We start from the raw sequence: 55,979 nt of genomic DNA on the forward strand, positions 1-55,979 counted from the left end.
GAGTGGCGGCGGCCGACCCAGAGCTCGCCCTGGCCGGACAGCCAGAACTCGCCGTTCTCGCGGTTGGAGCGGGGCAGCAGACAGATGGTCGCCCGGTGCCCGTCGGCGGTCGGCTCGAGCACCAGGACGCCGTCCTCGGACTGGTCGCCGGTGAGGTAGGCGTACTCCGTGGAGGCGCGGAAGGCGTACTCCGTGTCATTGGAGCGGGCCTTCAGATTGCCCGCGGGGATCACCAGGCGCTCGCCGGGGAAGCGCGCCGAGAGCGCGGCACGGCGGGCGGCCGTGTGCGAGGCCTGCGCGATGGGCTCCAGATCGCGCAGCTCGGTATCGGCCCAGCCGGTCGTCATGTTCTCCGCGAGCTCGTCGGACACGCCCGGGTACAGGCCGTTCTTGCGCTGCTTGATCGGCTGCTCTTCTTCTTCCGGGCCTGCTGCGTCAGCAGCAAGATCGGATTCCGCCGGGGTGAGCTCCTCGGCCACGTCTGCCTCCTCGATACGACACTGGACCGCCTTCCATCGTATGTGCGACGGGAAGACGGCCCTGAGCCCTGTGGAAAACGTGTGGGAAATCAGTCAAAACGGGCGGCGAGCAGTACCACGTCCTCACCGGCCTCGGCCTCGTTGAGCCCCTTGGGCAACACCGTGCGCAGCACGTGATCGGCGATCGCCGCCGGATCGTCGCGGGCTGCCTTGGGCACGCTCACGGCCGCTGCGTGCAGCCGCGCGAAGGCCCGGTCCATGGGATCTCCGGTGTGCCGCAGCAGCCCGTCCGTATACAGCAGCACCGTTTCTCCAGGCTCGGGCGCGAGTTCCACGCTCGGCGCCTCCCAGCAGGCGAGCATTCCCAGCGGCGCCGACAGGGATGTCTCGACGAACTCGGTGCGCCGCTCGCCGACCATCAGCGGCGGGGTGTGCCCGGCCCCGGCCAGCACGATCTTTCCCCGGGCCGGTTCGGCGTAGGCGAAGAGCGCGGTGGCGGTGCGCGCGGGTTCGGTCAGCCGCAGCAGCAGTTCCAGATCGGAGAGCACGGCGACGGGATCCTCGCCCTCCATCACGGCGTACGCGCGCAGGGAGGCGCGCAGCCGTCCCATCGCCGCCAGCGCGCTCGGTCCCGAGCCGCTGACCGATCCGACGGCGAGCCCCAGCGCGCCCTCGGGCAGCGGCAGCGCGTCGTACCAGTCGCCGCCGCCGCGCGGTCCTGTGCGGTGCCGGGCGGCGAGCTGGACGCCGGGCACCCGGGGCAGTCGGCTGGGCAGCAGTTCCTCGGCAACGGTCGCCACTGTGGCGCGGGCGTGCTCCAGCTCGAGGAGACGGTCCAGATGCTCGGTGGCGTACCGCATGTAGAGGCCGACGAGATGACACTGGCGCTCCACCGGGGCGGCCGGCTCGTCGTACATCCAGACGGCCGCGCCGAGTGTCCCGGCCGCCCGGGAGGCGAGCGGCACGGTGTAGCTGGCGGCATACCCGAGGCGGACGGCGACCTCGCGGTGCCGGGGGTCGAGCGTCTCGTCGCCGAGGAGGTCGGCGTTGGCGACGGCCTCCGGCGGCCCGGTGGGCCCTGGTTGCCCGTCCGGGAGTCTGCCGTCCAGGATCCGGCCGTATGCGGTGGCGCCGCGCGGCACTGTCTCGATATGGCCGAGCTCGGCATGGGTGAGCCCGAGCCCCTTGGTGAGGGCGGGGCCGCTGTCCGGCTCGAAGCATTCGGCCCGTGAGGTGGCGTGCGACGGTTCGAGGACGATCATGCCGCGGGGGGCGCCGACCAGGGCGGCCCCCGCGCGCAGCAGTTCATGGAGGGCGTCGTCGAGCGAACCGGTCCTGGCCAGGCGCTCGGTCAGTTCGTGGAGCGTGGTCAGATCGGAGACCCAGCCGGCCAGCCGGTCCTGAATCACCGCTCCGGGAGCGGCCGGTGCCGCCGGGCCCGCGGGCAGCGGCGGGGCAGTGTGCGTGGGCGCGGGAACCGCTGAATCGATTCCAGCCACTTTCGGCAGGTGAGGGGCGCTCATGGCAGCCGGCTTTCCGACTGGTGCGTTTCGCTCAATAGCATCGCAAACCCCCATGTCATTCTGCGCCGCTATCAATGCATCCACATGTACACGCACAAGTAAGGGGATGTCCAGCATTGCACCAGTGGGATTGGTGGTGTCTACGAGACCGCTAACTTGGCTGAAAAATGCACCCGATGGCGGTCTACTGGGGTCGACTGAGGTCGTTCGGCAGAGCGTCATTCCAAGCGTGATGGGTACGTAAACGGTGATGGCCAGGGGCAGTTGGGACCGCCCCGGAACCTGGCGGCGGGACCGGGCGTCCTAAAGCCCGTAGGCCGCGCCTCATCCCCGAGTGGCGGGGAAAAGTTACAGCGGGACTACAAGCGCCAGGCGCGCGCCACCCCTCGCCACGCGTTTAATGGACTACAGCCCACGTTCGGCCCCCGGGCGGCGATCCTGCCGCAGGCGAAGCGGGGGGTCGCCCATGCCACCGGCAAGGGGCGGTGATGCGCCGAATTATACGCACAGTGAAGAGCTGCACACATGGTGTGATGTGGACCTCGGCGTTCAACGGAAAGGAACGAGCGCTCATGCGCGAGATCCTCGGAAGGCGACGCAGGCTCCGGTTCCGGCGCAAGAGGGGGCCTGTACAGCTTGAAGCGGCGCTCACCTGCGCCGCCGAGTGGCAATGGCCCGTACTCCCTGGTGTGGGACTGAAAGCGGCCGGTATTCGCGGTGACCGCGGGCGCGGCTGCGCCTGCCCCGACTCCGAGTGCGTCGTACCCGGCGCGCACCCCTTCGACCCCGCAATCCTGGCCGCGACGACCGACGAGCGGATGGTGCGCTGGTGGTGGACCAACCGGCCCACCGCCCCGATCGTGCTGGCCACGGGCGGTCTTGCGCCGTGCGCGGTGAGCCTGCCTGCCGTCGCCGGGGCGCTCGCGCTCTCGGCGCTCGACCGGATGGGCATACGGCTGGGACCAGTTGTCGCGACGCCGACCCGCTGGTCGCTGCTGGTGGCTCCGTACACCCTTGAACAGCTCGGCGAACTGCTCTTCGTCAAGGACTGTGTGCCCAGTTCGCTGCGCTTCCACGGCGAGGGCGGCTATCTGGTGCTGCCGCCCTCGGAGACGGGAACGGGGCAGGTGCGCTGGGAGCGCGCGCCGCTGCCGGGATCCGCGGCTCCGTGGCTGCCGGATGTGGAGGCGATGGTGGACGCGCTGGTCGAGGCGAGCACCAGCGCACCGGACGGCGGTAGTCGGCTCGCCTACTGAGCTCGATCGAGGGCTCGAGTGCACACGGCCCTGCTCTGTCACTCGTACGGGTAAGCGCTGGACCGAGTTGTACCGGAATTGGGCGCGCGGCTACCCGGGCGCCCGCATTCCGTGGGTATTTTCGGCCCAGCGTGAGGAATTCCCGCGCAACCGGCGCGGTGATCCCATGAATCTCCGCACGATCGGGCCCGCCGCCGCCGTGGTGTTCACCGCTCTGCCTGCCCCCGGCCCCGTCCGCGAACGGGGCCGAAAACAGCGCACGAGCCGACGCTGGTGCCCACCGTCCAGGTCTCTGTTGTGACCGGGGCCACTGCCGCAGACGGCCGCGCGATGTGGGCCGGAACTCGCCTCTCCGGACGGGCGAGGCGCAGACCTGCCTGCCGGCCGAGGGGCGCGGCACCTGAGTACGTACCTACGACCGCAATGCGACGGGCCAGGAATTGGGTTCCGTACTCACTCCGATGGGCCCCAGCCGGCGCACTCAGCACAACAACTGGACGGTCGGGGCGGATGACGCCCGGACGTCTGCGAGACGCCTCGTGAGCCCTCTCGCGCCCCTGTCGAGGGCTATTCGATGGCGGCGGAGTTCGCAACTGCGGACGGTGCGGGGAGAAGAGCACTTGCTGCTGTGGTCCGGGAGTAACTCCGGCGCCCCTGCGGGCCGTTGACGGAACGAACCGTTCCGCAGAAATGGAAACGCCCGGTCGCTGGCGACGGGGGATGCACCAGCGACCGGGCTTCTAGAACCGTAACAAGAGATCGGCAGTTCGCAAATTCGATCTCGGGTATTCGGACAGGGATTTACCGGCCCGTAGGGCGAGTTGTGACTGGAGTCACCTATCGGTCGACAGAAACCGTCACTCTCAGCTCAGGGTGACTTGGCGGTTGGTGAGCCCGCCGCGCGACCGGCGCTCCTCCGCGGTCAGCGGAGCGTCGGTCTCAAGAGCCTTCGCGAGCCGCTCCGCGAACTCCGCCGCGGGCTTCTCGCACTCCTCGGCCCCCATCCCGCTCGGCAGGTCCCAGACCGGGACCATCAGCCCGTGTGCGCGGAAGGAGCCGACCAGCCGGGTGCCATCGCCGAGTGAGGACGTACCGGCGGCGTGCAGCCGGGCGAGCGCGTCGAGGAGCTGCTCCTCGGGGTGCGGCATGACCCAGCGGAGGTGGTTCTTCTCCGGGGTCTCGCACCAGTACGCGGCGTCCACACTGGAGAGCTTCACGGTCGGGATCGCCGCGGCGTTGGCGCGCTCCAGGGATGCGGCCACCTCGGGGGACGCGCTCTCCGCCGAGCCCGGAATCCAGAACTCGAAGCCGGAGTGGACGGTCGGCTCGAAGGTGACGCTCTCGTCCAGGAGATCCTGCAGACGCGGTCCTTCGGCAGGCACGCGCTGCGCGGCGACCGGGGTGCCGGGATCGGCAGCCAGCGCCCGCTGCAGGGTGTCGGCGAGATGGCGGCTGAGGTCGCCGGACGAGGTGTCGTTCTGCAGGCCGAGCAGTACGGAGCCGTCGTCGCGGCGCAGTGCCGGCCACGCCATCGGCAGTACGGTCGCGAGGGTCACCGACGGCACGCCCTCGGGCAGTCCGCCCTTGAGGGTCAGCGCGACGGTCGCGGCGGGCACCAGCTCCCGCAGGGCCACCCAGTCGCACTCGCCGACCAGATCGCCGAAGGGGCGCTGGACCAGCTCGGTTACGGCGTGCGCGGCGGCCCGGCCGTGACAGGCCTTGTAGCGGCGGCCCGATCCGCACGGGCAGGGCTCACGGGCCCCGACGGCCGGAACCTCGCCGTTGGTCACCTGGGGCCTGGCGGCCTTGGTCTGGGGGCGCTTCTTGGCCATGGTGTGGCTCTCTCCCGACTGCGGTGGTGCTTGTCTCGGGCGCGAGCCTAGCCGTCCGTCGCCTTCCCGGGGGTGCAGCGCCCCACAGTGGTTGGTCCCGGTTCACTCGAGATCGTCGTACGCCCCCCCGAAGTCGAAGCTGGGGCCTGCGACGCGCGTAGCGAAATCCTCGCGCCGATGACCTTCGGTGACAATCACCCACACGGTGACCTCGCCGGTCGCGCTGTCGCGGACACCCCAGTCCTGGGCCAGCGCGCTGATGATGTTGAGCCCACGGCCGCCGCGGGCGGTGACCGAAGGCGTGGCCGGAACCGGTCGGGTCGGACCGCCTCCGTCCGTCACTTCGACCGTCAGCCGGCCTGCTCTGTCCATGCGCCAGGCGGCGCGGACATCGCCGTCGCCCACCTCCGCGTGCCCCAGCGGTCGGCCATGCCGGCAGGCATTGCTGAGCAGTTCGGAAAGGATCAATACTGCATCGTCGAGGACCGTCTCCGACACCCCGCTGCGGCTCAACTGCTCACGCATTCGGTGTCGCGCCTCACCCACGCCCGCAGGACCATGGGGTACGGCCATGCTCGACGACGTGGGCACCTGCTGTGCCACCACCAACGCCACCCCCGAGACCTCCTTTGCCCCACGCCACGGTGTGAATGCCCCAATGGACTGGACCGGAAACCGGCCATGGCGGGGCCAGTGACGCACTCGTAACGATCGAATACGGACCGAACGCGCCGGTGCACCCCCTGTAATCGGGGTTATAGGCGACCCAGCTGGGTTAGCACCTGTTTGGGGCGATTGGTGATGATTGCCTCCACGCCGAGGCGGGCGCAGAGCTCGACGTCCTCCGGCTCGTTGACCGTCCAGACGTGGACGCGATGGCCCGCCCGGTGCAGCCGGGCGATATAGCCGGGATGGCTGCGGACGATCCGGATGCCAGGCCCCGCGATGCGCGCGCCGGCGGGCAGCCGGCCGTCGCGCAGCCGCGGGGACACGAACTGCATCAGATAGACGGTGGGGATGTTCGGCGCGGCCGCCGCGACCCGGTGCAGGGAGCGGGCCGAGAAGCTCATGATTCGTACGGGCGAGTCGCCGGCCGTCGCGGGTTCGGCCAGGCCGAACCGCCCGAGCAGCTGGAGCAGCCGTTCCTCCACCTGGCCCGCCCAGCGGGTCGGGTGTTTGGTCTCGATGGCCAGCTCGATACGGCGGCCGGAATCGGCCACCAGCTCGAGCAGCCGCTCGAGGGTGAGTACGGAGGTGAGTGAGGGGTCTCCCCAGTCGGGACTCTCCGTGGCGTCCTCGTGGCCCTTCCATGTTCCGAAGTCGAGGGCGGCGAGATCCGCGAGCTCCAGGGCGGAGACGGCGCCGCGGCCGTTGGAGGTGCGGTTGACGCGGCGGTCGTGGACGCAGACGAGATGGCCGTCGGCGGTGAGGCGTACATCGCACTCGAGGGCATCGGCGCCGTCCTCGATCGCCTTCTTGTACGCGGCCAGGGTGTGCTCGGGGGCGTCTTCGGAGGCGCCTCGGTGGGCGACGACCTGGATGTTGTGCTGTCGTGCTTGGGTCACCGCGTCATGGTGTCACCGTGGCGGGGTAGGCGCGGGTGCGGGGAGCCGGTGACAAGCCAGTGGCGAGCCGTCCGGTGGGCCGGCGCCGCCGACGGCCGACGAGCGCGTCAGGTGAGCCTGAAGATGCGTCCCTTTTGTCGGACGTAAAGGATTGCGGGCATACGCACAGGTCCTGCTTACAGTGGCCTGACGCGCTCTGGGAAAAGCTGACGGCAGACACTTGCACAACGAAATGCAAGCCGAAGACTGACGTGGAACCTGAAGACTGACGTGGAACCTGAGGAGAAAAGAGCTGTGAGCACTGAGAACGAGGGCAACGAGGACACTGCGGTTCCGGCCGCCCCGTCCGTACCTCCTGTGCCGGCCGCCGCTCCCGATGGCACGCATGCGTCCGCTCCGGGAACCGAGACACACGGGACACACGACGCGCACGCCTCACACAGTGAGGCTCATGAGCGGGGAGCGGCAGACCAGCTCGGGCAGTCCCCCCAGCCCGAGCCTGCCACCGCGCCGCTGCCGGGGCCCGTACCCGCTGCCGCGTCGGCGGGGGCGCATGGAGGTGTGCCTGCCGGTGCGCAGCAACCGGGAGCCGCATGGCCGCCGCCCCCGCCGGCCCTCCCCTCCTACGGGGGCGGCAGCGGTGGTCCCGTCTGGGGAGCGCCGGCTCAGGTGCCGGAGCAGCCGCGCAAACGTTCCGGCGGGCTGATCGCCGCGGTGCTCCTCGCCGCACTCGTCGCGGGCGGTGTCGGCGGCGGCATCGGCAACTGGGCCGCCGAGCGCAACGACGACACGACCGGCTCGACCACGGTCTCCGCGGGCGAGGCACCCAAGGACTTCAAGCGGGAGCCCGGCACGGTCGCCGCCGTCGCGGGCAAGGCGCTGCCCAGCGTGGTCACGATCGAGGCGAAGGCGGGCGGCGGCGGTACGGGTGAGAGTGGCCAGGGCGAGGGCGGTACGGGTACCGGCTTCGTCTACGACAAGGAAGGCCACATCCTCACCAACAACCATGTGGTGGCATCCGCGGCCGACGGCGGCACGCTGTCCGCGATCTTCTCCAACGGCAAGAAGTACGACGCCGAGGTGGTCGGCCGGGCCCAGGGTTACGACGTCGCCGTACTGAAGCTGAAGAACGCCCCCTCCGGGCTGGCCCCGCTGGCCCTCGGGGACTCCGAGAAGGTCGCGGTCGGCGACTCGACGATCGCGATCGGAGCGCCCTTCGGCCTGTCGAACACCGTCACCACCGGCATCATCAGCGCGAAGAACCGGCCTGTCGCCTCGGGCGACGGCTCCAGCGGCAAGAACTCGTACATGAGTGCGCTGCAGACCGACGCCTCGATCAACCCGGGCAACTCCGGCGGCCCGCTGCTGGACGCGGGCGGCGCCGTGATCGGCATCAACTCCGCGATCCAGTCGGCGGGAAGCGGCCTCGGCCAGACGCAGGCCGGCTCGATCGGCCTCGGCTTCGCCATCCCGATCAACCAGGCGAAGAACGTCGCCGAGCAGCTGATCAGGACGGGCAAGCCGGTGTACCCGGTGATCGGCGCCACGGTCGACATGACGGACAAGAACTCGGGCGCCAAGATCGCTACCCAGGGCGCGGGCGGCACCGCGCCGGTGTCCGCGAACGGTCCGGCCGCGAAGGCCGGCTTCAAGCCGGGCGACATCATCACCAAGTTCAACGGCAAGCCGATCGACAGTGGCCCGACCCTGATCAGCGAGATCTGGAACCACAAGCCGGGCGACAAGGTGACGCTCACGTTCCAGCGCGACGGCAAGGAGAAGACGGCGGACCTCGTCCTCGGCGAACGCAAGGGCGACAGCTGACGCCGGCCCGCCGACACCGGTTGCCCGTACTGCTGCCCGCTCCAGCCCGCTCCAGCTGGTCGTCCCGAGGCCCGTACCGAGGAACGATGCTGCGACACGTGACGCGGGGCCGGTAGTCTGTAGCCCGCTCCGCCGCAGGTGGCTGGGGCGCGGGTGGGTTGCCCGAGCGGCCTAAGGGAACGGTCTTGAAAACCGTCGTGGCAGCGATGTCACCGTGGGTTCAAATCCCACACCCACCGCGCAGGTCAGCGTAAGAGCTGGTCAGAAGGGGTGCCCTGGTCACGGGGCACCCCTTCTGTGTTGGCCCTGGCTCAGTTTGAACCGCCCCTGTGCCGCTTTGGATCACCGTGTATGGACCAGGCGTGGAACAGAACGCTGCTCGATCAGGGGCTCCCACCAGGAACTTTGGGCCATGTGTGGGCCGGCAACAAGCCTCACAAGGCGGTACTGGACGCCCTCGCCGCACGGACTGCGGCCGCCCGGGGGGGCACGGGTGAGCGCGGGCCTGCGTATTTGCCAGGTCGTCGAGGCGGCCGGGGTGAACATTCAGACCCTGCGCTACTACGAGCGGCGCAGCCTGCTCCCCGAGCCGGAACGCAGCTTGGGCGGTCACGGCCGGCCTCCAGCAGCTCGGCGACCTCATTCAGCGTGAAGCCCAGACGCTGGGCGGCTTTGATCACATCGTGCTCGGTCAGTACCTGGGCTTGGGCTTCAGGCAGCCACCTTGGGGCGAGCCTCGAAGGTCAGGGGCTCACTTCGGGCTATTGCGGGCAGGCCAGGAGACTGCCCGAGTCGCGGGCAGCTTACGAGCCCCCGATCTCTCGCCCCAAGGCAGCTCCAGCCCAAAGCCCCTCCACCGATCTCGACTCACCCCAATAGATCACCCGGGCTGGCGGCAAAGCCGAGAGCGACACATCCTTCCCAGGAGCGGAAGCTTTCCTGTCGCTTCTGGGCCGCCACGGACAGGTGCCCCTGGACGGAAGACTCCTTGCCGCCGATGGAAGGGCGCAGCGCGTGGCGGACAGCATGGCTTGGGTGAGTGACCTGCTGGCGGCGGTGCAGGCAGCGCAACCGGTGAAGTCGGTCGCGGTGCTGGCGAGCGTTCTGCGGGAGCAGTTCTCTGCTGAAGAAGTCTCCTTCCTCATCACTGACTTCGGGGGCAACGCCGTGGTCCGGTTGACGGGATCGACTGAACAGGGCGGCACTACGGAGCCCGAGCCGCTTGCCCTGGTCGGCACCGTTTACGAGCAGGTGATCCGCTCCCAGCAGCTATGGGTGAGTACCGAGGCGCAGGCGGAAGATGAGGCAGGGCCGGGCAGCACCCGGGTCGTCGCGCCGGTGACCGACCGGGGAGACGCGATCGGGCTCCTGGAGTTGACCCTTCCCGCTCCCCCCGACCACCAGAAGCTGGAACGCATCACCGAGGCCAGCCGGGTGCTGGCGTACGCCGTGGTCGTCAACAGACGTTTCACCGATTTGTACGAGTGGGGGAGGCGGACCACGCCTCTGTCCCTGGCGTCGGAGATCCAGCGCCGTCTGCTGCCCGAGTCCTTCACCTGCGACGCCGGGCCGTTCATCATCGCCGGGTCACTGGAGCCGGCAGCCGATGCGGGCGGGGACACCTTCGACTACATCCTCAACGGTCACGGCCTCAATATGTCCCTGACCGACGCCATGGGTCACGATGTGCGGGCCGCCCTGCTGGCCACCGTCGTCGTCGGTGCCATGCGCAACGCCCGCCGCGCGGGTCTCGGTCTCGCAGCACAGGCAGAAGCCGCCAACAGTGCCGTGCTTGAACACGCCGTGCGCGAGCACCGCGCGGTTCTCGACGAGTCCGCAAAGGTGCACAACGCGCTGGCCGAGCACGGTGCCCAGGCGATGGTCACCGGACAACTGCTGCGGGTCGCATTCGACACCGGACGTACCGAGTTCATCAACGCAGGCCACACCTGGCCCCTGCTACTGCGACACGGCAAAGTCGCGGAGATCACCCCGGTCGTCGACCTGCCGTTCGGTATCGCACTCCATGCCACCTACCACGTCCAGAGCCTTGATCTGCGCCCCGGCGACCGTCTCGTCCTGCTCACCGACGGCATGCTCGAGCCGCACGGCCACGATCGAGAGCTGCGTCGTCTGATCGAAGAGACCGGCACTCTGCACCCACGCGAGGCGACACGCACCCTCACCACATCCGTCCTGGCCGCCACCGACCACGACCCACGAGATGACGCCACAGTGCTCTGCCTGGACTGGTTCGGCCCCGGATGGTCCCGCCACGACACGTCACCCCCCTCACCGTGACGACAGGCTGAGCCAGTGACCCGCACCCGGACGTCCCGGAGCCGGTCTGTGCATCACAATGACCCATTGGAACCGCGGGCATCGTTCTGGGCCGCTGCCCGTCACCGGCACCACTGAGTGGCCCGGCGCGGCAGCCGTTGCGACAGCGTTGTGACCACCACGGGTGGCCGTCACCCGTGAACGTCAAGGAACGGGTCCGACCGCGACACTCACTGGCACACACCCGACCACGCGGTGCCGGCATCTTGAAATCGAACAGACGTACCATTCCGGCGTGGCTGAAACGTATGACTTCCCCGACGACCTGCGTGCCGCGCAGCTCGACCTGCACCGGACGCGTGCTGAGCACGCGGCGCTGTGCCGGGTCCTGCCGTGGTCGGTGACCCCGGAGCCAGGCTGGGCGAGCGAGAAGCACGTACTCGGCGACCGGGTGGTGTCCTTTCCCGACAGCCCGGGCTACACCGCGGAGCAGGTGGCGGAGCTGGAGCGGCTGCGCCGACGGCTACTGGATCTTTCGGTCACGGTGAGCACGCATCCGTACTGGGCGACCCTGACGGCGGGCGTTGTCGATGCACGGATGGCACTCAAGCACGTCCACGAGCGGGCCGAGGGCAAGGCGGCGTAGACCGTCATGGCCGAGCGCCCACCGTCCCGCCTGGAGCTTCTGCGCTTCTTCCTGGAGCGGGTCGTCGGCGTTGACCACGCCGTGGCGGTGCAAGGCCGTATCCGCCGTGGCGACCCGCCCGCGCGGCGGTGAGCCTGCGTGTGGCCCCGGGATGTCCGCTCGCGGCGCGCTGTCCACGCCACCAGTATCAGCCCGCCAGGAGAGCTTCCGGGTACCCCTTCTCTGTGCACGTGTTCTCTCTGCACATGCCTTTCTCTGCGCACGGCCCGCCGGCTGCCGCTCTCCGTGCACGCGCCGCTAGCTGCCGCCACCCGGCTCGAAGCCGGCGAGCATCTTCTCGAGCGCCAGCTGGTCCGGCCCGATGAACGGATTCGCGTCGGGTGCCTCGGCGAGCGTGTCGGTCATCTGCGGGGCCAGGCCCACCGCGGGCGGCAGGTGGGTACAGAGAACGACCTCGGGGTCCATGATCCGCAGTGGCTGGACGGTGGCGAGGTACTTACCGATGTCGACGACGTGGACCCAGGGGCTGTCGACCGTGGCCCACAGCAGTTGCGCGTCGCGCAGCTGACCGGCGGGGAAGGCACCGACGTTGTCGGTGAGGGCGAGTTCGGCGCTGGGCATGGGCGCGCCGAAGCAGTCGGAGCTGAAGCAGGCCGCCGATCGCTCGTCGTAGAAGCCGACGGTGGCGGGGTTGTCGAACAGCGGTGGCCGGAAGGCGATGAGGGCGCGGTCGCCGGCGTCCAGGGTCTGGCCGGGATTGACCAGGCAGATACGGTCCAGCGGCAGCGGCCGCTCGGTGGACATGAGCCCGGCGCCGATGAACGTGGTCACCACGCGCGCGTGGGGAGCGGCGGCGAGTAGATCGAACAGTCCGCCGGTGTGGTCGCGATCGGGGTGGGTGAGCCAGATCCACCGTACGTCGGCGGGGTCGAGGGCCGAGCTGAGCGTCTCGACGAAGTTCCGGTCGGGGAGCCCGAGGCCGGTGTCGACGACGACGGGCTGGGCGGCGTGCAGGACAAAGGCGTTGACCGGGAGGAAGCCGATCCCGGGCACCTCCAGGCAATCGCTGAGTACGGTGATGTCCCTTCCGACCTTGTGAATGCTCATGGCGGATCTCCGTGAGTCACCTGCGGGCGGGATCGTGCCCCCCTGTCTCCAGGGTGGGCCCGTCCGGCCGGGTGGGCCAGTGCAGGAGCAGGGCACGCAGGGGCCGGGGCCGGTCCGGGTAGCCGCGCAGGGGGGCCGGTCAGTGGCGGCGGCCCGAGGTCAGTCGGTCGGCCGAGGCGATCGTCGCCCGGGCTTCGCGTTCGGTGAGGCCCGCGTGGACCGCCGCATCGGTGAGTGCGTCCGCGAGCTCCTCGCCGAAGCCGTTCTCGTACGCGCGGCAAGCCGCCCAGAACAGCCGAGTGTTGCGCTGGCCCTCGTGCGCCGCGAGCACGAACTGGACCAGGCCTTGGCCCTGACCGTGGCCCTGGGGCGGTCGGGACGGTGCGGTGTGGGTGGGGTGGTGGGGGTGCGCGGGGGGTGCGACAAGGCGGAGGAGCGCGCGGGGGCAGGGCGCGGGTGCCAGCTCGGCGGTACCGGGAGCGAGGCGGTACGCGCCGTGGGCGGAGACCGAGCCGGGGCCCACGAGGTAGCCGCCGGCGCCGCGGACGTCGATGCCGGGTGCGAGACGGCTCGCGGAGTTGGGGACGACGACGTCGGGCGGTCCGGTCAGCCAGAGGTGGCGGCCGCCGCTGGGGGTGAGGACCGTGACCGTCTCAGGGATCGTGAACAGATGCCGCAGGGCCAGGTGCTGGAGCGCGGACACGGAGTCGGTCGAGGAGGTGGCGGACTTGGTGTCGAGGTCGATGCCGATCAGATGGTGCGGGGGCCGGCCGCAGGCGATGCCGTAGCCGGTGGCCCAGGGGGCGGCGGCGAAGAGGGCGCGTACGCCCGCGGGGTCGGTGGTCGCGTCGTGGACGCCATGGCCCGGGAGGCCGCATTCGCCGCGGCACAGGACCGGCTCGGGGCTGCCACGGTGGGGAGAGCGCAGGGCGGGGAGCTTGGTGGGGGACAGGGGTATGACGGGGAGCCCGCGCTCGGCGGCGGAAAGAGCGTGGGCGAGGGCCAGGGTGACGGACTGCCGGTCGGTGGTGGCCATACCTCTATGTTCGTACGAGTGTTCGAAGAAGGGAAGAGGGTGAGATTGCCCGAAAACCTGCCGGAACGGTTCATCTCTTGCGGCGACCGGGCCCGGTGGTCCGTACCGATCCTTCCCGGGTCCCCCTCCGGGTCGCTCCCCGGCCCGGCTCGGGTCGGGCTCGGGTCCGTTCCGGGTCCGTTCCGCCCAGGTCGGGGTTCTGTGGACCGAAGGAGGTTTATCGACATGTCATCACGCTTGAGGGGGAATTGGGGCCTCCGGGGTGGTTCGCCTGGGATTCGGTGGGCAATTCTGATCTCGCGACGTCGTGACCACGATCCGGGGCGGTAGGCCAACTGCCTTGGAACTAGCCGTACTTCTGCAGTTCTGGTTCCTGGAGGAAATGACATGGCAAGCATCCGTACCGCCCGCGTCCTCGCCGCTGTCGCCGCTCTGCCCCTCACGGCAGCCCTGTTCTCGGGCATTGCCCAGGCCGACAACGGCGCCTTCGCGGACGACGGATCGAATACGACCGTGGCCTCGATCATCGGCAGCGGTGTCGGTGGAGACAACTACGGCAACTCGACCACCACTCAGCAGGTGGCGAGCGGCGCAGGCGCGTCCAACCAGAGCAACACCGCGAGTGTGAACGGCTTCGGCTTCACGGACATCGACCAGTCCAACGCCGTCGTGAACTTCACGAATCTCTGGTGACGGCCGGCCCGATGGGGGGTTTGACCAAGGGGTGAACCACTGCCTGCGCGACGGTACTTCGGTGCCGTCGCGCAGGCGGTTGTGCGGGTGGGGTGGTGGGTCTTCATGGCGGTGACCTTGACAGCGGACGCGGAACTGACGGACAGTCAGAAACCCTGATCCGTACGCCCGGGAGGCGGCCGCCGTGCACCTCGCCCCGACGGAGCGGCAGCAGCAGCTGCGCACCGAACTTCGTTCGTACTTCCGCGATGTGATGCCGGACGGACCGCCGCCCGCCGACGACGGAGCGGAGCAGCGCCGACTGCTGCGGCGGATCGGCGCGGACGGCATGCTCGGGCTCGGCTGGCCCGTCGAGTACGGAGGTCAGGGGCGCGGTCCCGACGAGCAGTTCGTCTTCTTCGACGAGGCGTACCGGGCCGGCGTGCCCGTCTCCATGGTGACCCTGAACACCGTCGGACCGACCCTGATGAAGTACGGCACCGCCGAGCAGAAGTCGTTCTTCCTGCCGCGCATCCTCAGCGGCGACCTCGTCTTCGCGATCGGCTACAGCGAGCCGGAGGCCGGGACCGACCTCGCCTCGCTGCGGACGCGCGCCGTGCGGGAGCGCACCGCTGACGCCGATTCCTGGGTCGTCGACGGACAGAAGATCTTCACCAGCAACGGCCAGAACGCGGACTGGATCTGGCTCGCATGCCGTACGGACCCTCAGGCACCCAAACACAAGGGCATCTCGATCATCCTGGTGCCGACCGACGCACCGGGCTTCGCCTGGACGCCGATCGAGACGGTGGGCGGCCTGACCACGACGTCGACGTACTACGACGGGATACGGGTGCCCGCCGCGAATCTGGTCGGCGAGGAGAACGGCGGCTGGGGACTGATCACCAACCAGCTCAACCATGAGCGGGTGGCGCTGGCGGCGATCGGGATGCAGGCCGAGGACTTCTACGAGGCGGCACTGCAGCGCGCGCGTACACCTGATCCAGTGACGGGTGAGCGCCGGATTGACGCGTCATGGGTGCAATTCCGGGCGGCCGAGGTGCACGCCAGGCTGTCGGCAACACGCCTGCTCAACTGGCGTTTGGTGGGGGATGTGGGGGCAGGCCGGCTGGCACCCGGCGATGCGAGCGGCGTGAAATTCGTGGGAACCGAATCCGCCGTGGAGGTGTATCGAATGTGCCAGGAAATCACGGGGGAGCCGGGGCTGATCCGGGCCGGTTCGCCGGGCTCGCTCGACATCGGTTCGCTGGGGGACGGGGAGTTGGAGCGGATGAACAGAGCGGCGCAGATCAACACCTTCGGGGGCGGGGTGAGCGAGGTGCAGCGGGAGATCGTCGCGACGATGCGGCTCGGCATGAAGAGGGGGAAGAGGTGACCGGAGGGGAAAGGGTGACTGATGAGTTGTACGCACGGCTGAAGGCGTACGAGGGGCGGGCGGCCACCGTCTCGGGCGTGGGCAAGGACCTGGTCAATGAGCCGATGATCAGGCACTGGTGCGAGGCGATGGGGGACGCCAACCCCGCGTACACCGGGCCGGACGCCACAGCGCCGCCGACGATGCTGCAGGCGTGGACGATGGGCGGTCTGTCGGGGCACACGGACCGGTCCCCGGCGCAGGACGAGCTGTTCGCACTGCTGGACGGGGCGGGGTACACCTCGGTGGTCGCGACCGACTGTGAGCAGGAGTATCTGCGGCCGCTGCGGCCGGGGGACCGGATCACGTTCGACGCGGTGATCGAGTCGGTTTCGGAGCTCAAGACGACGAAGCTGGGCACGGGCCACTTCGTCACCACGCGAATGGACGTCCGGGCGGACGGGGAGCCGGCGGGTACGCACCGGTTCCGGATCCTCAAGTACGCGCCGGCCCGGCGGAAACCGGAGGGGGCGGGCAAGCGGCCGCGGCCGGTGATCAACCGGGACAACGCCGGGTTCTGGGAAGGGGTGGCGGAGCACCGGCTGCTGATCCAGCGCTGCGAGGGGTGCGGGACGCTGCGCTTCCCGTGGCTGCCGGGATGCGGTGCGTGCGGGTCGCCCGCGTGGGACACGGTCGAGGCGAGCGGCGCGGGGACCGTCTACTCGTACGTGGTGATGCACCATCCGCCGTTCCCTGCCTTCGATCCGCCGTACGCGGTTGGGCTGATCGAGCTCGCGGAAGGTGTCCGCATGGTCAGCAATGTGATCGGCGTGCCGTACGACAAGGTGCGGATCGGAATGCCCGTGCAGCTGGAATTCCTGCGGGTGGACCAGGAGTTGGAGCTGCCGGTCTTCCGGGCCTCGGACGGGGGTGCGGGCTGATGGACTTCACGCCCACGGAGGAGCAGTCCGCCGCGCAGGAGCTGGCGGCGCAGATTTTCGGCGATCTCTCCACACATGAGCGGCCGGCCGCCGCCGGGACCGGGACGGACACGGAGTTGTGGAAGGCGCTGTGTGCGGCGGGGCTGCCCGGGGCCGTCGAGGACATAGGCCTGCTCGGGCTGGTGCTGGTGTTGGAGGAGCAGGGGCGGACCACCGCGCAGGTGCCTTTTGCGGCGACCTGTGTGTACGGAGTGCTGGCAGTGTCCGCGCACGGCACGGACGGGCAGCGGGCCCGGCTGCTGCCCGCTCTCCGGGAGGGTACGGCGGTGGCGACCGGGGCGTTCCCGGCGGGCGGTGCTGTACGGACCGCTGCGCCCGGGCGGTTGAGCGGCTCGCTGCCGTTCGTGCCGTGGCTGCGGGACGCCACCCACGTCCTGGTCCCCGACACGGACCGGGCGCTGTGGCTCGTACGGACCGCCGACGCGGAGGTGACGGAGGTGGAGACCACCGCGCCCTGGGCTGCTGGGCGGCTCGTCCTGTCCGGGACGGCGGGCGAGCGGCTCGGCGGGCCAGGTGCGTACGAGTCCGTACTGTCCCTGGGCCGTACCGCCTTCGCGGGGCTGCAGGCCGGAGTGTGCGCGGGCTCGCTCGCCCGGGCGGTCGCGTACACCTCGACCCGCGAGCAGTTCGGGCGCGCCCTCTCCACCAATCAGGGTGTGCTGCTGCGCGCTGCCGACGCGTACATGGACACCGAGGCGATACGGGTCACGGCCTACGAAGCCGCCTGGCGGCAGGACGAAGGCCTGGACGCGGCAGCCGAGGCGCTGACCGCCGCATGGTGGGCCTCCGAGGCCGGCAAACGCGTCGTCCACGCCGGGCAGCATCTGCACGGCGGGACGGGTGCCGACCTGGACCACCCCGTCCACCGGCACTTCCTGTGGGGGCGCCAGTTGGACGCCTACCTCGGATGCGGTTCGCAACTCCTCGCCGAACTGGGCCAGTTGCTCGCAAAGGAGTCGCGTGAAAGCCGGTGACCAACTCCCGTCGCTCACCATCCCCATCACCCGCACCCTGATCGTCGCCGGGGCCGTCGCCTCCCGCGACTACCAGGATGTGCACCACGACACGGAGCTCGCCAAGGAGAAGGGCTCCCCGGACATCTTCATGAACATCCTGACCACCAACGGCCTGGTCGGCCGATACATCACCGACTGCTTCGGCGAGCATGCGGTGCTCGGCAAGGTGGCCATCCGGCTGGGGGCACCCAACTACCCGGGAGACACCATGGTGTTGAGTGGAACCGTCACCTCCGTCAACGGCTGCACGGCCCATGTGCGGGTCATAGGGGCCAACGGCATCGGCAACCACGTCACCGGCTCGGTGACCGTGACTCTGCCCGGGATCCTTCCGGAGGGTGACGCATGAGCATCCGCAGCCGGGACGCGCTCGGCGGCCGGACGGCCATCGCCGGCATCGGGGCGACCGAGTTCTCCAAGGACTCGGGCCGCAGCGAGCTCAAGCTGGCCGTCGAAGCGGTACACGCCGCCCTCGACGACGCGGGCCTCTCCCCCGCCGATGTCGACGGCCTGGTCACCTTCACCATGGACACCAGCCCCGAGATCACCGTCGCCCAGGCGGCCGGCATCGGCGAGCTGTCCTTCTTCTCCCGTATCCACTACGGCGGTGGCGCGGCGTGCGCCACCGTGCAGCAGGCCGCACTCGCTGTCGCCGCGGGCGTCGCCGAAGTCGTCGTCTGCTACCGGGCGTTCAATGAGCGTTCCGGGCGCCGCTTCGGCTCCGGCGTGCAGCACCGGGAGCCGTCCGCCGAGGGCGCGGCGCTCGGCTGGAACCTGCCGTTCGGGCTGCTCACGCCGGCCTCCTGGGTCGCCATGGCCGCCCAGCGCTATCTCCACGCGTACGGGCTCGCGCCCGAGGCGTTCGGTCATGTCGCCGTCACCGACCGCCGCCATGCCGCGAACAACCCCGCCGCGTACTTCTACGAGAAGCCGATCACTCTTGCCGACCATGCCGACTCGCGCTGGATCGTCGAACCGCTGCGTCTCCTCGACTGTTGCCAGGAGACCGACGGCGGCCAAGCGATCGTCGTCACCAGTGCCGAGCGGGCGCGGGATCTGCCGCAGCCGCCCGCGGTGATCGTGGCCGCCGCGCAGGGCGCGGCCCGGGCTCAGGAGCAGATGACCAGCTTCTACCGCGACGACCTCACCGGCCTGCCCGAGATGGGCGTGGTCGCCCGGCAGCTCTGGCAGACCTCCGGGCTGGCCCCCCGCGACATGGACGTGGGCATCATCTACGACCACTTCACCCCGTTCGTACTGATGCAACTGGAGGAGTTCGGGTTCTGCAAGCCGGGCGAGGCGGCGGAGTTCGTGGCTGCGGACACCCTGCCGCTGAACACACACGGCGGTCAGCTCGGCGAGGCGTATCTGCACGGGATGAACGGCATCGCGGAGGCGGTCAGACAACTGCGCGGCACCTCGGTGAATCAGATACCGGGCGCGGCCAGGACTCTGGTCACGGCAGGCACCGGCGTTCCCACATCCGGATTGATCCTGGGCGCGGACGGCTGAGGCCGACCGGAATATGGCGGATGCTCCCGTAGCCCGTATCCGATCCCTGAGGGTCTCCTCCACCTTCAGGAGGTGAGGGCAGCACCACCCGTACAACCTGAGGCGGACAACGCTTCGGGACCTGGGGCCGATCCGCGACAGTAGTACCCGCTCCTAGCGTGGACCTATGACCACGCCAGTCTGCACAAGCGCTTCGAAGGCCGCCGCGCCGGTGCCGTCGTATGCGCCCTACTCATCGTTTTCGTCGTATGTACGGGCGCGGGGGCCCGTACTGCTGCGTACCGCCCGCTCGCTCACTGCGAACCCGAGCGATGCCGAGGATCTGCTGCAGACCGCGCTCACCAAGACCTATGTCGCGTGGGAGCGGATCGAGGACCACCGGGCGCTCGACGGCTATGTCCGCCGTGCCCTGCTCAACACCCGCACCTCGCAGTGGCGCAAGCGCAAGGTCGACGAGTTCGCCTGCGACGAGCTGCCCGAGCGGGAGACGGTACCCACGCCCGATCCCGCCGAGCAGCAGGCGCTGCACGACGCGATGTGGCGTGCCGTGATGAAGCTGCCGGACCGACAGCGCGCGATGGTCGTGCTGCGGTACTACGAGGATCTCAGCGAGGCCCAGACGGCCGAGGTGCTCGGGGTGTCGGTCGGCACGGTCAAGAGCGCGGTGTCGCGGGCGCTCGGCAAGCTCCGCGAGGACCCGGAGCTGTCGCCCGTGCGCTGACGCCACGCTGTCGCCGGTGCCCTGCCGCCACGCTGCCGCCACGCTGGTGGCGCGGTCGGCCCCGGGCCCCGCGCCGACAGGGCAGGCCTGGCCCGCGCCGCGTCGGCGCGCCGATGTGAGCTGATCCTGTGTGGCGATTCATTACCCCTGGGTAGTGACATACCGCGCGGTACGTGAGCAGAATCTGCACAACCCTTAACTGCCACGTAGCGCTAGCGCCCACCGGGAGGACGCCGTGCTGAGCACCATGCAGGACGTACCGCTGACTGTGACCCGCATCCTTCAGCATGGGATGACGATCCATGGAAAGTCACAGGTCACCACCTGGACGGGGGAGGCCGAGCCGCAGCGCCGCAGTTTCGCGGAGATCGGCGGGCGGGCGGCCCAACTGGCCAATGCCCTGCGTGACGAACTCGGAATCGTCGGCGACCAGCGCGTCGCGACGCTCATGTGGAACAACGCCGAGCACGTCGAGGCGTACTTCGCGATTCCCTCCATGGGAGCCGTACTGCACACGCTCAACCTCCGTCTGCCCGCGGAGCAGCTGGTGTGGATCGTCAACCACGCCGCCGACCGCGCCGTCATCGTCAACGGCTCGCTGCTGCCGCTGCTCGCGCCGCTGCTGCCGGATCTGCCGACGATCGAGCACATTGTCGTCTCCGGCCCCGGTGACCGCGCCCTGCTCGCCGACGCACAGGCGCAGGTGCACGAGTACGAGGAGCTGATCGCCGGCCGCCCCACCACCTTCGACTGGCCGGAGCTGGACGAGCGCACCGCGGCGGCCATGTGTTACACCTCGGGCACCACCGGCGACCCCAAGGGCGTCGTCTACTCCCACCGCTCCCTCTATCTGCACTCCATGCAGGTCAACATGACCGAGTCGATGGGGCTGACCGACCGTGACACGACGCTCGTGGTGGTTCCGCAGTTCCATGTCAACGCCTGGGGCCTGCCGCACGCCACGTTCATGACCGGCATCAACATGCTGATGCCCGACCGCTTCCTGCAGCCCGCGCCGCTCGCCGAGATGATCGAGCGCGAGAAGCCCTCGCACGCCGCGGCCGTCCCCACCATCTGGCAGGGCCTGCTGGCCGAAGTCATCGCCCACCCCCGGGATCTGAGCTCCATGAAGCAGGTCACCATCGGCGGCTCGGCCTGTCCGCCGGCGCTGATGGAGGCCTACGACAAGCTCGGTGTGCGGCTCTGTCACGCCTGGGGCATGACGGAGACCTCCCCGCTCGGCACCATGGCCCACCCGCCGGCGGGTCTGAGCGCGGAGGAGGAGTGGCCGTACCGCATCACCCAGGGCCGTTTCCCGGCGGGCGTCGAGGCCAGGCTGGTCGGACCCGGCGGCGAGTTCCTGGCGTGGGACGGCGAGTCGGCCGGTGAGCTGGAGGTGCGCGGGACCTGGATCGCGGGCGCGTACTACGGCGGCGCGGGCGGTGACGACTTCAGGCCCGCGGACAAGTTCAGCGAGGACGGCTGGCTGAGGACCGGCGATGTCGGCGTCATAAGCCCGGACGGCTTTCTGACACTGACCGACCGTGCGAAGGACGTCATTAAGTCCGGCGGCGAGTGGATCTCGAGCGTCGAACTCGAGAACGCGCTGATGGCACACCCGGAGGTCGCGGAGGCCGCGGTCGTCGCCGTCCCGGACGACAAGTGGGGTGAGCGGCCGCTGGCGACTGTGGTGCTGAAGGACGGCTCGAGCGCCGACTACGAGACGCTGAAGGCTTTCCTCGCCGGGAGGCTCGCCAAGTGGCAGCTGCCGGAGCGGTGGGCGATCGTGCCCGCGGTGCCGAAGACGAGCGTCGGCAAGTTCGACAAGAAGGTGATCCGCAAGCAGTACGCGGACGGCGAGCTGGACGTCACCCGGCTCTAGCCGATGCAAGAGCCGCTGGCCGGTTGAAGATCGAGGAAGGGGCGGCAGTCATGACTGCCGCCCCTTTTGCACTACTTGATGCCTGTCAGTTCGTGCCGATTTTTGCCAGCAGGTCCACGATGCGGGCCTGGACCTCGCTGCTCGTCGAGCGTTCCGCGAGGAAGAGCACCGTCTCGCCGGACGAGAGCCGCGGCAGTTCCGCCTGGTTGAGGCCCGCCGAGGTGTAGACGACCAGCGGGGTGCGGTTCAGCTGGCCGTTCGCGCGCAGCCAGTCGATGATCCCCGCCCGCCGGCGGCGTACCTGCATCAGGTCCATCACCACCAGGTTCGGCCGCATCTGGGTGGCGAGCGTGACCGCGTCCGTGTCCGCACCCGCCCGGGCGACCTGCATGCCGCGCCGCTCCAGAGTGGCCGTCAGCGCGAGCGCGATCTCCTCGTGCTCCTCGATCAACAGCACGCGCGGGGGGTGCTGTTCGCTGTCGCGCGGAGCCAGTGCCTTGAGCAGCACGGCAGGATCCGCGCCGTACGCGGCCTCCCGCGTCGCCTGCCCGAGGCCCGCCGTCACCAGCACCGGCACCTCCGCGGCCACGGCTGCCTGGCGCAGGGACTGGAGCGCCGTCCGTGTGATCGGTCCGGTCAGCGGGTCGACGAAGAGCGCGGCCGGGAAGGCCGCGATCTGCGCGTCGACCTCCTCGCGCGAGTGCACGACCACCGGGCGGTAGCCGCGGTCGCTCAACGCCTGCTGTGTGGAGACGTCGGGCGCGGGCCAGACCAGCAGCCGACGCGGGTTGTCCAGCGGCTCCGGGGGCAGTTCGTCGTCGACGGGCTGCGGCTGCGGCCGGTTGGCCACCTCGACCGCGCCGCCCGGGCCGTCCAGCGGCTCGGGTCCCTCCGCGCCCTCGTCGGGCGCACCGATCGCGTACGCCCGGCCCTCGGCCTGGGCGGCGGGCAGCCGCGGCCCGTTCTGCGCGGGGGCCTGCGGGTGCGGACGCGCGGCGGGTTCGGGCCGCTCGCCGTCCGGCGGTGTGGCCAGCTTGCGGCGGCGGCCGGCGCCGAGCGTCTGGTTCTGCTGCTGGGCGATCTGCTGCGAGAACGGCACGCCCTGACCGAGCGTGCGCACGCTGAACGCCCGGCCCTGTGTCGAGTCGGCCGAGACCGGCGCCTCGGCGGGCAGGGGCTGCGCGGCGCGCGCGGCGACCGGCTGTGCCGGCAGCGGCAGTGGCAGCGGCAGGGATACGGAACCGGTGTTCTGAACGGTCTCCTCCGCGCTCTCCACGGCGGCTTCGCCGTCCGCGGCGGCGGAGTGCTGACCGGTCGAGTCATCCGCGGCGGTCGGCTGCCGGCCGCCCGAGGCGATCGCGGCGAGGCCGGTGCCCGAGGAGCCGTTCTCCGCCCATTCCGGCTGCGCGGCGGCGGGCACCTGCCCAGCCGCTTCCGGTGCCTGAAGGGTCTCCGGCGCCCGGCCCGGCAGCGGCTGAGCCTCTTCCCTGCGGGCGCGACGGCGGCCCGTGGGCACGGGATGCTGCTGCGGTGGCGTGTGGTGTTCGGCGCCCGGCTCGGTGCGTACGGCATCGTGCCGGCCCGGCAGCGAGGCGTCCGCCTCACCGGCCGTCGGCGGGATCGGCCGGACCCGGTCGGCCTCGGCCGGCGGGAGCGCGAACGCGCTGCGGCCGCTCTCCACCTCGGCCGGAGCGGCCGCCAGTGCCCGCCTGGCCCGGCGCCCGGCGGGACGTGCCTCGGCCGGAACAGCGGAAGCGGCAGCCGGAGCGGCAGGTGCGGCAACCGGCGCGGCGGACAGCTCGGGCAGTCCGCCCTCGCCACCGCGCCGCCCCGACGCGCCCGAACCCTGTGCGTCGACGGGCACGCCCTGCGGGGGCACCGCCTGGCCTCGCGCCGCGCGCCCGGTCGAGGCCGCGCCCTCCGCGGCCGTCACCACCGAACCCTCGGTCGGCTCAAGGGTCCCCGCGACAACGGCGGCAGCCGTCGTGGCCTGCTCGGCCGGGCTCGGCCGCCCACGTCGCCGCCCGGTTCCGCCACTGCCCGAACCGCTCCCGGGACCGCTCCCCGAACCCGAACCCGAACCCGCACGCGAACCCGAATCCTGGGCGGGGATCAGTTCCTGCTGCGGCTTCTCCGCGTGGCCCCGGCGCCGCCCGGTCGGCTGCGCCGCCACGGGGTCCTCCATGGCCACGGGGCTCTCCAGGAACGCGTCCGTAGAGGCTCTGCGCGCGCGCCGTCGCCCGCCGCCCCCGCCGGACGTACCAGGTGCGGATCCCGTCGACTGTTCCGGCAACGCAAGCGCACCGGTCTCCGCAAGCGCACCGGTCTCCGGACCGGCCTCCTGCGATGCCGTCACGGTCCCCGCGCCCTCGCCGAGCGGCACCTCCAGGACGTACGCGCTGCCGCTCATCCCCGGCATCTCGTGCGTCTGCAGCACGCCGCCGTGCGCCCGGACGACCCCCCGCACGATCGGCTCGTGCACCGGGTCTCCCCCGGCGAACGGCCCCCGCACCTCGATCCGTACGACCTCACCGCGCTGCGCCGCCGCCACCACGACCGTCGAGTCCACGTACCCGCCGCCCGGGACCACCCGGGCCTTGCCGGTCGAGTCGACCCCGGCCACGTCCGCGACCAGATGAGCGAGCGCCGTCGCCAGTCGAGCTCCGTCCACCTCTGCCTCTATAGGCGGCGCGTGCACCGCGAACTGCGCCCGCCCGGGCCCGATCAGTTCGATCGCTCCCTCGATCCCGGCCGCGACGACCGCGTCGAGCAGAACGTTCGCCTTGTTCAGCTCTTCCGCGCCCGTGTCGAGTCGCTGGAAGCCGAGCACATTGTCGACAAGCGTTGTCATTCGGGCATAACCGGCGGCCAGATGGTGCAGGATCTGATTCGCCTCGGGCCACAGCTGCCCGGCCGGGTCAGCGGCCAGCGTGCCCAGTTCGGCGCGCAGTTCCTCCAGCGGCCCGCGCAGCGACTCGCCGAGCACGGCGGTCAGCTGGGCATGCCGGGCGGCCAGCTCCTCGTACCGCTCAGTGCGCCCCTCGATCTCGGCGGCGTACCGCTCCGACCTGTCAGCCAGCTCGGCCGTGAGCCGCTCGGTCGTCTCATCGATCTCGGCCGTGAACCGTTCGGTCGTCTCCGCGAGTTCCGCCGAGTGCTGCTGTTCCAGCTCCTCGTACGGACGCCGGTCGGTGAAGGTCATCACCGCGCCGACGAGCTGGTCCCCGTCCCGTACCGGCGCGGTCGTCAGATCGACGGCCACCTTCGAACCGTTCTTTGCCCACAGCGCCTGCCCGCGCACCCGGTGCTTGCGGCCGGACTTGAGCGTGTCCGCGAGCGGTGATTCCTCGTACGGGAACGGCTCGCCGTCCGCGCGCGAGTGCAGGATCAGCGGGTGCAGCTCCTGGCCGCCCAGGTCGCTCGCCCGGAACCCCAGGATCTGGGCGGCGGCCGGATTGACCAGGACGACCCGCCCGTCGGTGTCCGTTCCCACGACGCCTTCGGACGCGGCCCGCAGGATCATCTCGGTCTGCCGCTGCGAACGCGCCAGCTCCGCTTCGGTGTCCACGGTGCCCGACAGATCCCGTACGACGAGCATCAGCAGCTCGTCGCCGGTGTATCCCGGGGACGAGGCATAGGCCTCGTGCCCGTCCTCAAGGCTGGCGCTGGTCACCTCGACCGGGAACTCACTGCCGTCCGTGCGCCGCGCGACCATCCGGGCCGGCTTGGTGCGGCCCCGCTCGTCCGCGGCTTCGGGCCGCCGCATGGAGCCGGGAATCAGCCGAGAGTCGAAGGAGGGCAGCAGATCGAGCAGCCCGCGTCCGACGAGGGCGGTGCCGGGCGTCTCGAAGAGTTCGAGGGCGATGGTGTTGGCATTGACGACCGTGCCATTGCAGTTGACTAGCACGAGCCCGTCCGGAAGGGCGTCGAGTATGGCTGCGAGGCGAGCAGCGCCTCGGGATGGCCTGCTGCTCACGACGACGCTTCCTCCCTGACCTACTGCATATTGCGGACGGGCCGGTCCCATCTTGCTCCTCGGACTTCAGCCTGTCACTGGAGGGAGTCTAAAGGCAGCGGATGCGGACGCGACGGCGGATGAGGGGGAGCTCTCACCAATATTGTGTGCACACGGCGCACGCCCGGGCCTATGACCTGGTGTTCGGCAGTACCGGTTCGATCGTCCGCCAGCGCGAGATTTCACAGCCGTTGGTCCGGCTGAAGGTGGCGTCGACGCGTCGCCCCTGCCAGGTTCCGGTGACGTGCGCGGTGGCCGGCCCGCCCATCTGCTCGGTGCACATTTGGTCCTCGGGCACCGGCGCGAAGGGGTCCTGCCTCTCCCGCGCAAGCTGGTCCAGCCGGTCGCAGGCGGCCTGCGCCGTGGGGTGCGTCCCGCCTGCGGGCCCGCACGCCAGCTCGTACCGCCCGTCGGTCCGCCCGTTCCCGGTCTCGGAGACGATCACGGTCAGTTTGTCCGGCGCCTTCAGCAGCGGAAGGGGCGCCGCGGCGGCGGGCAGGGCGGCGCCGAGCGCGGCGAGGGACGCGGTCGCGGTGAGGACGAGGTGGCGCAGCATGGGAGCTCCTGGAGCTGGAGAGTCACGGGGTCCTGCTGGGACCGAGAGGCCCCGCACTCTCTAACGCTCGTTGCGTCCGGGCGTTGCGCAACCGGACTGCGCTCTTCGAGGGACGTCTCCCGGACCGGCCGGACTCCCGGAGGGTCCGGACTTTGCTCTGCGGCCCACGTCCCTAGTACCGTGGGCAGCGATTGGTGACACCCCGCTTGGCTGTGTCATCATCTGCACGCACCACTCCGCGCCCGCGCGGGTGTGCTGGAGGCGTCGCCTAGTCCGGTCTATGGCGCCGCACTGCTAATGCGGTTTGGGTCTTAAAGCCCATCGAGGGTTCAAATCCCTCCGCCTCCGCCAGTTGATCACTGAAGCCCCGTCCTGATGGTCGGGGCTTCGGTCGTTCCGGCAGGTGTTCCGGAAGGTGTTCTGCAGGCATTTCTGCGGCGTTTTCGCAGGTCAGGATGGGTTTGGTTAACGGATTTCACCTGACGGCGCGGGTCATGTAATGTTGTTCCCGCAACGCCGACCAGGCAGAAAAGCCCGGGACGCCGAGCACTCGTAGCTTAACGGATAGAGCATCTGACTACGGATCAGAAGGTTGCAGGTTCGAATCCTGCCGAGTGCACAACAGGCCAGAGGCCCTGTCGAGAGATCGACAGGGCCTCTGCTTTTTGCTTTGACGGCGGTGGTTGACGGCAACCGTTCCTAGATCGCGGCTAACACTGCGCCGGGGCCGTCATCGTCATCCGGTCTGTTGCCGTCAATCCCAGCCAGCGCATCGCTGACGCGGTCGAAGGCGGCTCGCTGGGTGTCCAGCCGGACGAAGGTGTAGACGTCCATGGTCACGCGGATAGAGCTGTGCCCAAGAACTTCCATGATCGTCCGTGCGTCGGCCCCTTGCTCGTGGAGCAGTGAGGCACAGGTGTGCCGAAGATCGTGGAAGCGCACCTGACGGATGCCCGCGCGCCGGCTCAGGACCTCGAAGGCGCGATTCAGGTTGCGCGGCTCTATCGGGATCCCGTTGCGCGTCGTGAAGACCAGATCGGTTGTCGTCCACCGGTCCCCGCGGGCCAGCCGGTCGGCGTGCTGCTGAGCGCGGCGAGCACGCAGCGCCGTCACACACTCAGCAGGCAGCGGCACACGGCGTGTGGAGCGAGCCGTCTTCGTGGCCGCGCGCACCAGCTCACCGCTGACCCGCTGGAGACTCTGCCGAATGTGGATCACTCCGTCATGAAGATCCACGTCCTTCCAGCGAAGGCCGAGCACTTCGCCCCGCCGCAGGCCCAGCCGTACGGCCAGCTCGTACACCGCCCACAGCCTGTCTCCCCGCGCTGTAGCCAGCAGCTTGCTTCCCTCTGTCACCGACAGCGGTTCGATCTCGCGTCGCGTCCCTGTGCTCAGCTCGACGTTCCGAGCGACGTTGCGCGGCAGCTCGTCCTCCCGTACGGCGTGCTGGAGCGCCGACCGCAGGAGCACCAGCAGGAAACGGACCGTGCGATCCGATGGGTACTTCTCGCAGCACTCACCGACGGCACAGCACCGCCGCTTGTGCTCAGGCCGTTTCTTGTCCTTCTCCAGCGCGCAGCACTGGCAGGTGCGTGCGACCAGGCCGAGGAACGCGCGGATGTCGCGGGCGGCGAGACGGGCGACCTTCTTCTTGCCGACGCCCGGGACGATGTAATTTCGCACCAGGGATTCGCAATTGACCCAAGTTACCCGGCGCACCTTCGGTTTCGACACGTGCTCCAGCCAGTACGCCAGATATTCGGCGACCGTCTGTTTCATGACCGATACGGGAACACCGCTCTGTGAATCGGCCTTAAGGCGAGTCAGTTTCTCGTGCGCGTCGTCCCGCCCAGATCCCATAGGCTCCTTTCGGCATTCCTGAGCAACCTCGATCTGTGTGGAAGGCTTCCGCTGATGGCTCAGCACTCTCACAAGAGCATGAACCTGCGTGATCGACTGGCCGCTGCATCGAGCAAGCTCCATGAGATCGGGTCTCACGATCTTGCAGATGCGGTCGATGAAGTCTTGGCCCCAAATGCATGTGGGAAGCTCCGCACCTCTGACCCGGCCGCCAAGCGCAGCGCGAGAAACTTCCCTATGAAGACAACCGTCCCGGAGCGTGCGCACATCAAGGCATCCGCCGCGGCGGTTGGTGACGAGCTTGTCGATCGAGTGAGTGAGGGATTACGTCTGTTCGTCTCCGGAGAGTTTGTCCCAGAGAAGCCCATGCGAGCGTCGAAGGGTACGGGCAAAGCACCAGCAAACTTGAACCTGCGCGCCAATGAGCAATTGTGCTCGCGAGCGTCGGCGCGTTGCGAAGAAGTCGCTGCCGAGTTGGGTTGGACTCCGACAGTTTCAGGGGTGGCGCTGGCTTACCTGAAGCGCCTTTATCCGCTACCCGACACGGATGTTTAAGCGACAAGGCAGGTGTCAGAGGCTGTCCGCGTGCCAGATCCGTGCCAGATGGAGCGGTCAACCACGGTCACTCGGAGCCCATAGCGGCGCCAGAGCCCTGCGTGGGCTCAGCGCCGCCGCACACACGGTGACCAGCGCGGATGCGCCAGCGCGGGGCGCCAGGCTTACAAAGCAGACGTCGTACGAAGCCGTCCGCGCTCTGCGCCAGTTGGGAGAGGAACTCACGTCAACGGCGGTCTGACCGTGGCCAGATCAGAGCGGGGGCTCGATTCCCATCACGAGATGCACCTGCGGGGCGACGGGCAAACGGACGTCCTACGCTCCCTGCCATGGAGTGGATATCGCCAGTCAGTACGGCACTTGGAGCGGTGATCGGGGTCGGTTCGACGTTGATTGCCGATCGGCTCAGTTGGCGCAGGGAGCGCGCCGGCCAAAGTCTCGATGTGCGGAGGAAGCTCTACGGCGACTACACCGCTGCACTCTCGCGCATGCGAACGGCGCTCAACGAGTGCGCGCAGGCAGACATCCCTGCACAGGAGCGCCCTCAGAGGGTTCGCGAGCTGTTTCTGGCGCCGGGGGCTTACGAGATCCGCCACCAGCTGGCCATCATCGCCCCGCAAGTTGTCGTAGAGGCTGCCCGCGCCGCGTTCGTGGTCCTGAGGGACACGAGAGACCTGCTCGTGGAGGGTGCTGGGATAGAGGACCAGGCCTACAGAGAGCTGGAGGACAGGTTCGATTCGGCACTCGCCGTACTCCGCAGTGCCATGCGCCGAGACCTCGGCGTGCCCGAGTCGACCACGAGGCGATGACGTCGTGGTATCCGCCGTCGTCGCCCCCCAGTGTGCGGACGACGATTCGTACCCCGCTGGGGGGTCAGCCGACGAGCGCAGGGGGCGCGATAGTGCGTGCCCGGTCGTGGAGATCGCGGGCGGCAGCATTCCTCAAGTGGGGGCGGATCAGGCTGAACATGGTCTTCACGCGGTCGTCAGCACGGCCCGACTGGACCATGGGGTAGTCGTCGAGTGCCAGGTTCCAGGTAGCGCAGGCCGCTTCTAGGTGGCCGATCTCCAGTTGCCGTTCAGCCAGCAGGCCGCGCCGCTGTACCCGGGTGCGCCGATAGACGCTGGGGCGGAGCTCGTCCGCTTGCTGCATGGCATCGACGGCCCCAGCCTTGTCGCCGAGTTCGTACCGGACTTGGCTGACGTGATAGTTGAGCGAAGACGGGTCGTACGAGCCGAATGCCTTTCCGCGCGACTCGGCGCGGTCCATGGCCGCTTCAGCTTCACGGATAGAGCGCAGCGCGCTCGTGCGGTCTCCGGTCTGGGCGGAAGCGTGGGCTTGCTGGCCGACGAGGAAGGCGAGCATGCGTGGCCCGGCTTTCGGGGCGGCGGCGGCAGCTGCGTCGGCCAATTCCATGGCCTTGGCTCCGTGGCGCAGGTCCACCGCTTGCACGCTCATGCCGCGCAGCGTGGTGCAGTACGTGAGGTGATCCTCAGCCGCACCGGCCAGCTCCAGAGCCTTGATGTAGTAGCGCTGCGCGAGTCCGTGGAGCCCTTCGTCCACCGCCATATAGCCCGTGAGATACAGCAGGTCGGATGCCGCGGAAAGCATCGCTTGCTGTACGTGCTCCGGAGCATCGGCCCGCAGATACGCGGCCACCGTGTTGACCATGAACGTCGCCGCCATGGGGCGTGCGTGACGGCCGCCGAACTGGTCGTCCAGTTCCGAGACGCGCTCGGTCATGGCGATGACCATGTCCACCTCGTTCATGCCGATGCGTGAGGTTCGGCCGGTCTGAACGGCTTGAGCGCGGCCGACGACATCGGGCCAGCCGGGGATGGTCAGGGCGACGGAGAAGAGACCGGCGCCCAGGATGCTCCTGCGTGAAGGGACCATGTCCTGCCTCCCCAGGTCGATCATCCCTTCCACGGTATCCGCGGCCGTGGGGTGATCAGTGGGAGTGGGCAGGCCCGCCTCGGCGTGGGTGACGGGGCGGCCGAGCCGTCGCGACAGGGCTTCGAGGATGCAGGTCCGAACCGACTTGCGGGGAGTGGTTCCGCCGAGCCAGTGGCTCACCGCCGATTCGTCGTAACGGAGCGGGAAGCCGGTCTCGGTGCCGACGCGGTTCACCGTGCGCGCGAACTGGCGGTACGTCCAACGGCTCTCAGTCAGCAGCCGGGCAAGCGCCACGTTCGGTAAGCGCTTTGCCATGACCTCAACTCCCCGTGCTCTTACGAACTTTCAAGGCTTTCAAGTCCCGACGTTGCTGCAACGGTACCGCTGTGCGTGGTCGGGCGGTTGCGTAGAGGCAGGAGAGGTCGGCGAGACGCTCGCCGTAGTCGTCCACAAGGGGCTGAGTTATGGGAAGCGAAGCGCGGGCACTGCTCGCCCAGTTGACTGAGGAACGCGGAGCGGGCGGAGTGCTGAGAATCGACACGACGGAGGGGCTGGACTTGCCCCCGGGGTCGATGGCTTACCCGCCGTGCCAGTGCCCGCAACACCGCGCCGCGAACGCCTCAACGGGCGGCACCACCGTGAGCGACCAGGTTCGGGCAGCGCCCGCAGAGAGCGGGGGCGAGTCGCAGTGAGGCGATTAGCGGCCCGCATAGGCCTTTACGCCGGACCGATTCTCATCATCGCAATTTCAGGGTCGGTCGGCTTCGTCCTCGGTGTGGCTTTGGCCAGCCCGACCACATGAACGCCCCCTGGCCGCGGGAGGTGTCTCTTTGAAGCGGCCAGGGAGGTCCAAACGCCACTCGGCATGGCGACAGACTCCCGCCCGGCTGCCCCGTATGACGGCGGTCGGCAGCCGGACGGGTCAACCGATGCACCCAACCGAAGGAGTGTGCAGCAGTGTCCGCAACGCTAGTACGTCCCGCCCCTGAGCGGGTCGCGGAGCGAGCCCGGGAAATCGTGACGATCGTCGAGGCGGACCCGGAGTTCGCCCGTCTGCGCACCGCGTGCGCGAAGTACGACGAAGACTGGCAGAGTTTTACCGGCTACGCCCTGGTGGACGGCTTCGATGTGGAGACGGACACCGTGCCGCTCTTCCCCGAGGCACTTCGGGCCATGGCTATCAAGTCGGCCGTGTATGAGATGACGGATGGCGACGAACAGGCCGCCGAGATCCCCGTCTCCGTCCCCGTGGATGAGATGATCCACGCTCTCGCGGCGCAGTTCACCGTGCTCAGCCGCGTCCAGGAGCGGACCGGGATCAGGTTCGTGCACGCCACCGATCGTGAGCAGATCGGCGGTTGGGATCACGGTGACTACACGCACCAGGTCTATCGGGCCGCCTGGGGGCCGCTGAACGAGCGGTTCTGGATCGGCAAGGAGGAGACGGCGAAGCGGAAGGCGGTTGTCGTCGCGAAGTACGAGCCGCTGGGCATCTACGAGGGCGGCCGTAGGTTCGCCCCCGGATTCGCCACCGCCGGTTAGTTGAGCGCGCGGCGCAGCGCCTGGAGTACGTCCACCTCTGGGAAGACCTGCGGGATTTCCTGGGTGGCTTGCTCGATAAGCAGTTCGAGCACTCCGGGTGCTGCGCTGTGCATCACCTCGTACAGGTACGCGTCCAGTTGGTCCGGGCTGTCCGGCAACTGCAGCTCCACCTTGAACGGCACGCCTTCAGTCTTGTACCGGCCAGGCGGCAGGCCGACCTTCTCCGGGTGTACGCATACGGGCACTCCAGCCGATGTGTACCGGTGACCGTCCGCAGGGCTGAACGGGCAGTCGGCGGAGGGACGCTCGAACACGTCGAACTCGCCGAGCGGGAAGCGACGTGAGGGGCAGATGCCGCACGACGGGTGTTCGCCACCGGTGACGAAAGCCTCAGCCATGGGCCGCAGGGTAGCGCCGACGATGGGAGCCGGACGACGCAGGCACACCTGTGCATGTGCACCAAGCTCCGCCGCGTGGCCTTCCAATCGCCTCCGCGATCTATATTGCACTCAGCGACTGATCTGTGACTGAGACACACACCCGGAGTGGATCTTTACCCATTCTTTCCGTAGCTTGCAGTTGTGAACGAACCTCTCTGATTAGGGTCGTAGGGCTGGCGAAGCAACGGAGGGGTGATTTGCGATGGGTGACGAGGGCAAGGTCCTGAACATCAAAAGCGCTGACATCAAGGCGGCGGCTCCGACATTTCATGAGCAGAGCACAGCGCTGGTGAAGGCTCTCACCACGCTCAAGACCTCGCTGTCCGAGGCCGGTGCAGCCTGGGGGGACGACGATGCAGGGACGCAGTTCCAAGGTATCTATGCACCCAACGTCACGGCGGTTGAGAGATCGGCAATGATTCTTGCCGAGGGGTTGGTCAGCATCCATCTGGCCATGACCGACATGGCGGACGGGCACATCGACAATGAAGAACTGATTCGCGCCATGTTCAGTAAGGCCGTCCCCAAGCCTCATGAAAAGCACGGCGATCTCGGCAACCACGACCGGGGGCACGAGCAGTGAGTGCAGGTGACAAGGTCCGGGAGGTTGTCCAGGATCTCACGGGGATAGAGTGGCCGGCCGCCGACGAGGACAAGCTGCGGGACATAGCGAAGGCGTGGCGGAAGTTCGCCGAGGACATGGAGGACGTCACGGTCGCTGCCAACAAGGCCGCACAAACCCTGATTCACAACAACACGGGAGAGGCCATATCGGCCTTTGACGACCCGTTCTGGCGCCGCTACTACCACGACAAGAAGGGCTGGCTTCAGGACCTCATCGACGGTCCCCGTGCCCTGGCGGACGGGCTGGACAAGTACGCCGATGCCGTGGCTGACGCCAAGAAGAAGCTCGAGCATGAACTGGAGATTGTCGGCGCCACCATCGTTGCGGGCACCGCTCTCGCCATCTTCACTTTCGGTGTTTCCGAAGCCGCTGCCGCAGCAGCCTCGGTGACCATCATCGAACTTGCCGCCACCCTCGGGGTCACGCTCTCCACCGTGGTCGCCGACATCGCCGCTACCACCTTTGTCACTGCTGCTTTCGCAGGCATCGAGTCTGTCACCGTCGACCTCGCCGTCGCGCAGAACATGGCGATCAACTTCGGCATGCAGGACGGCTTCAACCTCGATGAAGCTCAGAGCGCAGGGTTCTACGGCGCGGCCACCGGCGGTGCATTCGGCGGATTGGGAAAGTCTGCGCAAGCCATATCCGAGGCGGGCGGGATTAGCAGATTCTTTCAGGGAATACCCATCGATATCGCAGGCCCCCGCCTGGCGATGGCCGGCATACCACCGCTCGGACCTGGGCAGCCCCTGCTGCGTGTCGGCCAGGGCGGTGGCTACGGGGCAGCGAGGCAACCGCCGCACTACTGCCAGCCCCTTGACGGCGTCGGACGTGCCCAAGGCGTTGACACAACGATCACTAAGTCGATGCTCGACACGGGTTCCAAGGCCGGCCGACGCGTGCAACCTCCCGGTTGGGGCGGTGATACAGCCGGTCACACTCGGGGGCACCTGCTCGCCAGGTCTCTAGGGGGCGACGGCAAGGCGCCAGAGAACATCGTCATCATGTACGACAAGGCAAACAATGAAGTCATGCAGAAGATGGAGAAGCAGATCTATGCCGCTGTTGATGCTGGCCATGATGTGAAGTACTTGGCCACTCCTGTGTATCGAAACCCGTCAGACCTCATCCCGTCAGGTGTCCATGTCGTCGCCAAGGGCGGTGGCCTCGAAATCGACCAAACCATCATCAACAAGTAGGCAGATAATGACTGACTTGGAACTCTTGGCGGCACTTCCGGCAACTGGCGAAGTGGGAACAGTGATCAACGATTGGGAGTCCGCCGAAGCCGCTCTCGGTGTCACTTTCCCGGCGTCGTTCATGCGCTTCCTCGACGTGTTCGGAGGCGCCAAGTTCGATGACTTCCTGCGCGTCTACCGCGCGGGCGCAAACAACGAGAACGTCGATCTGGTAACCCGAACTCTTATCGCCAGGGAAACCATGGCCACCACGCGTCCGCACATCCAGGAGCTGCTGTCACGACGTGGAGTGGCACCGGCTCAACTGGTCCGCTGGGGAGGTACGGACAATGCGGACATGTGCTTCCTGGTCCCGAACGCGGATGCCCGCAAGTGGGCCGTCCTCACCGTCATCGGGCGTGGCGACGAGTTTGATCTCTTTGAAGGCCCTGTGGAGACGTACCTGTTGCGTGTGCTTCAGGGCGACGTCGTGAGCGAAGTCTTTCCCGACGACTTCCCGGACGAATCGTCTACGTACGAGCGCAACCCGCGTATCTGAATGGCGTACGGCAGCATCTGGTAGCCGGAGGTCACGCAGCGGCGGCAACGGAGAAGACGGGGCCAGTCGGCTGCTCCTCGGAATGACGGCAGCGCTGACGGCAACGACAGCACACAAAGGCTGCTGATCACCGACCGCGGCGATCAGCTCAGGAGACCGCGAGACTCCCTTGCAAGGCGGTGCCCGATCCTACGGATCAGAAGGTTGCAGGTTCGAATCCTGCCGAGTGCACACAGCTGAGAGGCCCCTCGGAGAAATCCGGGGGGTCTCTTGTGTTGCCCGTACAGCAGTGAAGTACAGCAACCGCGTCAGCCGGTGCCGCCCATCGCGTTGGACAGCTTGCCGATCGCGGCGCGCACCTGCTCTTCGCTGGCCTCGGCGTAGACCTCCATCGTCATGGCGATCCGCGAGTGCCGAAGGATGCGCTGCGCCACCTTCGGATGGACCTTGAGGGCGACCAAAGCGAGCTGCACGTGTGACGGGTATTCCGGAGCGGGATGGCCCGGATCTTGGCGCGGCGGACACGCAGGGCGAACATGCGGGTCAGGTTGCCCGGCTCGATCGGCGTGCCGTACTTCGTGGTGAAGATCAGGTCATGACATTCCTGCCAGAGCTCCCCGGCGGCTTTCCGATCCCCGAGCTGCTGGGCCCGGCGCATCCGCAGGGCCTTGAGGCAGAGTGCCGGCAAAGGCAGGAAGTCGTCCGAGTCCTCGGTTTTGGTCTCACGGTGGAGGATCTGACGCCCGGCGCGCTGGATCTGGTGATCCACGTACAACTCTCCCGCCTCGAAGTCGACGGACTTCCACGTCAGGCCCAGGACCTCACCGCGGCGCAGCCCGAGGCACAGGACCAGGACCCAGGCCGCGAAGAGGTGGTCATCACGGGCGGCGGCGTCGGCGAGGAACTGGCCTGCCTCGGCGACGGACCACGGCTTGATCCGGCGACGGCGAGGCTTGGGCACCTTCACGAGGGAGGCGACGTTCTTACTGATCTCTTCCTCGGCGACCGCGTCGGCTTCAGCAGGGAACGTTCGGCCCGGTGAACCGCCCGCACCGTAGCCGCGTCCTCCCCAGCGACCGCCACCACACGCCCAGGAGAACAGACCGTGACCGACAAGGACGTTGAGCAGACCGACGAACGGGGTTACAACCCGGGACCCTGGTGGACGGAGCTCGGGACGTGGGGGGCTGTCGCACTGATCGTCTTCGGGGGTCTCGCGGCGGCGGGGGTCTCTCTCCGACTGCCCGGTGCCCCAGAGGAGCTGGCGACCGGCTACTACCAGGCTGCCAGAGTCGTCGCCATCGGCCTGGTGACCGCGGGATGTGCCCTGCTGGGCCGCCGTCGCGCTCGGGCCGCGGCCACCGAGGAGACGAACGAGCCGGAACGCGCCTGACACCACCGGCCGGTGAGCAACGTCAGACGGCGGCGACTTCCTGAATCCCGCATAGCCACGCAAGTTACTGGCCGAATTCGCAGAATCTGCCAGTAACTCAGAGAACTTGACACGCACCAGTGACGGCCAGCGAGGGAGGGGCCGGTTATGCCGCACCCCGCAACCCATCACCCAGCGACGTGCACGGCTGAGCAAGCGGGGATTACGCCGACAGAAGGACGGTCGCGCTGCCGTACTGGGTCTCGACGTTCAGTCGCAGCGTCATGCCATCGCTCTGCTGATTACGGATACGTTTGGGTTATCCATGAGTGCTCAGCAAGTACCGATTGTCGGTCGAATTCGCCAGACTCCCCCCTTCGGGAAGCCGCCAGGGCACCTTCACCGTCTGCTCCGGCACCGGCGGCAACCCCATCGGCCGCATGGACATCCCCGCCTCCCCTCACGACCGGACGAGACGAAGACGGCCGCACCAACGACCACCGCCTACGCAAGGACGCCTCCGCCGAGGAATTGCGCAGCAGAGTCGTGTCCGTGATCAAAGTGCGCCCGGTGGCCGCGTACGGCTCAGGCAATGCGGTCCAGTGACGCCTCCAGGTCGAGTTCGCCTTCGCGGGTCTGGGCGCCGGCTGCCACAGCGGCTCGCATGCGCTCGACCACGGCATCCGGTGCCGGGTAGACCCCGCCCAGGGCCTTGCTCTCCTCGCCGAGCCCCTCCAGCAGGCTCCCACTGGCCGCTGCGGCCCCGACCGCCGCCTTCGCTGCGGCGATCTGCTCCGGGCGCAGCGCCGCGATGCGCCGGGCGAGGGCGTCGACGAAGTCGTCGAGTTCCTCGGCCGGAAGTGCGCGGTTGATCCAGCCGTAGCGCTCGGCCGCCTCCGCGTCGAACAGGTTCCCGCCGAGGATCACCTCCAGAGCCCTGGCGCGGCCCACCAGCGGGGGCAGCAGCTGGGTGCCGCCGCCTCCGGGGATGATGCCCATCCGGGTCTCGGGCTGGGCGAGCCAGGTCCGCCCCTGGGCGGCGAAGCGCATGTCGAGTGCCATCGCCAGTTCGTTGCCGCCGCCCCGAAGACGCCCGGCGAGCTTGGCGATCGTCACCTGCGGCAGCGCGCGCAGGCGCAGCATCAGCTTCTGCATCGGGTTGATCAGAGACTCGTCGCCGCCGGTCCTGACGTCCGGGTTGGCCAGCTCCGCGAAGGTCTCTGGCTTGAGCATGAAGCCCAGGTCGACGTGGGCGACGAAGAAGTCCGGGTCGGCGCTCTGCACCACGATCACGCGCACCCGCTCGTCCTCGCGGACGGCGCCGACGAAGTCGTGCAGTTCGTTGATGAGCGTCGTGTCGAGCATGTTGACCGGCGGGTTGTCGAGCGTGACATGAGCCACGCCCGCCTCGATCGCCACGCGCAGATCCTTGTAACCGTCGTACGACATCTCGTCCTTCTCTCGATGGATTCTCTGGCCGCAGGCCCGTACATCGGTCACGCTAAAAGCTGACGTTGACGTCAGAGGCAAGGGGAATGCGATGCGCATCGGTGAACTCGCGGCCGCGACCGGCGTGAGCGTGCGAGCGCTGCGGTACTACGAGGAGCAGCACCTCCTCGCCTCCGAACGCAGCCCCAGCGGCCAGCGGCACTATCCAGACAGTGCGGTCGACCGCGTCCTGCTGATCCGGCAGTTGTACGCGGCAGGGCTGCCGAGCAGGTCGATAGTGGAGCTGCTGCCGTGCGTCGTAACCGGCGAGGTGACGCCGGAGCTGCTCGACCGGCTCTCGGCGGAGCGGGACCGGATCAACACTCAGATCGACACCCTGGTGGGTACCCGGGACAGGCTGGACACCGTCATCGCCGCGGCCACCACCACCTTCACGACGGGCCGCCCCTGCCCCTGACAAGTCTGGAGGGCGGAGGGGGGAGGGAGGTAGAGCGTCGCGCGAAGCCTGGATCACCGGCGGGACGGAGCAGAGAAACCCTCTGCGGCCGAGGTCGGTCGGTAGTGGCGGAGGGAGCTGGAATGGGAACGCGGCACTCCGAGCCATGGAAAACGGGCCCGGAAAAGCCGACACGCCGGACATTTGGGTGAACTATGTGTTCACCGTGGATCGCGTGTGTCAGGTAACCATTCTTTCGCCAAGCGGATCACGAAATCCGTTTCCACAAAAGGAAGGGGCGTATGGAATGGAACGCAAGCGTAGGCTTGCCGCAACGCTGACCGCCACAGCCATCATGACGGTCATCGGGGCTGGCGGCGCAGCAGCGGCTCAGACACAGCCCGAGGACGGAACTGCTGACCTGCTCGAACACGCTCAGTCGAAGCTGGACTCGCCAAACCCGGACCGGCCAAAAAAGGGCTGCGTGGACGTCGACTCCGTGGGGAACGAAGCGAGCCACGCCAAGTACGTCGCGGCGGTGTGTAAGGGCAAGGTCTACGCCCTGACAGTCAATGAGAACAGCGACCCAGGTACTCCTGTTGGCGGCTGGCAGGCGGTGGGAGGCCCCTCCAACGTTGTCGATGTCACACTGGCATCCAACGTCTTCGACGTTGCGGCAGGCCCGGTGTTCATCACCGTGCTGACTTCGACGGGAACAGTGTGGGAGGGCAGATGCGCCAATAATGTGCCGCTCGGGCCGTGCACGTTCTATCAGCTCCCCGTTCCGCCGCAGTGATCCAGGGCGTACACCCGAGCCGCCCCGGCGGGCTCGTCTTGGCATAACCCGTTCGGTCACCAGCGGCCGGGCTGTACAGCAGCGCCGTACCCCAACCACGGCAACCGGCCCTGTCCGGCAGCGCCCCGATAGAGCTTGCGGCGACCGAAATGACCGCCGCTGACCGATCGGCCAGAGCTACAGATCAAAAGGACGGCCACTCCAGCCTTGAGGCAGAGACTCGAGGTCGACGACGAGTGGCCGGCCTGGCTCACGTACAGCCTGAGCCCGTCTCAGTTTCCTTCTCATTCAGCTGCGTTCACGGCCGCTCAGGCTGGTACCGCCGATGTGACCGTGCCGCCGCTTCCTCCGTCATGAACCCAGGCGAACGGCCACGACCGCAGTCCTCACCCCCACCAACAGACTTGGAAAGCGTGCGCGGTTGCGCCCTTGTCGAGCACGCCGATCGGCTGCGTGCGTTCCTGGCTTCGGTGCCACCAGGGATCGCGGTGGCTGCTTTTTGCCTTGACGGCAGTGTTTGGCGGCAACCGCCTCCGGTCTGTCCACGCCCTCAAAGGGGAACACTGTCCGACATGCCTGTCTCGCTGCATCACATCGTCATCGACGCCCACGACCTGCCCGCCCTGGCCCGGTTCTGGGCTGAGGTGCTGCGCTGGCGGATCCTGTCCGAGCGGGAGCGGGAGGTCGTGATCGGGTCGGCCGAGACGGCCCCGGTGGGAATCTGCTTCATGCCAGTGACCGACCGCAAGGTCGTCAAGAACCGCTTGCACCTCGATCTGACATCCGCGGCGGAAGACCGGGAGGCCGAGATCGAGCGAATCCTCGCACTCGGCGCTCGCAGAGCGGACGTCGGACAGAGCGGCGACGAGTCGTGGACCGTGCTGGCCGATCCGGAGGGGAACGAGTTCTGCGTAGTCCGCCCGAAGGAGACCCTCATCGGCTAGCCCTGGGAGTCGATCAAACAGCTCCGGGGACACCTGCTGCACCGTGGTCATCGTCCGGGCCGTTGCCGTCACCCCTCAGGGCATCCCCGACACGCTCGAACGCCGAGCGCTGCGAGTCGAGCCGGACGAAGGTGTAGATGTCCATGGTCACCCGATCGAACTGTGGCCGAGGACTTCCGTGATCATGCGAGCGTCGGCGCCTTGTTCGTGGAGGAGCGACGCGCACGTATGACGAAGGTCGTGGAAGCGGACCTTGCGGACGCCGGCGCGGATGCAGAGCGCTTCGAAGGAGCGGTTCAGGTTGCGCGGCTCGATGGGGGTCCCGTTCCTGGTGGTGAAGACGAGGCTGTGGCCGGTTCCCCTTCCAGCTGTCGCCCGCTCCCTTCTGGTCGGCGATCTGCTGGGCGCGCTGAGCACGGAGTGCGGTCACGAACTCGGACGGCAGGGCCATGCGACGAGCTGAGCGCTGTGTTTTTGGCGCGACGATCAGCAGTTCACCGCCGACCCGTTGTAGAGCCTGCCAACACCATCCGTCCTCGTCCTTCTACGGCCGCCGCCTCACGCGGAAACGTCCAACCACGGGGCGCGAGTCTGCTCGTACGCCGCGATCCGGTCAGCGGAGCGCAACGTCACCTCCAGCTGGGGCAGTCCGGAGACGAGCCGGTCGCGGGCGTCTTCGTCGAGCCGGAACGGCGCGGCCCGGACCCCCGCAGCCTCGCAGGTGACCGTTTGCTCAGCCACGTCGACGCTGATCTCAGCGGTGGCGTCGGCAGTGGTGGCGGCCATCAGAGCAGCGGCTACCGGTGGTTCGCACCATACGGGGACCAGCCCGGCGTTCGGCATGTTGTTGCGGAAAATATCCCCGAAGCCCGGCGCGATCACCGCCCGGAAACCCCACTCGTGCAGCGCCCACGCCGCGTGCTCACGCGACGAACCGCAGCCGAAGTTCGGGCCGCCGACCAAAATCGCCGCCCCGGCACGCTCGGGCCGGTTGAGGACGAAGCCCGGGTCGCGGCGCCACTGCTCGAAGAGGCCGGCGGCGTAACCGGTGCGGGTGGTGTTCTTCAGCCACGCGGCGGGGATGATCTGGTCGGTGTCGACGTTGGGCCGGTCCAGGGGCACCCCACGGCCGGTGACGCGGATGAGCGGTTCCATACGGCTTCTCCCTACAGATCGGCCGGCGCGGCGAAATGCCCGGCAACGGCGGTGGCGGCGGCTGTGGCGGGGGACACGAGATGCGTCCGGGCCCCGGCGCCCTGCCGGCCTTCGAAGTTGCGGTTGGAGGTCGACGCACAGCGCTGACCCGGCGCGACGGTGTCGCCGTTGATGCCGACGCACATCGAGCAGCCCGGCGTGCGCCATTCGAAGCCGGCCGCGGTGAAGACCCCGTCCAGCCCTTCCTGTTCGGCCAGGTGACGCACGAGCATCGAGCCGGGAACGACCAGACCGCGTACGCCGTCGGCCACGCGACGCCCGCGCAGCACGTCGGCCGCGGCGCGCAGATCCTCGATCCGGCTGTTGGTGCAGGAACCGATGAAGACCACATCGATGCCGACGTCGCGCATCGGGGTGCCGGGACGGAGGTCCATGTAGGTGAGGGCGCGCTCGGCGGCGGCCCGCTCGCCGGAATCAGCGCTGTCGGCGGGGTCGGGGACCACGCCGTCGACCGGTACGCTCTGCCCGGGGTTCGTGCCCCAGGTCACCCGCGGCACCATGGAACCCGCGTCGACGACCAGTTCGCGGCTGAAGACCGCGTCCGTGTCGCTGCACAACGTCTGCCATTCGGCGACAGCTTGGTCCCACAGATCACCGTGCGGGGCACGAGGGCGGCCCTTCAGATACGCGAACGTGGTCTGGTCTGGAGCGATCAGACCACTGCGCGCGCCCATCTCGACAGCCATGTTGCACAGCGTCATCCGCCCTTCCATGGACAGCGCGCGCACGGCGGGGCCCCGGAACTCGATGAGCGTCCCCGTGCCCGCGTCCGTGCCGCCGGCAGCGAGGATGCCGAGCGCGAGGTCTTTGGCGGTGACACCGGGCGGGAGCTCGCCGGTGACGGTGACGGCCATGGATTCCGGTCGACGGGCCCGCAGGGTCTGCGTGGCAAGGACGTGTTCGATCTCGCTGGTCCCGATGCCGAACGCGATGGCGCCGAACGCACCGTGGGTGGCGGTGTGGCTGTCGCCGCAGACGATGGTCGTGCCGGGCCGGGTGAGCCCCATCTGCGGGCCGATCACATGCACGATGCCCTGCCCCGGGGTGCCCACCGGGTGCAGCTCGATGTCGTTGTCGCGGCAGTTGTCGGCGAGTACCTGCAACTGCTTGGCGGCGCCCGCGTCCGGCGGCAGCTCGCGCCCGTCGGTCGGGACGTCATGGTCGGAGGTGGCGAGCGCCAGGGCGGGGCGGCGGACCGTGCGGCCGGCCTCGCGCAACCCGGCGAACGCCTGAGGCGAACTGACCTCGTGCAGCAGGTGCAGGTCGATGTAGATGAGGTCGGATGCCCCGGGCTCCACGACGTGCAGGTCCCAGATCTTGTCTATCAGTGTTTTCCGGGTCATGACTCGCCCTTCCAGAGCATGTCGCTGACGGCGGGTGCGTCAGAAGGTCGAGGCCGGGATGTAGCGGCGGCGGAGCAGCGCGCGGTCGGCTTTGCCGACGACGGTGCGCGGGATCCGGTCGAACGCCAGGACCGCACCGGTCAGCCCGCGCGAGGCGAGGAGCTTGTCGACAGCGCTGACGGCGTCGTCGTCGGAGGCTCCCGGTGCCGCGCGCAGCACCACGAGCACGCGGTTGCTCAGGGTGTCCGTGTCGGCGGCGAGGCTGACGGACTCGGCAACCGGGCATTGCCGGGCAATGAGTTCGTCGAGGAAGGGAGCGGCCAGGGGGCCGCCCGTGGTCAGCACGAGGTCGGTGACGCGCCCGAGCAGGCGGAGGCTGCCGTCGTCCAGGCGCTGGGCGACGTCGCCGGTCCAGAAGTCGGGGCCACGGAAGGTGGCCGCATTGGCCTCGTCGTCGTCCAAGTAGCCGTTGCTGGTGCAGTCGGAGGTGAGCACCAGATGGCCGAGGTCGTCCCGGTCGTACCCGACAAGCGCCTCCAGACGGGCGCGAACGCCCGCGACCTCATGCATACCGCCGACGGTCTGCACCTCGTCCGCCATGTTGCCCAGGGCGAGGCCGAACTCGGTCGAGCCGTAGATGTGGCGGATGTGGATGCCGAGCACATCGGCAGCGGTGGCGATGAGGGCCGGGCTTGCGTACGCGCCGCCGCACATCGGGCGGCGCAGCCGGGAGAGATCGGTGCCGGGCCGTTGCCTGGCGGCCGCGACGATGTCCTCGTAGTGATTGGGCAGCATGCTGGTGTACGTGGCGCCGGTCGCGGCCAGCTGCGACAGCAGCGTCGCGGGTTCCGCGCCCGGATCGGCGAGGATCAGGCGGGCGCCGGCGAGCAGCGCCGCGAAGGCGTGCAGGTCGGTCGCGTGCGCCACGTCAAGGGTGTGCCGGCAGAAGAACGCGTCGCGCTCGGTCGCTTCGATATGGGCGATCCAGCGCCGGCGCTCGCGAACGAAGGGCTCTTGGCGCCACGTGACGAGCTTGGGCGCCTTCGTCGAGCCGGAGGTCCACAGCATCCGGAAGGTCCCCGGCGCGAACGCCCGTCCCTTTGGCGCCTCGCCGGCCGCGGCGCCGGAGGTCTGCAGCTCGGCGAGCTCCACGCGGGGCAGAGCGACGCCTGCGCGGTGGCGATTCTCGGGGCCGACCCAGAGCACGGGTTCCGTCATCCGCAAGGCACGGGTCACGGCGGCGGCGTCGAAGTCGGCGAGCAGCGGGACATAGGCGGCGCCGGCCGCGCAGAGTCCGAGCAGGAAGGCGATGTAGGAGGCGTCGTTGGCCAGGCCCGAGCAGACGACCACGCGACCCTCGGTGACGCCGCGGGCGCGCAGGCCGACCGCGATCCGGTCGGCCTGCGCGAGCAGTTCGGTGTACGAGGTGCGCTCGCCGGCTGTGGTCTCGACCGCGATCGCGTCCGGTTGGCGTCGCGCGATTTCGCCAATTGCTTTGTACAGCGCTGTCATTAAGAGACCCAGCCCGCATAGGTGGCGAAGCGGAAGTCCTTGGCGAGGCAATCGACGCTGCGGAATCCGGCGTCGCGCAGCCACTGCAATTGGGTTTCCAGGTCGATGCAGACGTCGAATTTCATCCGCTCGCGGCCGGCCGCCCATTCGTGCGCCGGCGCCTGCTCACGGGCCACGTGCAGTTCGTGCTGACTGTCGTAGAGGGATTCCAGGTGCGGCAGCGGGCCTTGAACCTGTTCGACGTTGACAAAGACGCCGCCGGGGCGCAGCACGTCGCGGATGCGCCCGAACAGGTGGCGCTTGTCGGTGTGGCTCAGGTGGTGGATCGCGAGACCGGAGACGACCGCGTCGAACTGCCCTTCCGGCAGCGGGTCGGTCAGGTCGCCGGCCTGCACCGTGACCCCTTCCTGGCTGGCGAAACGGCTGCGGGCCTGCGTCAGCATCAGTTCGGAGCGGTCGACAAGTACCACGTTCGCCCCAGGGAGTTCACGCAGGATCTCCGCACTCAGCAGACCGGTGCCGGCGCCCAGGTCGAGCACTCGTGGCACGGCCGGCACGGTCGCCGCGACGGTACGCACCGCGGCCTCGTAGATCAGGTCGAACGACGGGATCAACTGACGACGCAGCGCGTCGAACGTTGTCGGGTCCCAGAGGTCGTTTCCCTTGATCTCAAACGCTTGCGTCACGTCTTCTCTCCGTTCGTCACCATGCCGCCGCTGCGGAACCGTGGTGAGTATTGCGGCGCCAAAGAAGTGGTGTCAACGCCGTTGCTGTAAAGCGCAATGGCACTTTATTTTGCCCGTCTTCGCTTCTGCGCAGTTTCCTGGATGGCCGCTACTTCGCTGGCTAGCATGGTCTGCAATTTATGCGCGAGGAGTGTCCATGACGAACGAATTCGCGGCCCGCCCGGTCTGGAATGAGCAGCGCCCGAGCCCCATGCCGGTTCACCGCTACCGCTCGTACGCCGAGGAGGTCGAACCAGTTCTGCTGCCGGATCGGACCTGGCCGGACCGGACGATCACCCGTGCCCCGCTGTGGTGCTCGGTCGATCTGCGCGACGGTAACCAGGCCCTCGCCGTGCCGATGGACCCGGCCCGTAAGCACCGCTTCTTCCAACTGCTCGTGCGGATGGGCTACAAGGAGATCGAGGTCGGCTTCCCCGCGGCCAGCGCGACGGATCTCACGTTCGTCCGGGAGATCATCGAGAACGACGCCATCCCGGACGACGTCCGCATCCAGGTCCTCTCGCCGTGCCGGCCCGAGCTCATCGACCGCACGGTCGAGGCCGTCGCCGGGGCGCGCAAGGTGACCTTGCACATCTACAGCCCGACCTCCGAGCTGCAGCGCCGGGTGGTGTTCCGTCAGGAGCGGGCGCAGATCCGCGAGCTCGCCGTCGCGTCGGCCCGCCGTCTCGCCGCGGCCGCAGAGTCGCTGACCGGTGCCGACGTGCGCCTGCAGTATTCGCCGGAGTCGTTCACCGGCACCGAGCTGGGCTTCGCGGCCGAGGTCTGCAACGCGGTCCTCGACGTCTGGCAGCCCACCCCGCAGCGCCCGGCCACGATATGCCTGCCGGCCACGGTGGAGATGACCACCCCGAACACGTACGCCGACTCGATCGAGTGGATGAGCCGCAATCTGAAGCGGCGCGACTCGGTCATTCTCTCGCTGCACCCGCACAACGACCGCGGCACTGCCGTCGCCGCCGCCGAACTCGGCCTCGCCGCCGGCGCGGACCGCATCGAGGGCTGTCTGTTCGGCAACGGCGAACGCACCGGCAACGTCTGCCTCGTCACGCTGGGCATGAACCTGTTCAGCCGCGGCGTCGACCCCGAGATCGACTTCTCCGACCTGGGCGAGGTCCGCCAGGTCGTGGAGGAATGCACGGCACTGCCGGTGCACGAACGCCACCCGTGGGGCGGCGAGCTCGTCTTCACCGCCTTCTCCGGCGGCCACCAGGACGCCATCAGCAAGGGGATCTCGGCACTCGCCGACGAGGCCCAGTCAAGCGGCTACGACCTGCGCGACGAGCACTGGCAAGTGCCTTACCTGCCGATCGACCCCAGCGATATCGGCCGCGAGTACGAACCGGTCGTCCGGGTCAACTCGCAGTCCGGCAAGGGTGGCGTGGCGTTCGTGCTCAACGACTCCTACGGTCTGCATCTGCCCCAACAACTCCGCGCGGACTTCGCCGTCCTGGTCCAGCAGGTCACGGACCGCGAAGGCGGCGAGCTGAGCCCACAACAACTGCGTGAGCTTTTCGACACCGCGTACACACCCGTCCCCGACCGGCTGCGACTCCTCGACCACACGCCGTCCTCCGTGACGGTCAGCCTTGACGGCATTGACAAAGAATTACCCCTGATCGGGACCGCGCCGCTGCCCGCATTCGCCGACGCACTCATCCAACTCGGCCTGAAACTCAACATCACCGCGGCCACAGCACACGAACTGCCCCACGGCCGAGCAATCGCCTATCTGAACAGCGGTGGGACCTGGGCCATCGGGACCGGCGAAGACACCACCACAGCCGAACTCACCGCCGCCGTCGGCATCATCAACCAGACCCACCACTGACAAGGGCGAGGGTCAGCGCCGACCGGTCACGGGGTAAAGGCGGCACTGCCGGCGCTGGTGCAATTTTCTTGGTAAACGTCCATAGCTGCGTGATCGCACGGTGAAAGAATCTATTGATGGGCGCGATAAACAACTGAACTTGGACCGCGCGTACCGCCTCTGGGTAGGCTGACATCAATCGAAGCTGAGAGCATATTCGGCATTTCGCCGGAGGGGGAAAGCCGGAGACCTATCGGCGGTCCGAGGAAATGACGACCAAGAGGAATCCCGACATGCCTGATCCGCAGCAGAACGATTTCCCGCTCCTGGCCGATTTCACGGCGGCCCTCACCTCGGTGACCTTCGGGAAATGGCAAGAGCTCGTCGACGATTACGCCCGCCGCGCCGAGTTGGCCGGGGAGTGCCGACGGCTTGCGGACCTGGCCTTCCGCGGCCGCGACGCCGCAGCGCGCGCACACCTGCACGACGTACTCGCGGTCATCTACGCCTACGAGTTCAGCCAGTCCGCGGCGCGAAACCCCGACCAGGACCCCCAGCCGGTCCTGCGGGACGTCACGAGCATCCTTGAGAACGCCATGCTGGACAATGAGTTCCGGCAGGTGCCAAAGGAGCTGCTGAGCGGCTATCCCAGCGGCGAGAAGGAGTACGTGCGCTGGCTCAAGGCCCTCATCCAGGACCACCCGGCGAGCGTCCACCCGATGTACTCCGAGCACCTGACGTCCTCGGCGACCGTCGAGGACATACGCTTCCTGCTGGCCCAGGAGACCTCCCTGGATCCGCGCTTCGACGACATCCTCGCCATCATGCAGTTCGGCGCGACCGGCGCCGAGAAGATGGAGATCGCGTCCAACTACTGGGACGAGATGGGCAACGGCACGTTCGCCGACGTCCATACGACGCTCTTCTCCCAGTGCCTCACCTCGATCGGCGTCGACCAGGACTACGTCGAGTCGAATCTGCTGCCCGCCGCCAAGGAATGCGGCAACATCTCGGCCGGCCTCGCGCTCAGCCGCCGGCACTACCTGCGCGCCATCGGCTACTACGGCGTCACCGAGTTCCTTGCCCCCCGGCGTTTCCGCCAGTTGGTCACCGCATGGGACCGCCTCGGGCTCCCGACGGAGGGCAAGGTCTACCACGACATCCACATCAACGTCGACGCCCACCACGCGGCCGGCTGGTACAAGAACGTCATCGGGCCGGTCGTCGAGCGTGATCCCGCCGCCGGCCGCGAGATCGCACTCGGCACCTTCATGCGGCTCAACACCTCGGCGCACTACCTCGACCGAGTCCTTGAGGCATGTCTGAAGCAGCCCTGCCCCGCCTGAACCACCGCTGCCAACGACTCCTCCGAAAGGCCTCGACCGTGACGCTCAACTCGCAGCACTTTCAGATATTCGACCTCCCCGCGACGGGTGAGGACATTCTGAAGAGTTTCGACGACCTCGCCTTCGACCAGTACATCGGCAACGGCAACCGCTGGCGCCGATTCTCCCAGTACCGGCTCGAACACCGGGACGGTGCCTGGGACTTCGAGCGGCTCCCGCACCGCCCGTACGTCACCTATTCCAAGTTCAACCCGATCGCGGGCGGCCTCCGGCGGCACTACCAGCCGATCCAGATCGATCTGGTCGAGCACATCCGGGAGGCCTGCGCCCAGATCCCGTTGCCCGAGGACGACGTCTGGCAGATCAACGTCCACCAGTACCGGGTCATCGCCAACAAGGAGCTGCAGGGCGTCGTCGTCCCGGAGGGCGTGCACCAGGACGGCCACGAGTTCGTGGTGATCTCCGTCTACAACCGTGTCGGCATCACCGGCGCCGAGCTGACCCTGCGCGGCGCGGACGACAAGGAAGAGCCCATCTTCACCGCGACCCTGCCGACGGGGCAGGCCATCGCGTTCGACGACCGTGCGTTGTGGCACTACGTGACCGACATCGTGCCGATCGAGGAGGAGGGCCACCGCGACATCACGGTGGTGTCGTTCTCGCGCTGGAGCGAGCGCTGGTACGGCGAGGCCTTTGAGGAGGAAGCCATCAGTGAGGGCCGCGGATGACCACCCTCATGAAGTACCACGCCCTCGGCAATGACTACCTCGTTGCCGACCCGGAGCTCGGCGCGCCCGCGCCGGGCGCCACGGCCACCCGGGTCCTGTGCGACCGGCGCACCGGCGTCGGGGCGGACGGCGTGCTCTACGGCCCTCTCCCCGCCGCGGGTCCGGTGGCCGACCCGCAGGAAACGTTCGATGTACGGGTCTTCAACTCCGACGGTTCCGAGTGCGCGCGCAACGCGAACGGCTTGCGTATCTTCGCCCGATACCTGCGCGAGCACGGCCGCACGCGCCGCGACGAGATCACGCTGCGGACACCCGGCGGAGACGTAGGAGTGCGGCTCGGCAGCTCGGTCACCGCCGCCAGCACCATCGACCTGGGCTCGTGGACCCACCACAGTCCCGCATTGGCCGGCGGTGAGGAGATGATTGGCGTACCCCTAAAGATCGAGCCGGGCACCGAGGTGAACGCGACGGCGGTTCACAACGGCGTGCCGCATCTGGTCGCGCTGGTCGACGATGCGACCGCCGAGCTCGCCGCCCGGATCGGCCCGGGGATCGTCGGGTACTCCGGGTTCGCGGAGCGACCCAACGTCGAGCTGCTCACCGTCGAGGATCGGCGCACCGTGCGGATCCAGATTTGGGAGCGGGGTGTTGGTTACGCTCCGGCTTCCGGCAGCGGCGCCTGCGCCGCCGCTTGCGCCGCCTACCGGCTGGGGCTCACCGATCCCTCGGTGACCGTGGTCATGCCCGGCGGCACTGTGGCCGTGGAGATCACGAAGGACGAGCGGGTGCTGCTCTCCGGACCGAGCTCCTGCGTCGGCCAAGTGACATTGGCCGACGAGTTCGTGTCGCACCTGCGTGCGGAGCGGTCACAGTGAACCGGGACACCCGAGATCCGGCGCGGGCGGCGCCGGGCACTTCCGCGCCGGCAGGACGTGCCCTGAAGATCCTTCCCGGAGGCTGCCCGCTGGACTGCCCGGACGCGTGCTCCTGGCAGGTGGAGGTCGAGGACGGCGTCGCGGTGGGGCTGCGCGGCAACCCGGACCATCCGTACACCCGCGGAACCCTGTGCGTGAAGGTGAACCAGTATCTGGAGCACACGCGGGCACCCGACCGTCTGACGCATCCCCTGCGCCGGACAGGGCGCAAGGGCGAGGGGCGGTTCGAGCAAATCAGCTGGGACGAGGCGCTCGGCGAGATCGCCGACCGTCTCACGGAGGTGATCGACCGGTACGGCGGGCAGGCCATCTGGCCCTACCAGGGAACCGGGAACCTGGGCTTTCTGCAGGGCCTGCAGGGGCGCGCCGGCAGCCGGCTGTGGAACACCCTGGGCGCCTCCCACCACGACATGACGATCTGCTCGATCGCGGGCCTGGTGGGCACCGGTTACACGCTCGGCACCAGCCGGGGCATCGACCCGGAAGATCTGCGCCACGCCCGGCTGATCCTGTTGTGGGGCTGCAATACGCTCACCACGAGCCACCACCTGTGGAAGGTGCTGTCGCAGGCGCAGCGGTCCGGGGCGTACGTCGTGGCCATCGATCCGGTCCTGACCAAGACGGCCCGGCTCGCCGACGAGCATGTGCCGCTCAACCCCGGCACGGATGCCGCGTTCGCCCTCGGGCTGCTCAACGTGGTGCTATCGCTCGGCGCCGAGGACCGTGCCTACTTGGCGGAGCGCACGGTGGGCTGGCCCGAGTTCCGCGCACGCATCGAGCGGTTCACGCCGCAACGTACGGCGGAGATCTGCGGGCTACCCGTGGAGACGGTCGAGCGACTCGGGCGGCGCCTGGCCGTCACCCGGCCCACCGGGATGAAGGCGGCACAGGGGATCCAGCGGCACGCCGGGGGCGGCATGGCTCTCCGTACGCTGGCGGCGCTGCCCGGGGTGACGGGTGACTGGAACCTCCCGGGCGGGGGTCTGGCCTACTCGACGGACGGTTACTTCGGCGGCGACCGTGAAGCCCTCTTCCGTGACGACCTGCTGCCCGGGCCGGTACGAAGCCTCTCGATGACCCGCCTCGGCGAGGCGCTCACCACGGTCGACGATCCGCCGGTCAAGGCGTTGTTCGTCTACGGGGCCAACCCGGCCACGGCGGTGGGCGGCCAGGGCCAGGCGCGCGCGGGCCTGCTGCGCGAAGACCTGTTCACCGTGGTCATGGAGCATTTCCGCACCGACACGGTGGACTACGCCGACATCGTGCTGCCGGCCACGATGCAGACCGAGCACACCGATCTGCTCGACGGGTACGGGCACATGTACATCACATGGAACGAGCCCGCGGTCGCCCCGCCCGGCGAGTGCCTGTCGACCACGGAGACGTTCCGCCGGCTCGCGGCGCGGCTGGGCCTGACGGATCCGAGCCTCTTCGACTCCGACGAAGACCTCGCCCGGGAGCTGCTGTCCAGTGGCCACCCGTCGCTGGACGGCATCGACCTGGACCGGCTACGCCGGGAGGGCTATGCACGGCTCAACTATCCCAGTCCCTTCGTCCCGTTCGCGGACGGCTTTCCCACGCCGTCGGGGAAGCTGGAGTTCGTGTCCGCGTCGGCGGCCGCCGACGGGCACGACCCGCTGACCGGATACACGCCTCCCGTGGAGGCCGCGGATCCGGAGCTGGCACGCCGGCTCCCGCTGGTGCTCATCTCGTCGGCCTCGCACTTCTTCCTCAACACGACGTTCGCGAACAAGGAATCACTGGTGCGCCGGGCCGGCGCACCCTTCGTGGAGTTGCATCCCGACGACGCGGCGGCCCGGGGGCTGGTCGAGGGACAGCAGGTGCGGATCTTCAACGACCGGGGCGCCTTCACCGCGCAGTTGCAGGTGAGCGACGCGGTGCGGCCGGGGGTGGCCCGCACCACCAAGGGCTGGTGGTCGAAACTCACCGGGAACCTGGCCGGGGTCAACGCCACCGTGGCCGAGCGGGACTCGGACATGGGCGGCGGCGCCGTCTACCACGACAACCGCGTCGAGGTGTCCGCGACCGAGCAGCGAGGGTGAGGGATGGACGACACCGAGGCAAGACGCGCGGCGCTCCTCCTGGACGCACAGGACAAGGCGGAGGAACTGTTCGAGGAGATCGTGCGCCGGCAGCTGATCGTCGCCGGGAAGGGTGAGCGGGAACTCAGCGATCAGATCCGGGACTTGGCGCACGAGGTGATCGGCATCGAACGGTTCTGGCACAAGCGCATCGTGCGCGCGGGCCCGAACACCCTGCACCCTTACCGCGTGAACCCCCCGGACCGGCTGATCGCCGAGGACGACATGGTGTTCTGCGACTTCGGGCCGCTTCTCGAACAGTGGGAGGCTGATTTCGGGCGCACGTACGTGCTCGGTGACGACCCGGTGAAGCATCGTCTCCGCGACGACCTGCCGGTCGTCTTCGACGCCGGCCGCCGCTACTTCCGCGACCGTCCGGACATCACCGGCGCGCAGCTGTTCGCCGAGATGCAACGGCTGGCGGGCGGGGCGGGCTGGGAGATCGGCGCCACCCACGCCGGACACCTGGTCGGGGAGTTCCCGCACGAGCGCATCAACGGCGACGACATCGAGTACTACATCACCACCGGCAGCGACGAGCCGATGCGCCGCCCCGACCGTGCCGGGCGGCTCTGCCACTGGATTTTGGAGATCCACCTCGTCGACCGGTCCCGGGGGTTCGGCGGCTTCTACGAGCAGTTGCTGGACCTCGGCCGATGACGCCCGTCGAGCGCGAGTGGGGACGGAGACAGCGAAGTGCCTTGCGACCCCGTACGGCCGCCGCGACGTCCGCGGCGGCCGATGACTCGAACGTTACGGTGAGCCGGTCAGGCTGCGCTCCGGGGGGCCCGTGCGGGCTCGTCGACCAACGGGAACTGGCGGAGCGCCGTTTGGGCGACTGAGAACGCGGCCTCGACCACGTCAGCCGGCGTGCCCGGAGCGTAGATGAAGGAGACCGGCACGGGTCCGGGATGAAACGGCAACATGCCTCGGGGGACGGGCGTCAGATTCCACTTCTCGCCGCTGTTGGCGAGCAGGCCGATGACGCCGAGCCCTGCCCGGGTGGCCGCACGCAGCCCGGCCAGGTCGGGGCCTTCGTAGGCAACGTGCCAGGGAACTCCCTGGCTGTTGAGGGCGCTGACGATGTGGGTGCGCGTATTGCACGGCTCGGCGGGCAGCACCATCGGAATGGAACGGCCGGCGGCCAGGCTCGCGGCGTCGTGTGCGTACCAGGCCAGCTGCAGCGAGCCGAGCGAGCGGCTCCGTTCACCGCGGGAACGGCCGATGATGACGGCGACGTCGGTCTCCTGCTCGGCCGTCCGCGCGGCAATGTGCTCACTCGCCCCGATCCGCGCGGTCAGCGTGACGCGAGGCAAAGTGCGGGTGAGGCCGACGAGCAGGTCCTGCAGGGCGTCTTCCAACTGCTCCGAGACGCCTATGGTGAGCCGGAGGTCGTTTCTTGGTGCAGTCAACCGGGCCATTGCCTCGTCATTGACAGTGAGGATTTTGCGAGCATAGAAAAGTAATTCCTCACCGGCGTCGCTGAGTTCGAGCCGACCTCTGGTTCTGACAAAGACCGGGCCGTGCAGGACCGCCTCAAGCCGGCGAATGTGATAGCTTACTGCGGGCTGGGTCAGTGCGAGTGCATCCGCCGCCCGCCGGAAACTTCCCGTTTCCATTATCGTGCTCAGCGTTCGCAGTTGATTCACGTCGAGATTACGAGACGTGATTGTTCGTTCTGGGCTCATAGGTCTTCACTTTCGCATTCGGCAAGCCGCCTCGAACATCCCCCGAATTGCTCGAACTGATCTTCACGAAGAGCGGGTTCGCCCACATCCACAGGCGAGACGCTCATCGAGCGTTTCCTCCGTAATGACCGTGGTCATGTGCGATGCCCGTCATGGCAGGTTGGCGGGGCGCCGGGCACGTGGCGCAGATACGGCTGCGGGCGCCAACGGCGATGCCGAGCTGGAAGCGGTTGTTGATGCCTAACTCGTCCATCATGGAACGGAGCATGTAGGTCACGGTGCGACGGCTGACACCGAGCTGCCGGGCCGCGCTGGCATCGGTATGACCGGTGACCAGCAAGGCGATCAGCCTTTCGTGGCGGTTCTCGATCGTCTCACTCGGACTGTACGGAAGTACGGTGATGGCGCGTTGCTGTAATTGGTCACAATTGTCGCACATTGCCCGAATCAATCTGAGGTTGTCATATCGGTCGAATGATGAAGGGCACCCGGCCCTACCCTTTGGGGCAGAACAGCCGGACGATCGCGCATGCTTGAGCGGGACTGATGCCGGTCCGTGCGGGTGCCGGCACTGCTGAAAGACGCCGCTGGCGGCGAAATGTCTCAGCGAGCGACGAAGCCGGGGGTGATGGCCTCGCCCGCCTCCATGACGACCACTTCTCGGTCTCCTCGAACAGGACAACGATGTCAAGTGGGATCTTTGTACGCGGCAGGATCTGAACCAGGCTGCCGTAGGCGATCTGTTCGGAGTGAGGCCGCACCTGTTGCGGCGGGAGCGGCTTCGGTCTCGGGGCCGGCCGTCGGGGGCGCTGTGGCAGATGTCGCTGAAACGGCGGCGTTCGACATTGACTGCGCCGGAGCCGGTTCGGCGGCAGCCGCCCCTCCCCCCGGCGCTTCACTGGATGCCCGACGCTCACTCTGAGCCATCTGCCCCTCCTTAGCATGTGTTCACGCATTTGCCTCGCGAGCCAAATCTCACACCGGCACGCGAATTGAATGGCGGTCACTTTCGCCCGGTCAGCCTCGGCTGGCCGCCGCATTAATGTCAAGCAATCTCGTGACCATTCTCCGCTCTGTCACTTCACTTCGGGCGACAAAGACAACTGACTCTGGGTCAAACAGGCAGCGCAAGGTGGCGAGATGTCCACAGTAGGCGCGGTAAGTGATCTATTTCCGGGGGTGAACGGGCAGCAACCGGACCCGGAACCAGGCGATCCGGGTCCAAAGTCCGCCCCTCAATTTCCCGGCCCTGAGTGACGTCGGCCACCTTCATGTAACGGCGGCATAAGTGAACGGCGGACGGCCCCGCGGACGCCCGTTTTACCGTCCGCCTCGGCCGGGCCGCTTTCACGGGCGTGCCCGGTAAGGCGTCGAGTAGTGCTGGACTCCGCTTTGGCTGGTAATACGTCCTGGTGGCGGGGTGGTTCGCTTACTCGGGGGCGGGCTGCACATGGTGTTACGGGCACGGCTGAGCTACGCGGGACGTGCTCGGGGCAGTCCAGCCGGTGGTGAGCGAGCCGCTCACCAATGCCTGCAAATACGCGCCTGGGCCCTGCGTCTTGAACCTGCTGCTGGCCGGGCAGACGTTGGAGATCACTGTGACGGACTCCAGCCTGAGCTGCCATCCGCCTGGACGGCCGATCCCGGCCGGGTGGGCCGGCACGGCCTGGAGATCGTGAAGGCGATGTGCGGCGGCTTCGACGTCCACCGCGCGCCGACCGGCAAATCCATCAGGGTCCGTCCGTCGATTGCGTCTTCGGCCTGAACCGGCGCCCACAGGCAACCCCCGTCACCAATTTCAGCCCTGCGATCGCCGCCGACGCTTGTGTGGCCGTGCTCCATTCCACCGAGAGGGAGGGGGTGGTCAGCGCCCTCACGGTCCATGCCGGTCCGCGTCGGCACATCTGCGTGAACGATGCACATGAGCCGCCCCGCCAGAACAGCTCGATCAGTCAGGAGCTCTCGCACGCGTTGCTGCTCCATCCCCCTGGGCCGGCACGCGACGCAACAGGGTGTCGGCACTGGGACGGCGACGTTGAAGACGAAGCTGACTGGCTTGCCGGAAGCCTCTTGATCACGAATGAGGACGCGTGGTCAATCGCGCGTGGTCGCATGAGTGACGACGAAGCCCCCTCGGGCTGCCGAGAAGGGTCTGAAGCGGGCGGCCGCGGGCGCTGGCCGATCCCTGGGTCAACGCGGCAAATGCCGTGTCCGCCCTCCTCGGCGTCTCGCTTTCGAGGGGCAGTGGCCGACAGTGGTCCCGCTGGGATTCCGCTCGGGTGTCTCGGTTGGCAGGCGTCGACGTTGCGCCTCGGAATGCGCCCTTGGCGGTGACGGCATGACGGCTGACGCATACCTGGTGATCCGCTGCGACGCCGAAAACCCCGCCGAGTCCGACGGCCGCTGCGGCTCTGAGGGCAGTTGGCCGGTCTGGGTCAGGCTCGGCTGGTAATCCCCCCGTTAATAATGCGCGCGGCGGAACCTATCCGATTCTTGTCATTTTAGTCAAGGCCTTCGGGCGGTGACCTGCGTTTATAAAATTTATTAATCGGCGCTTCGGAACGCACGATTGCGAGGCGGTCGACTATAAGAAAGTTTAATCATCGT

53 protein-coding genes, 3 tRNA genes and 2 pseudogenes (1 of these 58 cut by a window edge) are annotated in these 55,979 nt (G+C 68.4%); 35 read left to right on the forward strand and 23 right to left on the reverse strand.

Annotated features, from left to right (window positions below; all coding sequences use genetic code 11):
• Window positions 1-479: the 5' end (the start) of an aminopeptidase P family protein gene (locus tag AB0D12_RS19915; RefSeq protein WP_362684250.1), read on the reverse strand. The gene continues 1,006 nt to the left of window position 1, outside the view; only the first 479 of its 1,485 coding nucleotides appear in the window; its start codon is at window positions 477-479; its stop codon lies off the left edge, out of view.
• An 89-nt stretch (window positions 480-568) separates the two neighbouring features.
• Window positions 569-2,119 carry a PP2C family protein-serine/threonine phosphatase gene (locus AB0D12_RS19920; protein WP_362684253.1) on the reverse strand — a complete coding sequence of 517 codons (1,551 nt, stop codon included), beginning with the start codon at window positions 2,117-2,119 and terminating at the stop codon, window positions 569-571.
• Between the two features lie 455 nt (window positions 2,120-2,574).
• Here AB0D12_RS19920 and AB0D12_RS19925 point away from each other — a divergent pair, with 455 nt between their 5' ends.
• On the forward strand, window positions 2,575-3,258 hold the full coding sequence (locus AB0D12_RS19925; protein WP_362684256.1) for a bifunctional DNA primase/polymerase: 684 nt from the start codon (window positions 2,575-2,577) through the stop codon (window positions 3,256-3,258).
• An 863-nt stretch (window positions 3,259-4,121) separates the two neighbouring features.
• On the opposite strand, the gene AB0D12_RS19930 is transcribed toward AB0D12_RS19925, so the two are convergent.
• The 3 genes from AB0D12_RS19930 to AB0D12_RS19940 form a co-directional block, all read right to left on the reverse strand.
• Window positions 4,122-5,090 carry a DUF5926 family protein gene (locus AB0D12_RS19930; RefSeq protein ID WP_362684259.1) on the reverse strand — a complete coding sequence of 323 codons (969 nt, stop codon included), beginning with the start codon at window positions 5,088-5,090 and terminating at the stop codon, window positions 4,122-4,124.
• A gap of 102 nt (window positions 5,091-5,192) precedes the next feature.
• Entirely contained in the window at window positions 5,193-5,792 is a 600-nt protein-coding gene (locus tag AB0D12_RS19935) for an ATP-binding protein (RefSeq protein ID WP_362684262.1), read from the reverse strand.
• Between the two features lie 53 nt (window positions 5,793-5,845).
• Window positions 5,846-6,655: a glycerophosphodiester phosphodiesterase gene (locus AB0D12_RS19940; protein WP_362684265.1), complete on the reverse strand. Its 810-nt coding sequence runs from the start codon at window positions 6,653-6,655 to the stop codon at window positions 5,846-5,848.
• A gap of 294 nt (window positions 6,656-6,949) precedes the next feature.
• Between AB0D12_RS19940 and AB0D12_RS19945 the strand changes: the two genes are divergently transcribed.
• From AB0D12_RS19945 to AB0D12_RS19955, 3 genes are all read left to right on the forward strand, one after another.
• Window positions 6,950-8,479, forward strand: a complete 1,530-nt coding sequence (locus AB0D12_RS19945; RefSeq protein WP_362684268.1) for a trypsin-like peptidase domain-containing protein — start codon at window positions 6,950-6,952, stop codon at window positions 8,477-8,479.
• 152 nt (window positions 8,480-8,631) lie between these two features.
• Window positions 8,632-8,718 (forward strand) — tRNA-Ser (locus AB0D12_RS19950).
• Between the two features lie 173 nt (window positions 8,719-8,891).
• On the forward strand, window positions 8,892-9,131 hold the full coding sequence (locus AB0D12_RS19955; protein WP_362684270.1) for a MerR family DNA-binding transcriptional regulator: 240 nt from the start codon (window positions 8,892-8,894) through the stop codon (window positions 9,129-9,131).
• On the opposite strand, the pseudogene AB0D12_RS19960 reads toward AB0D12_RS19955, so the two are convergent.
• A pseudogene (locus AB0D12_RS19960) lies at window positions 9,115-9,159 on the reverse strand (hypothetical protein); the annotation flags it as partial. The gene AB0D12_RS19955 and the pseudogene AB0D12_RS19960 overlap by 17 nt on opposite strands.
• Before the next feature lie 355 nt (window positions 9,160-9,514).
• Between AB0D12_RS19960 and AB0D12_RS19965 the strand changes: the two are divergent.
• The 3 genes from AB0D12_RS19965 (at window position 9,515) to AB0D12_RS19975 (ending at window position 11,537) form a co-directional block, all read left to right on the forward strand.
• Window positions 9,515-10,780, forward strand: a complete 1,266-nt coding sequence (locus tag AB0D12_RS19965) for a PP2C family protein-serine/threonine phosphatase (RefSeq protein ID WP_362684273.1) — start codon at window positions 9,515-9,517, stop codon at window positions 10,778-10,780.
• 274 nt (window positions 10,781-11,054) lie between these two features.
• A complete protein-coding gene (locus tag AB0D12_RS19970) occupies window positions 11,055-11,405 on the forward strand; it encodes a hypothetical protein (RefSeq protein ID WP_362684276.1) in 351 nt (116 codons plus the stop codon).
• A 6-nt stretch (window positions 11,406-11,411) separates the two neighbouring features.
• Window positions 11,412-11,537, forward strand: a complete 126-nt coding sequence (locus tag AB0D12_RS19975; RefSeq protein ID WP_362684279.1) for a hypothetical protein — start codon at window positions 11,412-11,414, stop codon at window positions 11,535-11,537.
• Window positions 11,538-11,702: 165 nt separating this feature from the next.
• Here the strand turns inward: AB0D12_RS19975 and AB0D12_RS19980 are convergent, their stop codons facing one another.
• Window positions 11,703-12,512 carry an MBL fold metallo-hydrolase gene (locus AB0D12_RS19980; protein ID WP_362684282.1) on the reverse strand — a complete coding sequence of 270 codons (810 nt, stop codon included), beginning with the start codon at window positions 12,510-12,512 and terminating at the stop codon, window positions 11,703-11,705.
• Window positions 12,513-12,651: 139 nt separating this feature from the next.
• The gene (locus AB0D12_RS19985) at window positions 12,652-13,548 is read right to left on the reverse strand and encodes a bifunctional DNA primase/polymerase (protein WP_362684285.1); all 897 of its coding nucleotides are present in this window, start codon (window positions 13,546-13,548) and stop codon (window positions 12,652-12,654) included.
• 387 nt (window positions 13,549-13,935) lie between these two features.
• Here AB0D12_RS19985 and AB0D12_RS19990 point away from each other — a divergent pair, with 387 nt between their 5' ends.
• The 8 genes from AB0D12_RS19990 (at window position 13,936) to AB0D12_RS20025 (ending at window position 21,727) form a co-directional block, all read left to right on the forward strand.
• Window positions 13,936-14,241: a hypothetical protein gene (locus AB0D12_RS19990; RefSeq protein ID WP_362684288.1), complete on the forward strand. Its 306-nt coding sequence runs from the start codon at window positions 13,936-13,938 to the stop codon at window positions 14,239-14,241.
• A gap of 184 nt (window positions 14,242-14,425) precedes the next feature.
• On the forward strand, window positions 14,426-15,616 hold the full coding sequence (locus AB0D12_RS19995; RefSeq protein ID WP_362684291.1) for an acyl-CoA dehydrogenase family protein: 1,191 nt from the start codon (window positions 14,426-14,428) through the stop codon (window positions 15,614-15,616).
• Window positions 15,613-16,536, forward strand: a complete 924-nt coding sequence (locus tag AB0D12_RS20000; RefSeq protein WP_362684294.1) for a bifunctional MaoC family dehydratase N-terminal/OB-fold nucleic acid binding domain-containing protein — start codon at window positions 15,613-15,615, stop codon at window positions 16,534-16,536. Before AB0D12_RS19995 ends, AB0D12_RS20000 begins: the two co-directional genes overlap by 4 nt.
• Window positions 16,536-17,570 (forward strand): acyl-CoA dehydrogenase family protein, encoded by a 1,035-nt coding sequence (locus AB0D12_RS20005; RefSeq protein ID WP_362684297.1) that lies wholly within the window; start codon window positions 16,536-16,538, stop codon window positions 17,568-17,570. The genes AB0D12_RS20000 and AB0D12_RS20005 overlap by 1 nt, the downstream gene beginning before the upstream one ends.
• Window positions 17,557-17,961: a MaoC family dehydratase gene (locus AB0D12_RS20010; protein WP_362684300.1), complete on the forward strand. Its 405-nt coding sequence runs from the start codon at window positions 17,557-17,559 to the stop codon at window positions 17,959-17,961. Before AB0D12_RS20005 ends, AB0D12_RS20010 begins: the two co-directional genes overlap by 14 nt.
• Window positions 17,958-19,124, forward strand: a complete 1,167-nt coding sequence (locus AB0D12_RS20015; protein ID WP_362684303.1) for a lipid-transfer protein — start codon at window positions 17,958-17,960, stop codon at window positions 19,122-19,124. The genes AB0D12_RS20010 and AB0D12_RS20015 overlap by 4 nt, the downstream gene beginning before the upstream one ends.
• A gap of 166 nt (window positions 19,125-19,290) precedes the next feature.
• Window positions 19,291-19,845 carry a SigE family RNA polymerase sigma factor gene (locus AB0D12_RS20020; RefSeq protein WP_362684306.1) on the forward strand — a complete coding sequence of 185 codons (555 nt, stop codon included), beginning with the start codon at window positions 19,291-19,293 and terminating at the stop codon, window positions 19,843-19,845.
• Between the two features lie 235 nt (window positions 19,846-20,080).
• Complete coding sequence (locus tag AB0D12_RS20025; RefSeq protein WP_362684309.1) at window positions 20,081-21,727, forward strand: long-chain fatty acid--CoA ligase; 1,647 nt, start codon at window positions 20,081-20,083, stop codon at window positions 21,725-21,727.
• Window positions 21,728-21,812: 85 nt separating this feature from the next.
• Here AB0D12_RS20025 and AB0D12_RS20030 read toward each other — a convergent pair whose 3' ends face one another.
• Window positions 21,813-25,703 (reverse strand): PAS domain-containing protein, encoded by a 3,891-nt coding sequence (locus AB0D12_RS20030; RefSeq protein WP_362684312.1) that lies wholly within the window; start codon window positions 25,701-25,703, stop codon window positions 21,813-21,815.
• A 169-nt stretch (window positions 25,704-25,872) separates the two neighbouring features.
• Complete coding sequence (locus AB0D12_RS20035; RefSeq protein ID WP_362684315.1) at window positions 25,873-26,298, reverse strand: SSI family serine proteinase inhibitor; 426 nt, start codon at window positions 26,296-26,298, stop codon at window positions 25,873-25,875.
• 257 nt (window positions 26,299-26,555) lie between these two features.
• On the opposite strand from AB0D12_RS20035, the gene AB0D12_RS20040 reads away from it, so the two are divergent.
• Both AB0D12_RS20040 and AB0D12_RS20045 read left to right on the forward strand, forming a co-directional pair.
• Window positions 26,556-26,649 (forward strand) — tRNA-Ser (locus tag AB0D12_RS20040).
• 195 nt (window positions 26,650-26,844) lie between these two features.
• Window positions 26,845-26,917: transfer RNA gene (locus tag AB0D12_RS20045), tRNA-Arg, on the forward strand.
• Between the two features lie 80 nt (window positions 26,918-26,997).
• On the opposite strand, the gene AB0D12_RS20050 is transcribed toward AB0D12_RS20045, so the two are convergent.
• Window positions 26,998-28,224 carry a tyrosine-type recombinase/integrase gene (locus tag AB0D12_RS20050; RefSeq protein WP_362684318.1) on the reverse strand — a complete coding sequence of 409 codons (1,227 nt, stop codon included), beginning with the start codon at window positions 28,222-28,224 and terminating at the stop codon, window positions 26,998-27,000.
• On the opposite strand from AB0D12_RS20050, the gene AB0D12_RS20055 reads away from it, so the two are divergent.
• Both AB0D12_RS20055 and AB0D12_RS20060 read left to right on the forward strand, forming a co-directional pair.
• Complete coding sequence (locus AB0D12_RS20055) at window positions 28,213-28,713, forward strand: hypothetical protein (RefSeq protein WP_362684321.1); 501 nt, start codon at window positions 28,213-28,215, stop codon at window positions 28,711-28,713. The two genes, AB0D12_RS20050 and AB0D12_RS20055, sit on opposite strands and share 12 nt — an antisense overlap.
• Before the next feature lie 329 nt (window positions 28,714-29,042).
• The gene (locus AB0D12_RS20060) at window positions 29,043-29,522 is read left to right on the forward strand and encodes a hypothetical protein (RefSeq protein WP_362684324.1); all 480 of its coding nucleotides are present in this window, start codon (window positions 29,043-29,045) and stop codon (window positions 29,520-29,522) included.
• A gap of 64 nt (window positions 29,523-29,586) precedes the next feature.
• Here AB0D12_RS20060 and AB0D12_RS20065 read toward each other — a convergent pair whose 3' ends face one another.
• The gene (locus tag AB0D12_RS20065; protein ID WP_362684327.1) at window positions 29,587-30,924 is read right to left on the reverse strand and encodes a tetratricopeptide repeat protein; all 1,338 of its coding nucleotides are present in this window, start codon (window positions 30,922-30,924) and stop codon (window positions 29,587-29,589) included.
• Between the two features lie 642 nt (window positions 30,925-31,566).
• Here AB0D12_RS20065 and AB0D12_RS20070 point away from each other — a divergent pair.
• Window positions 31,567-32,151 (forward strand): hypothetical protein, encoded by a 585-nt coding sequence (locus tag AB0D12_RS20070; RefSeq protein ID WP_362684330.1) that lies wholly within the window; start codon window positions 31,567-31,569, stop codon window positions 32,149-32,151.
• On the opposite strand, the gene AB0D12_RS20075 is transcribed toward AB0D12_RS20070, so the two are convergent.
• Window positions 32,148-32,549, reverse strand: coding sequence for a hypothetical protein (locus AB0D12_RS20075; RefSeq protein ID WP_362684333.1), 402 nt, complete (start codon window positions 32,547-32,549; stop codon window positions 32,148-32,150). The two genes, AB0D12_RS20070 and AB0D12_RS20075, sit on opposite strands and share 4 nt — an antisense overlap.
• Before the next feature lie 244 nt (window positions 32,550-32,793).
• On the opposite strand from AB0D12_RS20075, the gene AB0D12_RS20080 reads away from it, so the two are divergent.
• From AB0D12_RS20080 to AB0D12_RS20090, 3 genes are read left to right on the forward strand one after another with little or no spacing between them, the layout of a single operon-like run.
• Window positions 32,794-33,174, forward strand: coding sequence for a hypothetical protein (locus AB0D12_RS20080; protein ID WP_362684336.1), 381 nt, complete (start codon window positions 32,794-32,796; stop codon window positions 33,172-33,174).
• Window positions 33,171-34,415, forward strand: coding sequence for a DNA/RNA non-specific endonuclease (locus AB0D12_RS20085; protein WP_362684339.1), 1,245 nt, complete (start codon window positions 33,171-33,173; stop codon window positions 34,413-34,415). Before AB0D12_RS20080 ends, AB0D12_RS20085 begins: the two co-directional genes overlap by 4 nt.
• A 7-nt stretch (window positions 34,416-34,422) precedes the next feature.
• A complete protein-coding gene (locus tag AB0D12_RS20090; protein ID WP_362684342.1) occupies window positions 34,423-34,953 on the forward strand; it encodes a hypothetical protein in 531 nt (176 codons plus the stop codon).
• 308 nt (window positions 34,954-35,261) lie between these two features.
• Here AB0D12_RS20090 and AB0D12_RS20095 read toward each other — a convergent pair.
• Window positions 35,262-35,962: pseudogene (locus AB0D12_RS20095) on the reverse strand (site-specific integrase); the annotation flags it as partial.
• Between the two features lie 96 nt (window positions 35,963-36,058).
• Here AB0D12_RS20095 and AB0D12_RS20100 point away from each other — a divergent pair.
• Complete coding sequence (locus tag AB0D12_RS20100) at window positions 36,059-36,346, forward strand: hypothetical protein (protein ID WP_362684657.1); 288 nt, start codon at window positions 36,059-36,061, stop codon at window positions 36,344-36,346.
• Window positions 36,347-36,910: 564 nt separating this feature from the next.
• Here AB0D12_RS20100 and AB0D12_RS20105 read toward each other — a convergent pair.
• Window positions 36,911-37,774: an enoyl-CoA hydratase/isomerase family protein gene (locus tag AB0D12_RS20105; RefSeq protein WP_362684660.1), complete on the reverse strand. Its 864-nt coding sequence runs from the start codon at window positions 37,772-37,774 to the stop codon at window positions 36,911-36,913.
• Between the two features lie 91 nt (window positions 37,775-37,865).
• On the opposite strand from AB0D12_RS20105, the gene AB0D12_RS20110 reads away from it, so the two are divergent.
• The 3 genes from AB0D12_RS20110 to AB0D12_RS20120 all read left to right on the forward strand — a co-directional run bounded on the left by AB0D12_RS20110 (window position 37,866) and on the right by AB0D12_RS20120 (window position 39,950).
• A complete protein-coding gene (locus AB0D12_RS20110; protein WP_362684345.1) occupies window positions 37,866-38,231 on the forward strand; it encodes a MerR family transcriptional regulator in 366 nt (121 codons plus the stop codon).
• Window positions 38,232-38,376: 145 nt separating this feature from the next.
• Window positions 38,377-39,006 (forward strand): hypothetical protein, encoded by a 630-nt coding sequence (locus tag AB0D12_RS20115; RefSeq protein WP_362684348.1) that lies wholly within the window; start codon window positions 38,377-38,379, stop codon window positions 39,004-39,006.
• A 572-nt stretch (window positions 39,007-39,578) separates the two neighbouring features.
• Entirely contained in the window at window positions 39,579-39,950 is a 372-nt protein-coding gene (locus AB0D12_RS20120; protein ID WP_362684351.1) for a VOC family protein, read from the forward strand.
• A 13-nt stretch (window positions 39,951-39,963) separates the two neighbouring features.
• On the opposite strand, the gene AB0D12_RS20125 is transcribed toward AB0D12_RS20120, so the two are convergent.
• Window positions 39,964-40,101, reverse strand: coding sequence for a hypothetical protein (locus tag AB0D12_RS20125; RefSeq protein WP_362684353.1), 138 nt, complete (start codon window positions 40,099-40,101; stop codon window positions 39,964-39,966).
• Window positions 40,098-40,265, reverse strand: a complete 168-nt coding sequence (locus AB0D12_RS20130; protein WP_362684663.1) for a tyrosine-type recombinase/integrase — start codon at window positions 40,263-40,265, stop codon at window positions 40,098-40,100. Before AB0D12_RS20130 ends, AB0D12_RS20125 begins: the two co-directional genes overlap by 4 nt.
• Here AB0D12_RS20130 and AB0D12_RS20135 point away from each other — a divergent pair.
• Window positions 40,222-40,413 (forward strand): hypothetical protein, encoded by a 192-nt coding sequence (locus AB0D12_RS20135; RefSeq protein ID WP_362684699.1) that lies wholly within the window; start codon window positions 40,222-40,224, stop codon window positions 40,411-40,413. The genes AB0D12_RS20130 and AB0D12_RS20135 overlap by 44 nt on opposite strands.
• 95 nt (window positions 40,414-40,508) lie before the next feature.
• Here the strand turns inward: AB0D12_RS20135 and leuD are convergent, their stop codons facing one another.
• Genes leuD through AB0D12_RS20155 form a run of 4 tightly spaced genes read right to left on the reverse strand, consistent with a single transcriptional unit; the run spans window position 40,509 to window position 44,706 of the window.
• The gene (gene leuD, locus AB0D12_RS20140; protein WP_362684355.1) at window positions 40,509-41,105 is read right to left on the reverse strand and encodes a 3-isopropylmalate dehydratase small subunit; all 597 of its coding nucleotides are present in this window, start codon (window positions 41,103-41,105) and stop codon (window positions 40,509-40,511) included.
• 11 nt (window positions 41,106-41,116) lie between these two features.
• A complete protein-coding gene (gene leuC / locus AB0D12_RS20145) occupies window positions 41,117-42,508 on the reverse strand; it encodes a 3-isopropylmalate dehydratase large subunit (RefSeq protein ID WP_362684357.1) in 1,392 nt (463 codons plus the stop codon).
• A 39-nt stretch (window positions 42,509-42,547) separates the two neighbouring features.
• Entirely contained in the window at window positions 42,548-44,020 is a 1,473-nt protein-coding gene (locus tag AB0D12_RS20150) for a class I adenylate-forming enzyme family protein (RefSeq protein WP_362684359.1), read from the reverse strand.
• On the reverse strand, window positions 44,020-44,706 hold the full coding sequence (locus tag AB0D12_RS20155) for a class I SAM-dependent methyltransferase (protein ID WP_362684362.1): 687 nt from the start codon (window positions 44,704-44,706) through the stop codon (window positions 44,020-44,022). Before AB0D12_RS20155 ends, AB0D12_RS20150 begins: the two co-directional genes overlap by 1 nt.
• Before the next feature lie 196 nt (window positions 44,707-44,902).
• On the opposite strand from AB0D12_RS20155, the gene leuA reads away from it, so the two are divergent.
• The 6 genes from leuA (at window position 44,903) to AB0D12_RS20185 (ending at window position 52,344) form a co-directional block, all read left to right on the forward strand.
• A complete protein-coding gene (gene leuA / locus AB0D12_RS20160) occupies window positions 44,903-46,594 on the forward strand; it encodes a 2-isopropylmalate synthase (RefSeq protein ID WP_362684365.1) in 1,692 nt (563 codons plus the stop codon).
• 272 nt (window positions 46,595-46,866) lie between these two features.
• Complete coding sequence (locus tag AB0D12_RS20165) at window positions 46,867-47,919, forward strand: iron-containing redox enzyme family protein (RefSeq protein WP_362684367.1); 1,053 nt, start codon at window positions 46,867-46,869, stop codon at window positions 47,917-47,919.
• A gap of 38 nt (window positions 47,920-47,957) precedes the next feature.
• Complete coding sequence (locus tag AB0D12_RS20170) at window positions 47,958-48,647, forward strand: 2OG-Fe dioxygenase family protein (protein WP_362684369.1); 690 nt, start codon at window positions 47,958-47,960, stop codon at window positions 48,645-48,647.
• The gene (gene dapF / locus AB0D12_RS20175) at window positions 48,644-49,522 is read left to right on the forward strand and encodes a diaminopimelate epimerase (protein WP_362684371.1); all 879 of its coding nucleotides are present in this window, start codon (window positions 48,644-48,646) and stop codon (window positions 49,520-49,522) included. The genes AB0D12_RS20170 and dapF overlap by 4 nt, the downstream gene beginning before the upstream one ends.
• On the forward strand, window positions 49,519-51,645 hold the full coding sequence (locus AB0D12_RS20180; protein ID WP_362684373.1) for a molybdopterin oxidoreductase family protein: 2,127 nt from the start codon (window positions 49,519-49,521) through the stop codon (window positions 51,643-51,645). The genes dapF and AB0D12_RS20180 overlap by 4 nt, the downstream gene beginning before the upstream one ends.
• A 3-nt stretch (window positions 51,646-51,648) precedes the next feature.
• The gene (locus AB0D12_RS20185; RefSeq protein WP_362684375.1) at window positions 51,649-52,344 is read left to right on the forward strand and encodes a M24 family metallopeptidase; all 696 of its coding nucleotides are present in this window, start codon (window positions 51,649-51,651) and stop codon (window positions 52,342-52,344) included.
• A gap of 107 nt (window positions 52,345-52,451) precedes the next feature.
• Here the strand turns inward: AB0D12_RS20185 and AB0D12_RS20190 are convergent, their stop codons facing one another.
• Complete coding sequence (locus AB0D12_RS20190) at window positions 52,452-53,372, reverse strand: LysR family transcriptional regulator (protein WP_362684377.1); 921 nt, start codon at window positions 53,370-53,372, stop codon at window positions 52,452-52,454.
• A 103-nt stretch (window positions 53,373-53,475) separates the two neighbouring features.
• Window positions 53,476-53,811: a LuxR C-terminal-related transcriptional regulator gene (locus AB0D12_RS20195; protein WP_362684379.1), complete on the reverse strand. Its 336-nt coding sequence runs from the start codon at window positions 53,809-53,811 to the stop codon at window positions 53,476-53,478.
• A gap of 1,421 nt (window positions 53,812-55,232) precedes the next feature.
• Here AB0D12_RS20195 and AB0D12_RS20200 point away from each other — a divergent pair.
• On the forward strand, window positions 55,233-55,706 hold the full coding sequence (locus AB0D12_RS20200; RefSeq protein WP_362684666.1) for an ImmA/IrrE family metallo-endopeptidase: 474 nt from the start codon (window positions 55,233-55,235) through the stop codon (window positions 55,704-55,706).
• Window positions 55,707-55,979 lie beyond the last annotated feature (273 nt).

This window comes from Streptomyces sp. NPDC048479, from assembly GCF_040651435.1.
GTDB lineage: Bacteria > Actinomycetota > Actinomycetes > Streptomycetales > Streptomycetaceae > Streptomyces.

Bases quoted from the DNA above. Each gene is read 5' to 3' on its own strand.
- AB0D12_RS19920 (WP_362684253.1), bottom strand. From the start codon at position 2,119: ATGCTGGACATCCCCTTACTTGTGCGTGTACATGTGGATGCATTGATA.
- AB0D12_RS19925 (WP_362684256.1), top strand. From the start codon at position 2,575: ATGCGCGAGATCCTCGGAAGGCGACGCAGGCTCCGGTTCCGGCGCAAG.
- AB0D12_RS19930 (WP_362684259.1), bottom strand. From the start codon at position 5,090: ATGGCCAAGAAGCGCCCCCAGACCAAGGCCGCCAGGCCCCAGGTGACC.
- AB0D12_RS19955 (WP_362684270.1), top strand. From the start codon at position 8,892: ATGTGTGGGCCGGCAACAAGCCTCACAAGGCGGTACTGGACGCCCTCG.
- AB0D12_RS19975 (WP_362684279.1), top strand. From the start codon at position 11,412: ATGGCCGAGCGCCCACCGTCCCGCCTGGAGCTTCTGCGCTTCTTCCTG.
- AB0D12_RS19980 (WP_362684282.1), bottom strand. From the start codon at position 12,512: ATGAGCATTCACAAGGTCGGAAGGGACATCACCGTACTCAGCGATTGC.
- AB0D12_RS19985 (WP_362684285.1), bottom strand. From the start codon at position 13,548: ATGGCCACCACCGACCGGCAGTCCGTCACCCTGGCCCTCGCCCACGCT.
- AB0D12_RS19990 (WP_362684288.1), top strand. From the start codon at position 13,936: ATGGCAAGCATCCGTACCGCCCGCGTCCTCGCCGCTGTCGCCGCTCTG.
- AB0D12_RS20005 (WP_362684297.1), top strand. From the start codon at position 16,536: ATGGACTTCACGCCCACGGAGGAGCAGTCCGCCGCGCAGGAGCTGGCG.
- AB0D12_RS20015 (WP_362684303.1), top strand. From the start codon at position 17,958: ATGAGCATCCGCAGCCGGGACGCGCTCGGCGGCCGGACGGCCATCGCC.
- AB0D12_RS20020 (WP_362684306.1), top strand. From the start codon at position 19,291: ATGACCACGCCAGTCTGCACAAGCGCTTCGAAGGCCGCCGCGCCGGTG.
- AB0D12_RS20035 (WP_362684315.1), bottom strand. From the start codon at position 26,298: ATGCTGCGCCACCTCGTCCTCACCGCGACCGCGTCCCTCGCCGCGCTC.
- AB0D12_RS20055 (WP_362684321.1), top strand. From the start codon at position 28,213: ATGGCTCAGCACTCTCACAAGAGCATGAACCTGCGTGATCGACTGGCC.
- AB0D12_RS20060 (WP_362684324.1), top strand. From the start codon at position 29,043: ATGGAGTGGATATCGCCAGTCAGTACGGCACTTGGAGCGGTGATCGGG.
- AB0D12_RS20065 (WP_362684327.1), bottom strand. From the start codon at position 30,924: ATGGCAAAGCGCTTACCGAACGTGGCGCTTGCCCGGCTGCTGACTGAG.
- AB0D12_RS20075 (WP_362684333.1), bottom strand. From the start codon at position 32,549: ATGGCTGAGGCTTTCGTCACCGGTGGCGAACACCCGTCGTGCGGCATC.
- AB0D12_RS20080 (WP_362684336.1), top strand. From the start codon at position 32,794: ATGGGTGACGAGGGCAAGGTCCTGAACATCAAAAGCGCTGACATCAAG.
- AB0D12_RS20090 (WP_362684342.1), top strand. From the start codon at position 34,423: ATGACTGACTTGGAACTCTTGGCGGCACTTCCGGCAACTGGCGAAGTG.
- AB0D12_RS20105 (WP_362684660.1), bottom strand. From the start codon at position 37,774: ATGTCGTACGACGGTTACAAGGATCTGCGCGTGGCGATCGAGGCGGGC.
- AB0D12_RS20110 (WP_362684345.1), top strand. From the start codon at position 37,866: ATGCGCATCGGTGAACTCGCGGCCGCGACCGGCGTGAGCGTGCGAGCG.
- AB0D12_RS20115 (WP_362684348.1), top strand. From the start codon at position 38,377: ATGGAAAACGGGCCCGGAAAAGCCGACACGCCGGACATTTGGGTGAAC.
- AB0D12_RS20120 (WP_362684351.1), top strand. From the start codon at position 39,579: ATGCCTGTCTCGCTGCATCACATCGTCATCGACGCCCACGACCTGCCC.
- AB0D12_RS20135 (WP_362684699.1), top strand. From the start codon at position 40,222: ATGCAGAGCGCTTCGAAGGAGCGGTTCAGGTTGCGCGGCTCGATGGGG.
- leuD (WP_362684355.1), bottom strand. From the start codon at position 41,105: ATGGAACCGCTCATCCGCGTCACCGGCCGTGGGGTGCCCCTGGACCGG.
- leuC (WP_362684357.1), bottom strand. From the start codon at position 42,508: ATGACCCGGAAAACACTGATAGACAAGATCTGGGACCTGCACGTCGTG.
- AB0D12_RS20150 (WP_362684359.1), bottom strand. From the start codon at position 44,020: ATGACAGCGCTGTACAAAGCAATTGGCGAAATCGCGCGACGCCAACCG.
- leuA (WP_362684365.1), top strand. From the start codon at position 44,903: ATGACGAACGAATTCGCGGCCCGCCCGGTCTGGAATGAGCAGCGCCCG.
- AB0D12_RS20165 (WP_362684367.1), top strand. From the start codon at position 46,867: ATGCCTGATCCGCAGCAGAACGATTTCCCGCTCCTGGCCGATTTCACG.
- dapF (WP_362684371.1), top strand. From the start codon at position 48,644: ATGACCACCCTCATGAAGTACCACGCCCTCGGCAATGACTACCTCGTT.
- AB0D12_RS20185 (WP_362684375.1), top strand. From the start codon at position 51,649: ATGGACGACACCGAGGCAAGACGCGCGGCGCTCCTCCTGGACGCACAG.
- AB0D12_RS20190 (WP_362684377.1), bottom strand. From the start codon at position 53,372: ATGAGCCCAGAACGAACAATCACGTCTCGTAATCTCGACGTGAATCAA.
- AB0D12_RS20195 (WP_362684379.1), bottom strand. From the start codon at position 53,811: ATGTGCGACAATTGTGACCAATTACAGCAACGCGCCATCACCGTACTT.